Origin of the sequence: Motilimonas pumila, from assembly GCF_003596335.1 — a bacterium.
Lineage (GTDB): Bacteria > Pseudomonadota > Gammaproteobacteria > Enterobacterales > CBDFNC01 > Motilimonas > Motilimonas pumila.
The window spans coordinates 1-57,671 of record NZ_QZCH01000024.1 but is presented as its reverse complement, the minus strand read 5'-3'; the positions used below and the strand labels follow the sequence as shown (position 1 = coordinate 57,671).

General features: G+C 45.8%; 46 protein-coding genes, 1 tRNA gene and 3 pseudogenes. 36 read left to right on the top strand and 14 right to left on the bottom strand.

Features of this window, described 5'->3' with window-relative positions:
• Positions 1-159: 159 nt before the first annotated feature.
• On the top strand, positions 160-702 hold the full coding sequence (locus tag D1Z90_RS16075; protein ID WP_119911804.1) for a type II secretion system protein: 543 nt from the start codon (positions 160-162) through the stop codon (positions 700-702).
• 20 nt (positions 703-722) lie between these two features.
• On the opposite strand, the gene D1Z90_RS21360 is transcribed toward D1Z90_RS16075, so the two are convergent.
• Complete coding sequence (locus D1Z90_RS21360; protein ID WP_158587167.1) at positions 723-869, bottom strand: hypothetical protein; 147 nt, start codon at positions 867-869, stop codon at positions 723-725.
• 600 nt (positions 870-1,469) lie between these two features.
• On the opposite strand from D1Z90_RS21360, the gene D1Z90_RS16070 reads away from it, so the two are divergent.
• From D1Z90_RS16070 to D1Z90_RS16055, 4 genes are all read left to right on the top strand, one after another.
• Positions 1,470-2,873: a sodium-dependent transporter gene (locus D1Z90_RS16070; protein WP_119911803.1), complete on the top strand. Its 1,404-nt coding sequence runs from the start codon at positions 1,470-1,472 to the stop codon at positions 2,871-2,873.
• 173 nt (positions 2,874-3,046) lie between these two features.
• Positions 3,047-3,562, top strand: coding sequence for a hypothetical protein (locus D1Z90_RS16065; RefSeq protein ID WP_119911802.1), 516 nt, complete (start codon positions 3,047-3,049; stop codon positions 3,560-3,562).
• A 296-nt stretch (positions 3,563-3,858) separates the two neighbouring features.
• Positions 3,859-6,096, top strand: a complete 2,238-nt coding sequence (locus tag D1Z90_RS16060) for a TonB-dependent receptor (RefSeq protein WP_119911801.1) — start codon at positions 3,859-3,861, stop codon at positions 6,094-6,096.
• Positions 6,097-6,146: 50 nt separating this feature from the next.
• Positions 6,147-7,682 (top strand): PepSY domain-containing protein, encoded by a 1,536-nt coding sequence (locus tag D1Z90_RS16055; protein ID WP_119911800.1) that lies wholly within the window; start codon positions 6,147-6,149, stop codon positions 7,680-7,682.
• 92 nt (positions 7,683-7,774) lie between these two features.
• Here D1Z90_RS16055 and D1Z90_RS16050 read toward each other — a convergent pair whose 3' ends face one another.
• From D1Z90_RS16050 to D1Z90_RS16035, 4 genes are all read right to left on the bottom strand, one after another.
• Positions 7,775-10,711, bottom strand: a complete 2,937-nt coding sequence (locus D1Z90_RS16050) for a glycoside hydrolase family 18 protein (RefSeq protein ID WP_198419232.1) — start codon at positions 10,709-10,711, stop codon at positions 7,775-7,777.
• A gap of 280 nt (positions 10,712-10,991) precedes the next feature.
• Positions 10,992-11,777, bottom strand: coding sequence for a sulfite exporter TauE/SafE family protein (locus D1Z90_RS16045; RefSeq protein ID WP_119911819.1), 786 nt, complete (start codon positions 11,775-11,777; stop codon positions 10,992-10,994).
• 184 nt (positions 11,778-11,961) lie between these two features.
• Positions 11,962-13,383, bottom strand: coding sequence for a basic amino acid/polyamine antiporter (locus D1Z90_RS16040; protein WP_119911798.1), 1,422 nt, complete (start codon positions 13,381-13,383; stop codon positions 11,962-11,964).
• A 207-nt stretch (positions 13,384-13,590) separates the two neighbouring features.
• On the bottom strand, positions 13,591-14,532 hold the full coding sequence (locus D1Z90_RS16035; RefSeq protein WP_119911797.1) for a polyprenyl-phosphate transporter: 942 nt from the start codon (positions 14,530-14,532) through the stop codon (positions 13,591-13,593).
• 239 nt (positions 14,533-14,771) lie between these two features.
• Here D1Z90_RS16035 and D1Z90_RS16030 point away from each other — a divergent pair, with 239 nt between their 5' ends.
• From D1Z90_RS16030 to D1Z90_RS21355, 7 genes and pseudogenes are all read left to right on the top strand, one after another.
• Positions 14,772-15,734 carry a glucokinase gene (locus D1Z90_RS16030; protein ID WP_119911796.1) on the top strand — a complete coding sequence of 321 codons (963 nt, stop codon included), beginning with the start codon at positions 14,772-14,774 and terminating at the stop codon, positions 15,732-15,734.
• A 199-nt stretch (positions 15,735-15,933) separates the two neighbouring features.
• Positions 15,934-16,021: transfer RNA gene (locus D1Z90_RS16025), tRNA-Ser, on the top strand.
• A gap of 203 nt (positions 16,022-16,224) precedes the next feature.
• Positions 16,225-17,116: pseudogene (locus tag D1Z90_RS16020) on the top strand (IS3 family transposase).
• Positions 17,117-17,178: 62 nt separating this feature from the next.
• Positions 17,179-17,513 (top strand): annotated as a pseudogene (locus tag D1Z90_RS16015) (transposase); the annotation flags it as partial.
• A 90-nt stretch (positions 17,514-17,603) separates the two neighbouring features.
• Complete coding sequence (locus tag D1Z90_RS16010) at positions 17,604-18,125, top strand: metal-dependent hydrolase (RefSeq protein ID WP_119911795.1); 522 nt, start codon at positions 17,604-17,606, stop codon at positions 18,123-18,125.
• A 647-nt stretch (positions 18,126-18,772) separates the two neighbouring features.
• Positions 18,773-19,821: pseudogene (locus tag D1Z90_RS16000) on the top strand (IS4 family transposase).
• Entirely contained in the window at positions 19,796-20,062 is a 267-nt protein-coding gene (locus D1Z90_RS21355) for an amidohydrolase family protein (RefSeq protein ID WP_119911794.1), read from the top strand. Before D1Z90_RS16000 ends, D1Z90_RS21355 begins: the two are co-directional and overlap by 26 nt.
• 186 nt (positions 20,063-20,248) lie before the next feature.
• On the opposite strand, the gene D1Z90_RS15990 is transcribed toward D1Z90_RS21355, so the two are convergent.
• Complete coding sequence (locus D1Z90_RS15990; protein ID WP_119911792.1) at positions 20,249-21,601, bottom strand: MATE family efflux transporter; 1,353 nt, start codon at positions 21,599-21,601, stop codon at positions 20,249-20,251.
• A gap of 637 nt (positions 21,602-22,238) precedes the next feature.
• Between D1Z90_RS15990 and D1Z90_RS15985 the strand changes: the two genes are divergently transcribed.
• The 4 genes from D1Z90_RS15985 (at position 22,239) to D1Z90_RS15970 (ending at position 26,374) form a co-directional block, all read left to right on the top strand.
• On the top strand, positions 22,239-23,369 hold the full coding sequence (locus D1Z90_RS15985) for an acetyltransferase domain-containing protein (protein WP_232525272.1): 1,131 nt from the start codon (positions 22,239-22,241) through the stop codon (positions 23,367-23,369).
• 203 nt (positions 23,370-23,572) lie between these two features.
• A complete protein-coding gene (locus D1Z90_RS15980; protein WP_119911791.1) occupies positions 23,573-24,163 on the top strand; it encodes an HAD family hydrolase in 591 nt (196 codons plus the stop codon).
• Between the two features lie 187 nt (positions 24,164-24,350).
• Positions 24,351-24,818 carry an RDD family protein gene (locus tag D1Z90_RS15975; RefSeq protein WP_158587165.1) on the top strand — a complete coding sequence of 156 codons (468 nt, stop codon included), beginning with the start codon at positions 24,351-24,353 and terminating at the stop codon, positions 24,816-24,818.
• 206 nt (positions 24,819-25,024) lie between these two features.
• Entirely contained in the window at positions 25,025-26,374 is a 1,350-nt protein-coding gene (locus D1Z90_RS15970) for an erythromycin esterase family protein (RefSeq protein ID WP_119911789.1), read from the top strand.
• Positions 26,375-26,452: 78 nt separating this feature from the next.
• Here the strand turns inward: D1Z90_RS15970 and D1Z90_RS15965 are convergent, their stop codons facing one another.
• From D1Z90_RS15965 to D1Z90_RS15955, 3 genes are all read right to left on the bottom strand, one after another.
• Entirely contained in the window at positions 26,453-27,637 is a 1,185-nt protein-coding gene (locus D1Z90_RS15965; RefSeq protein WP_119911788.1) for a hypothetical protein, read from the bottom strand.
• Between the two features lie 179 nt (positions 27,638-27,816).
• Complete coding sequence (gene fabA / locus D1Z90_RS15960) at positions 27,817-28,347, bottom strand: bifunctional 3-hydroxydecanoyl-ACP dehydratase/trans-2-decenoyl-ACP isomerase (RefSeq protein WP_119911787.1); 531 nt, start codon at positions 28,345-28,347, stop codon at positions 27,817-27,819.
• 96 nt (positions 28,348-28,443) lie between these two features.
• A complete protein-coding gene (locus D1Z90_RS15955; RefSeq protein ID WP_119911786.1) occupies positions 28,444-30,270 on the bottom strand; it encodes a S16 family serine protease in 1,827 nt (608 codons plus the stop codon).
• 92 nt (positions 30,271-30,362) lie between these two features.
• Between D1Z90_RS15955 and D1Z90_RS21990 the strand changes: the two genes are divergently transcribed.
• A complete protein-coding gene (locus D1Z90_RS21990) occupies positions 30,363-30,485 on the top strand; it encodes a hypothetical protein (RefSeq protein WP_269777044.1) in 123 nt (40 codons plus the stop codon).
• On the opposite strand, the gene D1Z90_RS15950 is transcribed toward D1Z90_RS21990, so the two are convergent.
• Positions 30,482-30,868 carry a glycine zipper family protein gene (locus tag D1Z90_RS15950; protein WP_119911785.1) on the bottom strand — a complete coding sequence of 129 codons (387 nt, stop codon included), beginning with the start codon at positions 30,866-30,868 and terminating at the stop codon, positions 30,482-30,484. The genes D1Z90_RS21990 and D1Z90_RS15950 overlap by 4 nt on opposite strands.
• 113 nt (positions 30,869-30,981) lie before the next feature.
• Between D1Z90_RS15950 and D1Z90_RS15945 the strand changes: the two genes are divergently transcribed.
• Positions 30,982-31,938: a LysR family transcriptional regulator gene (locus D1Z90_RS15945; protein WP_147378783.1), complete on the top strand. Its 957-nt coding sequence runs from the start codon at positions 30,982-30,984 to the stop codon at positions 31,936-31,938.
• A 115-nt stretch (positions 31,939-32,053) separates the two neighbouring features.
• Here D1Z90_RS15945 and D1Z90_RS15940 read toward each other — a convergent pair whose 3' ends face one another.
• Complete coding sequence (locus D1Z90_RS15940) at positions 32,054-34,003, bottom strand: exoribonuclease II (protein ID WP_119911783.1); 1,950 nt, start codon at positions 34,001-34,003, stop codon at positions 32,054-32,056.
• Positions 34,004-34,151: 148 nt separating this feature from the next.
• On the opposite strand from D1Z90_RS15940, the gene D1Z90_RS15935 reads away from it, so the two are divergent.
• On the top strand, positions 34,152-35,483 hold the full coding sequence (locus D1Z90_RS15935; RefSeq protein WP_119911782.1) for a DEAD/DEAH box helicase: 1,332 nt from the start codon (positions 34,152-34,154) through the stop codon (positions 35,481-35,483).
• A gap of 239 nt (positions 35,484-35,722) precedes the next feature.
• Entirely contained in the window at positions 35,723-36,199 is a 477-nt protein-coding gene (locus tag D1Z90_RS15930) for a DUF4234 domain-containing protein (RefSeq protein ID WP_119911781.1), read from the top strand.
• 67 nt (positions 36,200-36,266) lie between these two features.
• Here the strand turns inward: D1Z90_RS15930 and D1Z90_RS15925 are convergent, their stop codons facing one another.
• On the bottom strand, positions 36,267-36,722 hold the full coding sequence (locus D1Z90_RS15925; protein WP_119911780.1) for a DUF302 domain-containing protein: 456 nt from the start codon (positions 36,720-36,722) through the stop codon (positions 36,267-36,269).
• Positions 36,723-37,193: 471 nt separating this feature from the next.
• Here D1Z90_RS15925 and D1Z90_RS15920 point away from each other — a divergent pair, with 471 nt between their 5' ends.
• The 4 genes from D1Z90_RS15920 to D1Z90_RS15905 all read left to right on the top strand — a co-directional run bounded on the left by D1Z90_RS15920 (position 37,194) and on the right by D1Z90_RS15905 (position 44,136).
• A complete protein-coding gene (locus D1Z90_RS15920; RefSeq protein WP_119911779.1) occupies positions 37,194-37,415 on the top strand; it encodes a DUF2835 domain-containing protein in 222 nt (73 codons plus the stop codon).
• A 107-nt stretch (positions 37,416-37,522) separates the two neighbouring features.
• Complete coding sequence (locus tag D1Z90_RS15915; protein WP_119911778.1) at positions 37,523-42,412, top strand: NAD-glutamate dehydrogenase; 4,890 nt, start codon at positions 37,523-37,525, stop codon at positions 42,410-42,412.
• A gap of 91 nt (positions 42,413-42,503) precedes the next feature.
• A complete protein-coding gene (gene pyrD / locus D1Z90_RS15910) occupies positions 42,504-43,514 on the top strand; it encodes a quinone-dependent dihydroorotate dehydrogenase (RefSeq protein WP_119911777.1) in 1,011 nt (336 codons plus the stop codon).
• Positions 43,515-43,599: 85 nt separating this feature from the next.
• Entirely contained in the window at positions 43,600-44,136 is a 537-nt protein-coding gene (locus tag D1Z90_RS15905) for a cell division protein ZapC domain-containing protein (RefSeq protein ID WP_119911776.1), read from the top strand.
• A gap of 190 nt (positions 44,137-44,326) precedes the next feature.
• Here the strand turns inward: D1Z90_RS15905 and D1Z90_RS15900 are convergent, their stop codons facing one another.
• Positions 44,327-45,067: a dienelactone hydrolase family protein gene (locus D1Z90_RS15900; RefSeq protein ID WP_119911775.1), complete on the bottom strand. Its 741-nt coding sequence runs from the start codon at positions 45,065-45,067 to the stop codon at positions 44,327-44,329.
• A gap of 400 nt (positions 45,068-45,467) precedes the next feature.
• Between D1Z90_RS15900 and D1Z90_RS15895 the strand changes: the two genes are divergently transcribed.
• From D1Z90_RS15895 to D1Z90_RS15865, 7 genes are all read left to right on the top strand, one after another.
• Entirely contained in the window at positions 45,468-46,616 is a 1,149-nt protein-coding gene (locus D1Z90_RS15895) for an iron-containing alcohol dehydrogenase (RefSeq protein ID WP_119911774.1), read from the top strand.
• Between the two features lie 300 nt (positions 46,617-46,916).
• Positions 46,917-47,330, top strand: a complete 414-nt coding sequence (locus tag D1Z90_RS15890) for a YeeE/YedE family protein (RefSeq protein ID WP_119911773.1) — start codon at positions 46,917-46,919, stop codon at positions 47,328-47,330.
• An 8-nt stretch (positions 47,331-47,338) separates the two neighbouring features.
• A complete protein-coding gene (locus D1Z90_RS15885; RefSeq protein ID WP_119911772.1) occupies positions 47,339-47,758 on the top strand; it encodes a DUF6691 family protein in 420 nt (139 codons plus the stop codon).
• A 147-nt stretch (positions 47,759-47,905) separates the two neighbouring features.
• Positions 47,906-49,321 (top strand): SLC13 family permease, encoded by a 1,416-nt coding sequence (locus tag D1Z90_RS15880; protein ID WP_119911771.1) that lies wholly within the window; start codon positions 47,906-47,908, stop codon positions 49,319-49,321.
• Positions 49,322-49,331: 10 nt separating this feature from the next.
• Positions 49,332-49,808, top strand: a complete 477-nt coding sequence (locus tag D1Z90_RS15875; protein ID WP_232525271.1) for a response regulator — start codon at positions 49,332-49,334, stop codon at positions 49,806-49,808.
• A gap of 237 nt (positions 49,809-50,045) precedes the next feature.
• Positions 50,046-52,133: an elongation factor G gene (fusA, locus tag D1Z90_RS15870; protein ID WP_119911770.1), complete on the top strand. Its 2,088-nt coding sequence runs from the start codon at positions 50,046-50,048 to the stop codon at positions 52,131-52,133.
• Between the two features lie 75 nt (positions 52,134-52,208).
• Positions 52,209-52,706, top strand: coding sequence for a YgjP-like metallopeptidase domain-containing protein (locus D1Z90_RS15865; RefSeq protein ID WP_119911814.1), 498 nt, complete (start codon positions 52,209-52,211; stop codon positions 52,704-52,706).
• Positions 52,707-52,726: 20 nt separating this feature from the next.
• Here D1Z90_RS15865 and D1Z90_RS15860 read toward each other — a convergent pair whose 3' ends face one another.
• The gene (locus tag D1Z90_RS15860) at positions 52,727-53,215 is read right to left on the bottom strand and encodes a YcxB family protein (protein WP_119911769.1); all 489 of its coding nucleotides are present in this window, start codon (positions 53,213-53,215) and stop codon (positions 52,727-52,729) included.
• Positions 53,216-53,488: 273 nt separating this feature from the next.
• On the opposite strand from D1Z90_RS15860, the gene mltA reads away from it, so the two are divergent.
• The 5 genes from mltA to D1Z90_RS15835 all read left to right on the top strand — a co-directional run.
• Positions 53,489-54,562: a murein transglycosylase A gene (mltA, locus tag D1Z90_RS15855; protein ID WP_198419230.1), complete on the top strand. Its 1,074-nt coding sequence runs from the start codon at positions 53,489-53,491 to the stop codon at positions 54,560-54,562.
• A gap of 130 nt (positions 54,563-54,692) precedes the next feature.
• Positions 54,693-54,860: a hypothetical protein gene (locus tag D1Z90_RS21540; RefSeq protein ID WP_198419228.1), complete on the top strand. Its 168-nt coding sequence runs from the start codon at positions 54,693-54,695 to the stop codon at positions 54,858-54,860.
• Positions 54,861-54,891: 31 nt separating this feature from the next.
• Positions 54,892-55,620, top strand: a complete 729-nt coding sequence (locus tag D1Z90_RS15850; RefSeq protein ID WP_119911768.1) for a L,D-transpeptidase family protein — start codon at positions 54,892-54,894, stop codon at positions 55,618-55,620.
• Between the two features lie 750 nt (positions 55,621-56,370).
• The gene (locus D1Z90_RS15840; protein ID WP_119911766.1) at positions 56,371-57,330 is read left to right on the top strand and encodes a hypothetical protein; all 960 of its coding nucleotides are present in this window, start codon (positions 56,371-56,373) and stop codon (positions 57,328-57,330) included.
• Between the two features lie 5 nt (positions 57,331-57,335).
• A partial coding sequence (locus D1Z90_RS15835) for a hypothetical protein (protein ID WP_147378782.1) occupies positions 57,336-57,671 on the top strand: 336 nt, incomplete at its 3' end.

Below are 57,671 nucleotides of genomic sequence, written 5' to 3'. Positions count from 1 at the left end.
CTGTTCCTATAAAAACAATTCACTCAAATTTTGCGCCCCGTATTACGTCGCATTTGGCGCCGTTTGTATTAAATCTAGTCTTAGACGCAACATCATTTGCCCTCGGACGCTACAATCATATTCATCAGTTCTGGACAAAAATTTACGCTATAGGTTGTGATGGCCAAATACAGACCGCAAAGACAGGGTTTTACATTGATCGAGCTGGTCATCGTGATTGCCATTCTAGCTATTTTGGCCGCGACTATCGCGCCCAGGTTTATTGCGCTTACCAGCGACGCGAAAGCTGCCGACCTCTACGCCATTGGCGGGGCGATGGAAAGTGGCCTGAATTTATTACATGCCAGAGCAAAAATAGAAAATCAAGACGGCAGCAGTGGCATCATTCAAGTCAATGGTACAGATATTCCCTTGTATAACGGTTATCCTTCGGTGAATGGCACTGACAGCTTTGTCGACATTAATGAACAGGTAAAAGCCTGGTTAGAGATTGACGCGGTAGACCGAAACACCGCCAGAAGAAACCGTGAAGCAGCGCCTTTTTTCACAGATAAGTCTACCGCCAACAATCACATCTACATTTTTTTTACCGCAGATTATGATCAGAAAAGCGTCAACTTTAAATGTCATATCCGTTATGAAAACCCTGTCTCTAATAATCCCACCCGACCTACGGTGACCATTCATACTAGCCAGTGCTGACCGAGCGGTTAGGGTTTAACTCAGCTTAAACGCTGCTGAACTTGATTTTTCTCATTGGCGTTGGCTATTTTGCCAATACCACCAATACCACCAATACCACCAATACCACCAATACCACCAAGTCCACTAAATCCAGCAATACCACTATTTCCATAATGTTCACTCATTCCACCGAGGCAGCCAAGATGAAGTGATAAAACGTCTTATTTATGCACATTGGGTGGGATAGTCATGTTAACTGAAAGCGAAAATTTGCTTTGTATCTGTACAACAAATAGAGATGAACGGCGGTTTTTTAAGGTGGTTAAGCAACGATTTTCCTGCAAAACGGTAACACTTTAATAACAAGATAAGTTGTAAATACTGCACTCAATAATGGATTAATTTTGCTGCTTTTAGCTTAAGCGCTATATTTATTCTAAATTTATAAAAAAATAAGTGTTTTTATCTGCCACATAACCATTGTGTCGTCTTGTTTTGGTTTTTATCACTGCTGATGTTTTTTTTGGTGATATATAAGCCTGCTAATTGCTCAATTGTGTGAATTATATTTTACAATAGTGAACTTTACTGACATTTGGTCTTGTAAAAATATTGCCATATATGAATTTTTTTTGGTGAATTTTGCATATTAATGCACGCTTATTGTTTTAATCGGAATGATTAACTGGAATTGAGACATAAGTGTGGCTTTTGCAATTGTATGGGTGACACTTTTTGTGATTATATATCGCCGATTTTCATAAACAGAAGAGTTTTTAGATAACATGTCAAATCTCAATACAAGCGTAGATGGCAGGTGGTCGAGCCATTTTGCTTATATTCTCGCTGCCACGGGGGCGGCGGTAGGCCTAGGTAATATATGGAAGTTCCCTTACATCATGGGTGAGAACGGAGGCGGTGCCTTTGTCATTGTTTATCTGTTATGTATTTTGTTCATCGGTATTCCGGTGATGATGGCTGAGGTAATGATAGGTAAGCGAGGTCGCTCTACGCCTGCGAATGCCGCAGCGAAAGTAGCGACTGAGTCAGGCAGTAGCAAGCACTGGTCATTCCTTGGCATGTCGGGCGTTGTGGCCGGTTTCCTTATTTTAAGCTTTTACGTGGTGATTGCCGGTTGGGCGGTTGCGTATGTCGTGCACGCAGGTTCAGGCGATTTTTCTGCTATTGCTGCAGCGGCCTCAGACAGCGGCGATCACGCCGGTAAAATTGGAGAGATATTCTCCGGTTTACTGAGTAACCCAGCGGAGCTAATCACTTATACCACCATTATGGTTGTAGCAACGGTACTGGTGTTAGGTAAAGGTTTAAACAAAGGTCTGGAAAAGGCGGTCACGTCTTTGATGCCTGCGCTGTTTATACTGCTAGCGATTATCATGGTTTACTCCGCTATAGAAGGCCATTTTGGTGAAGCCGCTGCATTTATGTTTGCGCCAGACTTTAGCAAACTGACCGTACACAGCGTACTTGAAGCATTAGGACACGCGTTTTTCACGCTAAGCTTGTCGTCTGGCATTATGATGATTTACGGCGCCTATTTACCAGAAGGTGTGTCGATCGCTAAAACCTCTATTTGGATTGCCATTTGTGACACGGTTGTGGCATTGATGGCGGGTCTTGCCATTTATCCTATCGTGTTTGCCAATGGCATGGAGCCAGCAGCTGGCCCAGGACTACTGTTCCAAACCTTGCCTATCGCTTTTGGTAAAATGCCAATGGGTGACCTGTTTGGTACTGTGTTCTTTGTAATGATAGTGTTTGCAGCCTTTACTTCTGCCATCGCTTTGCTGGAGTCTGCTACGGCATACCTCGTAGAGCGTCGCGGTCTTGCACGCTGGCCAGCCGCGATTGTCGCGGGCAGTGGTATTTGGGTGTTAAGTTTGGGTACCGTATTCTCATTCACCGGCGCGGAGTGGACGAAGATGTCCTTCTTTGGCAACGGCGGAAACTTCTTTGAGGTGATAGACTTTATCACTGCCAATATCATGCTACCTTTGGCTGGCTTATTTACCGCAATCTTTGTCGGCTGGAAAGTGAAAAAAGCGCATGTAGAAAAAGAGATGCAACTGACTGGTGCCGCCATGGGCGCATTAATGTTGTGTTTGAAGTTTATTGCGCCTATCGCTATTACCATCGTATTTGCGCAGTTAGTCGGTATTATTAGCCTATAAGGCATCGCGCTTTAGTCGAGTATATCGCACAACATATACGCCAACCTTAGGGTTGGCGTTTTTTTGCCCTATTTTCAAGCATTTTAGCCAGCATGACCTGCTTAAGAGTTAAAAATGATTAATTGTTAAAGAATTGTTTGATTTTGTAACGACGGCTGGTTAATCTGCGCGTCATGAAACAAGGATGTTACAAGCAATGGACGCGTTATCTGATTGTTTCACTTTTGGTTAAATTGGTATTGCCGTTTTATGTTGGCGCGACCACACTTACCAGCAGTGAGCACAGCCTTGTTGATCCCGATGAAAAAATACTGCTTTGTACCGCTACCGGTTTTAAATGGGTCAGCGTCAGCGAGCTATATGCCAACTCAGACAAGCTAACGAGTAGCAGCTCTGATAGCAAGCTACCAGAGAGCGGTACAAACCCAAAAATCCCGCACGGTGGTGAACTTTCCGATGTTCACGGCACTAGCCCATTCAGTAAATTTAAATGCGCCTTGTGTGTGCCTGGGGCTGATCTCAACGCTTATCAATTAAACCAACTGGGCTATCAAGCTAAGTTGCGAATACAGCATATTCAGCCACGCTGGTTCAGCAGCAGCTTACACTATCAAACTCATTACCACTGGAATTCTCCTCCTCTACGTGCGCCGCCTAGCAGCTTCTTGGCGCCAGCAAGTCTGTTTTAGTTGTTAACAATTGCGCTTTACCCCACAACGGTATCTGGTTTCACCTTGACTACCGTGTAGCGGGGTATTTGCGTGCGGTAAGCTGGTAAAGCCCTGCCGCGTTGTTAGCTATCAATAGGATGATAACTGCCTACCTGCCGCTCGTTCAGGTTATGCAGTGCGTTTACTCATTAGACTTGGCCAGCGTCAATATTCAAACACTGATTTAAGAGCTTTATTAAAGCTAACATCACGCAAGTTTTGCTTGCGTAGGAATTTTGTATTCGCAGGACGCGAAAGAATATTGAAGTACTGTTATGAATTTGAACCATACCCATACCGGAGCGAATGTTTCGGGACAAACTGCTACATCACGCGCAGCCTTTTTTAATCGCTTAAGTGGGCTAACGTTAGCCATCTCATTAGCATACCCGATCACCGCCATTGCCGAACAAGAGTCAGTAAATGCGCAGGGTGAGTCGGCTGTTATCAGCTCGCAAAGCAAGCAGCAAGAGCAAGCCGGCGGCGATATCATGGTTGTCACCGCTACCCGCGAAAGTAAACTGCGCAGCGAGCTGGCTGAGTCTGTTAGCGTGCAAGACAAACAAGAAATTGAAGCCGTGTCGCCGTCACATCCGGCAGAGCTGCTTAATCGTGTTGCCGGTGTGCACATTAATAACCTTGGTGGTGAAGGCCACATGACGTCAATCCGTCAGCCCATTTCAACCAGCGGTGTCTATCTGTTCTTAGAAGACGGCGTACCAACAAGGCCAACCGGCTTTTTTAACCATAACGGTTTGTACGAGGTGAATATTCCTCAGGCGCAACGAGTCGAAGTGACCAAGGGACCTGGCTCAGCTTTATATGGCAGTGATGCCATTGGCGGCGTGATCAACAGTGTTACCCAAGCCAGTCCTGATGAACCCAGTGGCCGCATTAACTTAGAAGGCGGCTCACATGGTTGGAAACGCGGGCTGTTCTCTGGTGGCACCGACATTAATCAAGATCACGGTGTCAGTTTTCAGCTTAATTTAACCGATTCGGACGGTTATCGCGACGAGTCTGCATATCAACGTTATTCCATGACGGGGCGATTAGACGGTTATCTTAGCGCTACTACACAATACAAATTGGTTGCCGCGTACACGGATGTGGATCAAAGTGGCGTGTCTTCTTTGGAAGAAGACGATTACAAAAACAACCCTAAGAAGAACAAATATCACGGCGATATCGGTAAGCGTGACGTGGGAGCCTTTCGCTTAACTGGCGAGATAGCGACAGAGCTGAGTGACGTTGAGCTGCTGACTTTTACGCCGTTTTATCGTCATAACAACACTGAAATGATGCCAAGCTGGATGGTGACTTACGATCCAAATATTCGTAAAACCCAATTTCAATCTTTTGGTTTGTTGAGCAAATACCGTTACGACTTAACGCAAGGTGAGATCATTGCTGGCGTAGACATAGATCACACCATTTCTGATTATGTTGAAAAGCAAATTACAGTGACAAAAGTGGGTGACATTTACACGGATTATGCAGAGACGGGCCGGACTCATTACGATTATGACGCTGACCAAACGTCGATTTCACCTTATCTGCACGGTGAGTGGTTGCCCCACGATGATTGGCGCTTAGTCGCAGGCTTACGTTACGACTACTTTCGCATTGATTACTCCGATAACTTAGACCCAAGCGTGCCAGAGCGAGAAGGGCGTAAAGCCTGGCTCAGACCTGACTCACAAACGCTGAACTTCAATCACTTAAGCCCGAAACTGGGCGCGGTTTACAGTTACAGCGGCGCGCAGCAGGTGTATGCCAATTACCGTAATGCCTTTCGAATTCCTTCTATTGGCCAATTATTTCGCTCTGGTTCAACGGTTAACACCACAGATCTTAAGCCGGTTGAGTCAGACAGTTTCGAAATAGGTTTTCGCGGTGAGCTCAGTAACAGCTTTGACTATGACGTTACCTTGTATCACATGTTGGTAAAAAATAAGGTGGTGAGCTACATCGACGGCGGTGATCGCAAAACCACCAATGCGGGTAAAACCGAGCATCAAGGCATTGAGCTGTCGTTATTTGGCGAGTTTAATCGTCAATGGAGCATGAATGCGGCCTTCACTTACAGCCAGCAAACTTATGACGAATATCAGTATATTTTCTCGTGTTACCCGCCAGCGTGTGTGCCGCCTGTGGTTGAAACCCGCAACTATGCCGGTTACGACGTCGGCAAAGCGCCCGATACCATAGGCAACTTGGCCTTTCAGTATCAGCCTGATTACGTTCAAGGTTTAGCGTTAGAGCTTGAATGGGAACACCTAGGCGAGTATTACACTGACGAAACCAACACCTCCAAGTATGACGGCCATGACTTACTGAACTTTCGTTTGAACTACGACATTACGCCAGACATTACGGTGCGCGGGCGCATCATGAATTTGGCGGATACCCGTTATTCAACGTACACCTCCAACCAAGTAGGTAACCCTAATATTTCATATCGTCCTGGGGCACCGCGCAGTTTCTATCTTGGCTTAGACGCTAAGTTTTAATCGCTCACAGCGCTGTCGCCGCTGGCGGTAGCGCTTTCAAAGGTAGCAAGATGAAAAAGCAACTAAAAGCCGGCGCGATTCGCTGGCATGGAAAGTGGGCTTGGTTGGCGTTTGCAGCGCTGATCATTTGGGCTGCGTCTGGTTTATTACACCCGCTGCTCAGTTGGACAGGGCCAAAGCTGGCCAAGTTTTTTCCACCGTCCGCTAAGGCGTCGGCGCAGCAAATTAATCAAATTCCAGTGATACTCGCCAAACAGCAAATTGAGCAAGCGTTATTGGTTAAGCTAATGCCTACCCAGCAAGGCATGACGTTACAGATCACTGAAAGTGCCGATCAACCAAGGCGCTACTTTGATTTGTCCAGTGGCGAAGAAATGCCGAATTACGACCGTCAACAAGCAAAATGGTTAGCCAGTTATTATACCGGAAGGCCAGAGCAAGAGGTGCTCAGCACCGAACTGATAACCGCGTTTAACGATGACTACCCTTGGGTTAACCGCTTGTTGCCGGTGTACCAAGTTAAGTTTGTCGGTGATGACGGTTTACGGGTGTTTGTATACACAGAAACCAATGCTCAAGCGGGAATCAGCAACCATTATAAAGCCAGGGTACAGTCTTGGTTTCGAGCGCTGCATACGTGGAATTGGTTGCAGCAGCTAGAATATGCGCGAGTGGTCATTATCGCCTTAATGATGCTGGCACTGTTGGCAATGACGGTGACCGGCATCAGCATGTTGGTGATGTTAAAACGCAGTAAGAAGGCGCCTTGGCAAAACACGGCGCATCATTGGCTGGCGTATATCGTGTGTTTGCCTTTGCTGTTTTTCTCGTTCAGTGGTTTGTACCACTTATTACAGTACGCCACTGGCGATAATGTGCGCGGCATGCGCATGGCTAAGCCGTTAACTTGGGACAACCAAGGTTTATTGGCGAGCCCTGTTGCCGAGCACGCATCGCAGCAGTTGGCATTGAACGGTGTCAGTTTGCTGCGAGATGACCAAGGCCAGCTAATGTATCGCTTAAACTTGGCTAAAAGCCGCGACAATAGCGCCAAAAAAGGCGGCCATCACCACCATCATGGTAAGCATCAAGAACAAGCAACAGCACCTTCTCGTCAAGCCATTTACGATGGCATTGTGGTCAGTGATCCTGCTGTCTATATCAGCGCAGAAAATGGCAAGCAAATGCCCTTTAATGACAAGGCGCTTGCCATTGCGTTGGCACAACAGCACCTAGGCTTGAGCGCAGATAAACTTTCTGAGGCCAAGCTTATCACGCGTTTTGGCATGCATTATGACTTTAGAAATAAACGTTTACCTGTGTGGCAACTGAGCTATGACACGCCAGAGGGTGACTGGGTTTTTGTCGATCCGGCTACGGGCATCTTGGTGGATAGATTGAATAATCAAGCCCGATTTGAAGGTTATTCTTTTAGCTTTTTACACAAGTGGAACTTCTTACGGCCCATTATGGAGCGAACCAGTCGAGATATAGTGATGTCGGTGACTTTGGCCGTGGCTATGATGTTTGCCTTGTTCGGCGTTGTTATTAAGTTAAAACGCCGCAAAAGACGCCGGCGCGTTTAGGCGACACTTTGTTTTCACTCCTTTTGAATAAAAAGCAGCCCCTTGCGGGGCTGCCAGATTGAACGTGTAAAACCTGGGTTACTTCAGGGCGGTTACTTCAGCGGCGAGATTAAGCTTTCGCACTGCGCAATCGTGACATTTTGACCACAAGTCGCAATATGCTGCGCCGGTTTAATGTCGGCTTTGTCGACTTTTATCGGGTTACCCAATACATGATTCACTGCGTTTAAGTTATAACCGTTGTCTTGCTCTGCCATCCAGAAAAACACCCCTGCAAGGCCATTGTCCTTAGCGTATTGGGTTTTAAGTGCTGCTGTACGCGGCGTTTCTATGGTGATGAACGAGCCAATGTTGTCATTGACGAGGTAATCGGCGTTGGCTATTTTGTCCGTATACAAGCGGTAACCATGTTTAGGTTTAAGCTGATTATCCAAATAGTTGGCATATAAATCATAACCTTCAATAACGCCAGCTTCCCAGCTGCCGACACCGGCGATGCCTAAGATAAGATCCGCACCGGCTGCGTTCGCTGCGCCATAACTGGTATCACCATTTAGGCCGTTGTCGTACTCGGTTACATCACCAGGCACCATGGCCCGAGAGCGGTGGTAGTTGGCAATACCCAGCATCAGTTTGTTTGCCGGAATGCCAAGGCTCTTGAGGTAGTTGATGGTAAAGTCACCCGAGGTACCTGCTGAAGAGCCTACCGCGTTGGGGTTGGTATAAAGGGGCGTATGGTTGCTTAGCTCGCGCTCCCAAGCGCCGGTTAAGTCGTACGTCATGGCGTATAAACGGTCGAGGTAAGGGTGCACCACAGACCAATCTATTTTCTCTAAACGTCCTTCGCCAGCGGGAATGGCCGACGACAAACGATAAGACTTACCGGTTTTTTTCGATAACCAGTCCATGCCGGCTCGCAAGTCTTGCACCAGTTGGGCGTAGGTTTGTGCGTCGTCGGGGCGTGCCATACCCACAACCGCGCCGTCAGAGCCGGGATATTCCCAGTCAATGTCGATGCCGTCGAAGTCGAATCGTTCTAAAAAGCTAACGATAGAGTCAACAAACACTTTACGGCGCACAGGATCAGAAGCCATCCACGGGAAGCCTTCAGACAAGGTCCAACCGCCGACGGATAAATCCAGTTTAAGATCTGGGTTTTGTTTACGAAGCTCATACAAGACCCCAAATACACCGCTGACTTTATTGGCTTCAAGTTCATACATACTCTCGATGCCTACTACACCACTTTGCGGAGCACCGGGGATTTTACGGACAAACGCGGCTTCAAAATCGGCCACGGCCATGGCGCCGTCGGGCAGGTTACTCTGCTTACACGTGCGCAATACCGCTGCTGGGGCAGTCGTCGGGAATCCGCCGTCTTGCTCGTTTTTAGCGTCTGGGAAACAAATACCGGCAAAGCCGTAGACGATACGGTGTACGTTACTGGCTGCAAGAGTCGAAAAGTCATATTGGCGGCCATAAATGGCCCAATCACCAATATAAGTCACCACTTCTGTGCCGCCCGTCAGCTGATATTGATTGTGCTGATTGGCTACCGAGCCTGGCGTGACTTTAGACACGCGAGCGCCGTTGTCTCCCGAAAGACCATTGTGATTACCGCCGTTATCGGTTGCAGGATCGATACCGCCCGATTTCTGGTTATTGCTGGAAGCTTGATTCGAAATAATGGCGCCATTTACCGCGCCAGTGGGGTTAAGCTTATCGGCTTGAGTATTGCCCCCCACAGGTTTTGCTTGGCCGTAGTCTATATTGTTAGGGATTTTTACCGGGCATAAGTTTTCATCGGGATAGCCCACCACTTGGTATTGCTCACCGTAAGTGAGGTTGTCCGGGGTGATGCCGTAGGTTTCTTTAATTGCTAGGTAGGCAATGTTGTTATAGTCCACCACGCTGCCTTGTGCGTATATCTTAGCGCTGTTCCAAGGCGCGGCGCAAAATGCCACATCCGGTATGTCGACACCGCCGCCCACTTGAGTACAGGCTTCAAGGGTTGATGCGCTCCAAGCGCTTTCCCATGCCCAGCCAACGCCAGGCTCATAAGCCCCCGAGCCAGACGAACACCAGCCGGCAACATCACATTTATAATAGCCGTCGCCATTTTTCACTATGCTCGAAGTGTCATAGCTGGCATTAATATCAAAACTTGGGCACTCAGCGCTGGTTTCGCAAGCATCGCCCACGCCATTGTTATCTGTATCTTTTTGGTCTGGGTTTGCGACATTTGGGCAGTTATCCACTTCATCAGAGATACCATCGCCGTCGCTGTCGGTGGGCACTGTGGTCTCACACGCATCGCCAATGCCATTACCGTCGCTGTCAGCTTGATCGGGGTTGGCGACATTTGGGCAGTTATCCACTTCATCAGAGATACCATCGCCGTCGCTGTCCGTTGGCGTAGTGGTATCACACGCATCGCCAATGCCATCACCGTCGCTATCGGCTTGGTCTGGGTTAGCCACATTCGGGCAATTATCTATTTCGTCTTTGACCCCATCACCGTCGCTGTCTACTGGCAGCGGCGTTGCGTCACATACGTCGCCAATGCCATCGCCGTCACTGTCTGCTTGGTCTGGGTTAGCCACATTTGGGCAATTATCTATTTCATCTTTGACCCCATCACCGTCGCTGTCTACTGGCAGCGGCGTTGCGTCACATACGTCGCCAATGCCATCGCCATCGCTGTCTAGTTGGTCAGAGTTGGCATCGGCAGGGCAGTTATCTATGTTGTCGGCCACACCATCGCCGTCGGTATCTGCCGGTGGCGCATCGCAGCTGCCAGCGCTTGACCAAGCATTTTGGTGCGCCCAGCCGGTAATTGGGGCATACGGGCCACCAATGCCACACCAGCCACTGACGGTACAAGTAAAGGCTTGTTGTTCGACTTGCACTTGAGCGCCATTAGCGTAAGCGTTGCCGTCGACATAAGCGGGAATATTACTGCAATCAATGGCGTTTGCTGCGCACGGCAACAGCGCCACAATAGCAGATGCTAGAAGGGATCGTTTCATTAGATGCTTCCTTGTCGGTATTCATGTCCTGGCCTTGGACAAGAGAGACAGACTGCCAGTCAATGGTGCCAAGATCGAGCTCGTCTCATAAGATTCATGCTTAATTCAGCCCTAAAAAGACTGCGCACTGTGGTGGCCATTCACCCGCTTATACCCTGTGGTGGTTGGCAACGATTACAACGTGACCTGTGGGGCTATATCAAACATTTACAAGCGTAGACAGGCCGTTTCAAATTTGCCAACGTTAATCGCAGCCGGTGTGATATGGGAGCAGGATAAATCACCCAAACAGAAACTTACTGCCGACGATAAATAAAAATACCGAAAATAATCGTTTCATTAATACTGGCGGCAGGCGATGAGCCAAGCGCGCGCCTATCTTGGCGAAGACTGCGCTGGTAAGCACAATGCCAAGCCATGCGGGCAGGTAGACGTAACCCAGGCTATAAGGCGGTAATTCGTTTTCATGAAAGCCGCTGACAATGTAGCCAAACGTGCCCGAAATCGCGAGAGGCAAGCCTAATGCCGCGCTCAGAGCCACGGCGTTGCGCATGGGTACGCTGCGTGAGGTAAGGTAAGGTACCGACAAAGAGCCACCACCAATGCCAAAAATCGCAGAGATAGCACCAATGACAGCCCCTATGCCACTGAGTGCGAAACCTTTGGGCAGCGGGTTAGTGGCCTTTGGCTTGAGGCTAAAAAACATCTGTAACGCAACGAGATAAGCAAACAATGCAAACAAGCGTTTGAGGTTTTCACCAGAAATACTGTCAGCTAGCATGGCGCCAATAAAAGTACCGCCGACGATGCCTATCGACATGCGCGCTACAACAGGCCAGTGAATAGCGCCGAGTTTATGGTGGGTAAGGGTAGAGCTGGTGGCCGTAATGATGATGGTGGCCATTGATGTAGCAATGGCCAAGTGCGTGAGATGCTCGGGGGAAAAACCTTGCCAACTAAAGGTAAAAACCAGCACTGGTACTATGATAATGCCGCCACCTAAACCAAATAAGCCGGCGATGGTGCCCGCGACTGCGCCAAGTCCGAGGTACAATAAAATGGTCAATGGCATTGTCCTATAATTGGGCGTGAAGGCGCACGTGCAAAGCGCATTGTGTCGCAGAGTAAGGTAAATAAACAACCTGCCTCACAACGCGTTATCAAAATAATATACCAAAATGTAACTGCAAACCGCCTGTAATGACGCCATTGCCTTGCTGTGCAAGACGTGGGCCCATTACACTTGTGTATCAACCAAGTGCAATCGCACCGCTAGTCACAAAGTAAAGACCGGCAAAGGCCATAATAATCAAGACAACGGCAAATAATCGCTCAGCGGTTCCGTCTAAAAATGCCTCGCCGCGTTGCAGTTTGGCGCGGCGGTAGATCAAAATTCCCGGCGCATATAACAAGGCGCACAGCAACAAATACTCTAAGCCTGCGGCGTAGACCAGCCAAAAACTGTACACGCACGCTACGCTGGCAATTGTGATGCTATAGCCTTTATGGCGCTGAGCTTTGAGAGCCAATTGCAACGCATATGCCGCCGCCAGTAAATAAGGTAACAATACGGCTGAGGTAGCGATATAAACCAGGGCTAAATACGTACTTTGTTGAAAGAAGGTGATAATAAGAAACACCTGAACCAAAGCCGTTGACGCCCACAAAGACACCGTGGCTGAGCCGTGTTCATTGCTTTTGGCAAAGGATTTCGGAAACAAGCCTGTTTTGGCCGCCACATAGGGCGCTTCAGCAGACACGACTGTCCAACTGAGCAGCGCACCCGAAACCGAAATAATCAAGCCAGCGCTGACAAATTTTGCGCCCCATGGCCCTAATACGTGCTCTAAAATCAGCGCCATAGAAGGGTTTTTAAGTTGCGCGATATCGGTTTGGCTCATGACGCCAAAAGTGAATAAGCTGACCATTATGTATAATACTAACGCGCACACCAAGGCGATAATGGTGGCCTTGCCAACGTCACCACGGTTTTTGGCGCGGCCAGACACAATCACCGCACCCTCAATGCCGATAAAAACCCAGAGTGTTACCATCATGGTGGCTTTAATTTGGTCTAACACGCTACCAAGAGCAGGGTTGTCTTGGCCCCAAAAATCAAAGCTAAACTGCTGCATATTAAAGGCGAGGTATACCGCAATGATAAACACCAAAATAGGCAGTAGTTTGGCAACCGTGGCTACCACGTTCACCATGGCCGCCAACTGAACGCCGCGCAATACCAGAAAGTGCATCACCCAGACCAATACAGACGCGCCAATAATGGCATAAAGCGTATTGCCTTGACCAAACACCACGCTGTCTGGCGTGTCGGTAAAAATGCTTAACGCGCCAAAAAATACCACGGCGTAAGAGACGTTCGCGAGTAAGTTACAGATCCAATAGCCCCAGGCAGAGCAAAAGCCCATAAAGTCACCAAACCCGGCTTTGGCGTAATCAAAAATGCCGCCTTGCAGTTCGGGCTTAACCTTGGCTAAATAATGAAAAACCAGCACCAAAGCCGACATGCCTAGGCCTGTGATCAACCAGCCGATACTTACCGCGCCAGCGGAAGCATTTGCGGCAATATTTTGCGGTAAACTGAAAATTCCGGCACCTATCATGGTGCTGATAACTAAAGCAGTAAGGGCGGTTAGGCTAAGTTTCTTTTCCACAGAGACCTCATTACAGGCGAGTTATTAACAATATAGTGTGGTTGTGTACTGAAAGCTCGCGCAGAGTAGAGTTAGGCCTAATAAAAAGCAATAATTATTTTTCCAATATGCTTTTAAAGTGAATAAATATCGAGTTTTATTTGCTTTTGATCAATTTGCCTAGCTAGATTGATTGGCTAGGCAAATATGTATAGCAGAAAGGGAAGGTTAAGCAGGCTTTTGTTGTGACAGTTTTTCTATGGCCAAAATAAGCACCAAACCCGCCACCATTAGAGCGGTGCAAACAAACACGTAGTTGGCTTGACCTGTGAGCGCAGTGAACGTTTCTGGTAATACGTTCGCCGTCTCTAAGGGTTTAACAATGCCTTTAGAGCTAGTGTAAGTGCTAATGACTTGTTTCCACGGCCAAAGTACATTCAGCGAGCCAATTAAAAAGCCAGCTAAAAGGGCGAAGGTGGCTTCGTGAAAGCGCGCCAATAACCAAGACAAAAAGCGAGAGAAACACAATAACCCGATGCCACAACCGGCCATAAATAAGATGAGTAACACAAAGTCGCGGTCGTTGACGGCTTGCAATACATGGCTATACATGCCCATCAACAGCAAGATAAAGCTGCCAGAAATACCCGGTAAGATCATCGCGCAGATCGCAATCGCGCCCGCAACAAAGAAAAACCACGCTTGCGGTTCAATCGAGCTTGGCGAAATGCTAGTGATTAAAAATGCAATCACGGTACCGACTATCAACGAGGCGATATTAGCCATGTTCCATTGCTTGATTTGTTTACCAATGTGAATAACGGAGGCAATGATCAAGCCAAAAAAGAACGACCAAACAAACAAAGGATGATGCGCCAGTAAATAAGTAATTATCTTGGCTAATGAAATAATGCTGCTTAATAAACCGCTGAACAGGACCAATAAAAATGTGCCATCGATGTGCTGCCAGAAGGCTTTGAATTGGCCGCCAAAAAACAGCTTAATGGCATTTAAATCAACTGATTTGATGGCGTTGAGTAAACGCTCGTAAATCCCGGTTACAAATGCAATGGTTCCGCCAGATACGCCGGGCACTACGTCTGCTGCGCCCATACCGGCACCTTTCAAAAATAAAACCAAGTAATCCTTGGTTGAAAACTTCGACGACATTTTAAAACACTCTCCTTGTGAATAAGCACAGGAATGATAAAAGAACCCAGATCGGGATGCTAGCGTGTCAGGAATGAATTCTGACCCAGATTAGTGGTGTATTATGCAGAAAAGTTCGCCAAAACCGAAAAAAAAGCCAAATTGCGGGTTTAAATGCGCCGAGATCATTGTGGTGATTGTCTTTTTTATTAAAATGGCCAACAATTTAGCCCATTAATAGCACAGTGTTCGGAGAAACAATGAAACAACATTACGTGATTGCAGACGTCGGCGGCACCAATATTCGCCTTGCCAGTGTTGATACTGCCAGCGGAGAAATGCGCCATATTCAAAAGTACCTGTGCGCCGATTATGGTTCAATTGCCGATGTTGCCAAGATTTATTTCGCCACTTTAGAAGGTGAAGTAAAACAGTTCTGTATTGCTATCGCGTGCCCAGTTGACACAGACTTAATTGAAATGACCAACCACACTTGGACGTTTTCTCAGCAGCAACTCAAGCAAGAATTAAACTTAGACGCTTTATACGTCATTAATGATTACACTGCGATTTCATTGGCTGTGCCATTTTTAACGGATGATGAAAAAGTGCAAATTGGCGGCGGCGACGTTAAAGCCAATAAAGCCATTGGCATTTGTGGTCCGGGAACCGGCCTTGGCGTAGGTCATTTAGTGCATTTATCCAATAAATGGATAAGCTTAGACGGCGAGGGCGGTCATACCTCGTTTCCTGCGGTAGGTGAAGACGCCAGAGCCGTACTGGATGTATTAGGCAAACGCATGGGGCATGTATCGTCTGAGCGTTTATTGTCGGGTCAAGGCATTGACAATATATACAGCGCTTTGTGTGAATTGGCGGGTCAAGAGGTCACCCTCACCACACCGGCGCAAATCAGTGAAGCAGGCTTAAACAAAAGCTGCCCGCTGGCAGAGAAAACCTTGGCCATTTTCTGCCAAAGCTTGGGCGCGTTTGCCGGTAATTTAGCATTAAACCTGGCTTGTGAAGGCGGCGTATACATTGCCGGGGGCATAGTGCCACGATTTATCGATTACTTTAAGCAATCGACCTTTCGTCAAGGCTTTGAATACAAAGGCCGTTTTAGCGAATACAACGCAGGCATCGCCACTTTTGTGGTGACCCATGATGATCCTGGCTTATTTGGCGCAGGCGTTTATCTGCGACAAGAAATCGGTACTTTATAACCACTTAATAACCACAAACACTCTTTTTTTGGGTGATAAAGGGTTATAAACGAGGCGAGGTTGGTGGCTTTTTCAGCAAGCAAACAAAAAAAGCCACTAAGCTATTGACGCCTAGCCCGGTTTTTCATATTCTTGCGCTCCGTTTAGCGCGTCGCCACAGCAACAGTGTGGGAATATAAGCTAAACCACAATCAGATTAGGTGAGGTGTCCGAGTGGCCGAAGGAGCACGCCTGGAAAGTGTGTATACCGCAAGGTATCGAGGGTTCGAATCCCTCCCTCACCGCCACATTCTTGAAGAAAGACGTCCTAGGACGTCTTTTTTTTATGCCTATTATAATTCTGAATCAATAAGTTATCGTCCGATAACGTCGAAAGATGTCCTAGTTGGTTCGCCATTTTGGGGGATGACAAAGTGTTTGTTTACATTGACGTGGTTTAATTGATACGACTAACCCAGTTAAGACGTAATTAATTTAACTGGAGATTGAGATGACAACACGTAAAACCTATTCAAAAGAATTCAAACTTGATGCCATTGCACTGGTACGAGAGCAAAGTTACAGCATTGCTGAAGCCGCTAGAAATTTAGAGGACAGCTCAGCTACTCGGCCGCTGGATAAAAGAAGCAGAAAATGATGATGGCCATGCATTTCGAGGCAATGGCAAGCTGACACCTGAGCAGGAAGAGATCCGCAAGCTCAAAGCACAAGTAAAGCGCTTAGAAATGGAGCGTGAGATACTAAAAAAAGCGACGGTCTTCTTTGCCAAAGAAACGAAGTAAAATACGCGTTTATTGCCCAAAATAAAAACAACAACCAACAGCGACCACAACAAGCCTGTATATGAAAATGAGCTTGAACAGGATTTCGATGTTCAATACGCCAATCAAGCGTGGGTTCAAGATATTACCTACATATGGACGGCTGAAGGATGGCTGTATTTAGCCGTCGTAATCGACCTCTATTCCCGTAAAGTGGTTGGTTGGAGTATGGGCCGCAGAATGAAAGCAAAGCTTGTTTGCGATGCGCTAACAATGGCTATCTGGCAACGAAAACCTAAAGCGGGTTTGATAGTACACTCAGATCAAGGCGTTCAATATGCGAGCCATCAATATAGGCGAATACTGAAGCTGCATAAGTTTGTCGGTAGCATGAGCAAAAAAGGATGTTGTTGGGATAATGCCGTAGCAGAAAGCTTCTTCGGCAGCTTGAAGCAAGAACGAGTTCATTGGCGCAATTATCGAACGTGATATGGCGCTCAACAGGATGTCTTGAATTACATCACGATGTGGTACAACAGCCAGCGTATGCATTCATACCTCAATTATCAAAGTCCTAATGAATTTGAACGTATGGATAAGCCGGTAACAGAAGTAGCTTAACGAACTTAACTAGGGTGACCGAAATCAGTTGACCAGGTCACTCGGTCAAGTACGTCCCTTGAAAAGACTACAAAGCAGTAACGGCTGATCTAAAGAAAATCTACCAATCAGCCACTCTTGGACAGCGCATTGGGACAACCTCAACACCCTGTTTAACTACCCAGAGGATATTCGCCGAGCTATTTACACGACTAACGCCATTGAATCCCTCAACAGCGTTATTAGAAAAGCGATTAAGAAGCGCAAGCTCTTCCCAACGGATGAATCAGCGAGAAAGGCGATCTACCTGGCTATCCGAGATGCTTCCAAGAAGTGGACGATGCCGATTAGAAACTGGCGACAAGCTCTAAACCGCTTTATGATTATGTTCGAAGACAGACTTACTGAATACATGTAACCCCGACAGTTACACAGAATTATTTACAGGGTCTTCAGGTTACCAATTTTCTATCTACTCAATGAGCAGTTAGGCTCACGAAGGGAAATTATGCCATTCACTCCATTTCATATGGGTACAGGAATTTTAATAAAGGCCTTACTCCAAGGTAGCTTTAGCTTAATGGTGTTTGGCTGGTCTCAAATAGTAATGGATTTACAACCGTTATGGGTGTTAATTCAAGGGCACGGGCACTTGCATGGATTCTCTCATACCTTTATTGGCGGCTCATTGCTCGCTGTTGTTTCCGCTTTATCAGGTAAGTATCTTTCAGAGTTTGGCCTAACCATTCTAAGAATATCGAAAGCATCGCAACCAATTGAGATTTCTTGGTTAGTTGCATTTATTAGTGCATTTATCGGTTGTTTTAGTCATGTCATTCTTGATGGCATTATGCATTTTGATGTTCAGCCTTTTTATCCTATTTCATTAAATAACCCAATGCTGGGTTTGGTTTCTGTTGCTAGCTTACATAAGATCTGTCTATATACAGGCTTAGTCGGTGCAGCCATTTTTTACATTGTGCAATGGCGTAACCGAAAACCCAATAAGTCACTAAAGCGGTGTAAATAAAGCGTGGTTTTGTCACTGTGTGTGAATGAAAAGTGATCCAAATTCGCCAGCACCGAGGGTTATTGCGCTGTATTGATAGAGAATCTCGTCGTTGAATGATCCCGTATCCCCGCAGTGTTATTAATAGCACTGAGCGTGGTTTATTGCCTTTCGCCTTCAAGTGGTATTGCCACTTTACATACTGCGCAATGATGCCAACACACTAAAGCAATGTTCTTGTCAGTAAGTAGATTGGCTAAAAACGTGTCAACGTTTTGAACATCGACTGAGACAGTGCCATTACACATTCGCATTACTTTCCAGAATTCAGGCATCAATACAGCTGGCAAACTCAGGGCTTTTTATTCGCAATTAGCATTTTCTTCAAGCATGCCTCATCGCTTTATAAAGCATGATGTGCGACTACGCCTGTCACTTAACCCAGCCAAAAAATTCACACGCCTTAAACCTATTTAAAACTCGAATAGGTACTAACTCAAATAATACCGTTTATGGATATGTATTAGAAAACAAGCCAAACCTGCGGTGGCATGCAATACCCTGAGGAATCCCCTAATGATTTTTATAAAAATCATAAATTTAAGGTAGATGCACACCTTGTCATATGATCAAATGGTTTCGCCAAAAATCAACAATCAGACGACAAGATGTGCGAACTCGATATTTTACACGATTCTCTTTACCCATTCTGCCCTGCATTACACCTAAAACGACTTAACAGTTTAACGCATGGCTTGCCATGCATTACTGGAGTGTAAAACGCTCACCCTTACCTAACTTGGTCGTAACCTGCCAACGAAGGCCAGCACAAAACATAACATCAAACGAATCGACCGACTGTTAGGAAATCATCATCTGCATAAAGAGCGACTTGCGGTTTATCGTTGGCACGCAAGCTTCATTTGTTCAGGCAATTCAATGCCTATTGTGCTGATTGATTGGTCTGATATACGTGAGCAAAAGCGGCTCATGGTATTGCGAGCCTCAGTCGCACTACAAGGCCGCTCGATTACGCTTTATGAGAAAGCATGTCCGCTTTCAGAGCAATGTTCAAAGCCGACCTAGGCGCTGAAAACTGTAACCCTGTCAGTAGATTACATAGTACGGCCTCAAGCCGCTCAAAGACGTTAGGGTATAAAAGGCTGACTAAAAGCAATGCAATCTCATGTCAAATTGTATTGTATAAATCTCGCCCTAAAGGCCGAAAGAATCAGCGTTCGACACGGACTAATTGTCATCACCCATCACCTAAGATTTACTCCGCGTCAGCAAAAGAATCATGGGTCCTGGCGACTAACTTACCCGTTGAAACTCGCACACCAAAGCAACTTATTAGGATCTACTCAAAGCGTATGCAGATAGAAGAAACATTCCGAGATTTGAAAAGCCCTGCTTACGGACTAGGCCTACGGCATAGCCGAACGAGCAGTCCAGAGCGCTTTGATATCATGCTACTCATCACCTGATGCTTCAACTGACACTTTGGTTTGCTGGAGTTCATGCACAGAAACAAGGTTGGGATAAGCACTTTCAAGCTAACACCGTCAGAAATCGAAATGTACTCTCAACAGTACGCTTAGGTATGGAAGTATTACGGCATTCGAGTTACCCAATAACGAGGGAAGACTTGCTCGCAGCTGCAATCATACTTGCTCAAAGTTTATGCAAGCATGGTTGGGCATTGGGAAAGTTATGAGGTGATCCCTCAGTGCAATACCCCAAACGGTTTTATGAAATGTGTATTACGGTTATCCCAAGGCGGTGCAAATATGATGTTACGCGATGATATTGGCAGCTTAACGGTAGGCAAAAAAGCCGATGTGATCATTCTTGACCGCAACATTGAAGACCAGCTAAAAAATGATGTATACAAGGTACACCAAATTCATGTTGAAAAAACCTACCTAGACGGCAAGCTAATCCATTCTATCAAATGATGGTTAGGAAAATATTGCTAGCCTTAAACAAACCTAACTGAGTATTGCCCGGCCATCAGCGCCGGACTTATTTGATTTTTCCGGTTAACGCCTTACAAATGTGTTGTGAATGGGGAAGGGTCGAACTCCTGTGTTCAATCTCTTTTTAAGTCACTTAAGCGAAGCCACTAGGGATCACAGAGTCCATTAAACAGGATGGGACAGGCTCTCTGCATAACTCTTTTTCAGTCTAAAACAAAGCAAAATGGCGGCGGCGGTGAGTCCGGAAATAAAGCCTATCCAAAAACCTTGTGCTCCCAGTGATGGGATGATCCAATCAGTCAGAGAGGTTATATAACCAATAGGAAAGCCAATCATCCAAAACGCCACCAAGGTAACGTATAGAATGATTTTGGTGTCTTTATAACCCCGCAAAATGCCAGCAGCAACAACTTGCAGCGTGTCTGAAAATTGATAGATGGTCGCAATTAACAGCAGGTTTGCGGCCAGGTTAATCACCTTTTGATCTTGACTGTAAAACTGCGCAATGTCATGGCGCAGCATGAGGGTAAAAGCCGCCGTAAACACGGCTACTACTAAACCAAAGCCAATGGCGGCATTGGCTGCCAGTTTTGCTTGCTGCGGATCGCGCTCACCCATGCAATGGCCCACTCTAATGGTAACGGCTATGCCAATGCTTAGCGGCACCATAAAAATGATGGAGGTGACGTTCATGGCTACCTGGTGACTGGCTACGACACTGGCACCCAAGGGGGCTAATAATAGTGCCACCATGGCAAACAAACTGACTTCAAAAAAAGTGGCCGCTGCAATGGGAAAGCCAAGATGAAATAATCGTTTTATATGTTTAGCACTTGGCCGCATAAAGCGTTGAAAAGGATGGAACTGTTTCAGCTGTTGATCTTTAAGCACGTAAATCAGCATGCTGATGCCCATCGCGGTATAGACCAGAGCGGTTGCCACGCCACAACCGACGCCTCCGAGCGCTGGCATGCCAAATTTACCAAAAATAAATACATAGTTGGCTGGAATATTAACCGCCAAACCCATAAAGCTGATTACCATAGAGGGGATAGTGCGAGATAGCCCTTCGCTATAATTGCGTAATATTAAATATAAGGCAAAGCCCGGCATGCCCCAGATAATCGCATGCAGGTATCCTTTGGCTAAATCTGCTAATTCTGGAGCAATATCAAATTGGTAGTATAAGTGAGCACTAAAATATAAACCTACCATCAACAAGATGCCTACAAATGCAGTAAGCCACAAGGCTTGAATGGTGGTAATAGGCACTTGCGTTAAGTTTTTACTGCCATTAAGCGAAGAGATGATGGGGACTAAGGCCATTGTTAGCCCCTGTAATAGCAAAATAGAAGGCACCCAAAAGCTTGAGCCTACCGCAACAGCGGCCATGTCTGTGGCGCTGACATTACCGGCCATAACGGTGTCTACAAAGCCCATTGCTGTCATGGCTATTTGCGCAAATAAAATGGGCCAAGTGAGTTTAACGAGCTGTTTAACTTGATTTAAGTAAGCCATTGATTGAAATCTCCACAGGGTAATAAGCAAGCATCGCGACTAATACCCAAGGATCAGTTTTACACACGCTTTTAATATCGATTTAACTATTATAGGTGGTTATTTATTATGCAGTTGGTCAGCGTCTTATTCGCACGACTTAAGTGAGGTCATCGCGCACCTCTTCTGCTGTGAACACCGCTTGCGAGAGAGGCTTAAGTAGAACATGAATCCGTCATTAAGAAATATTAAGCTTGTTGGCGCGCGTTACAAACAGTGACATCGGCAAGAAATATTGCGGCGTCTGATTTTGCTAGCCGGGCAATAATTGATTGCCCAAATTTCACATTGAAACCACGATATGTTGGCGTGAGTGGCAAAATCATTTCACGGTATTAACAGCAAACCTATGATGGTGATAGAGGATGAAGGCATAACAATTCGCTCAACCTTTGGACTATTCATAGTCGTTGCCATAAAACTGCCTAGGGGCATTGTTGAAACGTTATTTTGTTTTACTTTATTACTGCGTTGCGTACGCATTTATCTTTGAGAAATATTTGGCAAGTAATCAGTAATGTTGGCTTTTGTGGTAAACTTGAAATGTTATACTGTAACAATTGTTGGTTTTGAGATTTTAATTTTTATGGCACAACAGTTGAACAAACGCATAATCAGTATCGATGTATTACGGGGCATGGTCATGCTGATAATGTTGTTGGATCATGTGCGAGAACGCATATTTTACCATCAGCAGGTCGGCGACCCTATGGACTTAAGCGTGGTCGAGCCGGCGTTGTTCTTTACTCGTCTAATGGCACACTGGTGCGCGCCTACTTTTGTATTTCTCACCGGGATCTCGGCTTGGCTTTATAGTCAAAAATCGGCGCAACCGAAACAGGCTGCTAGTACCTTTTTATTGCAGCGCGGTGTGTTTATTTTGTTGCTTGAAGTTACCGTGATCAATTTTTCCTGGTTTGGCAGTTATGACATTTTATATCTGCAGGTGATGTGGGCTATTGGCGTGAGCATGATAGTGCTCGCGGGTTTACTGTTTTTACCTCGCGCTGTATTAATGGCGGTTGGCTTTATCATTGTATTTGGTCATGATGCGCTGGTACCGATTAGCTTCGAACCGGGTGAACTGGGTTATAGCTTGTGGACCATGCTACATCAAAGAGGCATGTTAATCAGCGATGGTCCGTTGGCGGTGAGAGTGTCATATCCTGTTTTACCATGGATAGGGTTAATCGTATTGGGTTATTGCCTTGCGCCGTTATTTGCGAAAAATGTCGTCCCAAGTGAACGTCAAGGTAAGTTATTAAAACTCGGTTTAGTGTGCTTTGCATTGTTGGCCGTTTTAAGGGGCTTTAACATTTACGGTGAAGCGCTGCCTTGGTCAATGCAAGACAGCTTTATCACTTCTGTGATGTCATTTCTTAACTTTACCAAATACGGTCCGTCATTAGACTTTATGCTGCTGACCATTGGCCTGTCCATGGTGTTTTTAAGCAAAATGGAGCACGTAGATAACCGCGTAACGGACATTCTCAAAACGTTTGGCAGCGCGCCCTTGTTCTTTTATGTGCTGCATTTATACGTTTTGTTAATCAGTTATGAAATCTTAAAAGTGACGTTTGGCTCAACTCAAGGCGAGTTATTTGGCGTGGATTATGTGTGGCAAGTTTGGGCGTTTACCATTCCGCTCGCTGCGTTGTTATATTTTCCCACTAAGGCGTTTTCTCGGTATAAACACAGTCACAAAAATAGCTGGGTGAAATTCTTGTAGCTAAATTTACTCAATACATAGCAGCGGTTTTATATAAATATGCAAAGTAGGGCGATATGAAGCCCTGCTGCACGTTTTTCACTCGTGATTGGTACTTTTAACGGCTGGCTACGTGTCATGATAATTGTTTTTGTCGCTGCGCGCATACTCGTATCAAGGCGTGCCATGCCTGTTTTATGCCGCAGTACGCCAAGGAGCGGTGAATGAATCTGGCTTTGTTTGACTTTGACGGCACCATTACCACCCAAGACACCTATACTCGGTTTCTTTTCTATGCCACTTCGAAGACGAGAATGGTGTTCGGTTGGTGTTTGATGTTTCCCGTTATCGCCCTTTATAAATTGAAATTATTAAAGGCCAACAAAACGCGGCCGGCCCTCTCTAGGGTCGCCTTTGCTTTTCGCAAACAAACAAGCGTAACTGCAATTGCCGAGCAATTTGTGCAAGAGTACATTTCGAAGGTGTTACGGCCCGAGATGTTAGAAAGGATCCAATGGCACCTTGCTGAGGGTGACCGCGTTATTGTGGTGTCTGCCTCTTTAGACGTTTATTTACGTATCTGGTGCAAGCAGCAAGGTATCGAGCTATTGTGCAGCGAGCTGATGGTTCACAATGGCCGCTATACCGGCGGCTACGTTGATGGTGATTGCAGCGAGCAAAACAAGGTCAAGGCAATCAAAGGTGCGTTAGACCTCAATCATTACCCGCACGTGTATGGTTATGGCGATACATATGAAGATTTGCCAATGCTTTCGATTGCGCAGACTCGATACTATCAAGGCGAAGTGATGTAGGCGCCAGATAACGGCCATGGCGCTGACGACCAACACACTGTGCTTGCAGAGTAATCAGTGTGATTAATAACTCGCGTAAAATTATTTTTTTGTGATGTCAAATAGACGGATATTACGTGAGTTGGGTTATTTTAGGTCATCCACTTATTGACCGCGATTTTCAAAAATGACCGCACCTTCAGAGCACATGAAAGTAACCAACAAGAATGAAGCTAGCCGCAAAGCTGTTAACACTAGCATTGCTCAAAAAAAGAATTATACGGTCGCCTTGCTAAGGATACCGGCATTTTTACTGGATTGTGTATTTGTGTTGTCGCCACTGGTAGTGCTAGGAAAATTGCACAGTGAGTCGGGCGCCTACATTAGCCAAATGCCAGTGGGTTGGATTGGGTTTGTTTATATCCCAATGGCTTTTTTCATTTATTGGGCGTGTAACCTTAACCTTGGGAAAAGAATTTTCCGCTTAGTCATTGTCGACGCTCATTCCGATAAACCAGCGACAGTGTGGCAATTGTTTAAAAGATCGCTGCTATTGAGTTTAGTCGTTCCCTTTAATATGGCATTTCTCATTCCACTTTTTGCCAGTAAAAGGCAGCAAAGCTTTCACGATATGTTTGCCAGCACGCGGGTTATACGGAAATTACCAGCATCTTAAAAAGAAAACTACACCCATAACATTCCGTTCAGGTTTGCTTTACCGACAAGCATGAAACCTATACAGACATACCTTTTAAATGCTGTTTTGAAGAAAGGTTTGACAACCTAATGTTATGAATTTGTAAGCGCTTAGATGTGACACCATTATCAAATTACGTGATAAAAATTTGATATTGTGAATTTTTATTATTACAGGTGTCATCAATGAAAAAAATACTTTCGGTTGTGTCATTGGCGTTTATTTTATCGAGTTGCGGTGGAGGGGGCGGCGGTCAAAGCAATAGCGTGAGCGATCACAGCGCAGAATTAAACTATACCGTGTTCCAAGGTACGCACATTACGGCGGGTAATGAAGACATCTTACCTATCATTGATACGCTTGAAGGTTACGATATTGTCGGGTTAGGTGAGCAAAGCCACCAAGGTGGCTTAGCTAACAGGTTAAGGGGGCGTATCGTTAAAGGCCTGCATCAAGAAGGGCAATTGGATTTGGTGGCGTTTGAGGCGGGCTTGTATGACGGTTTGGTCGCTTGGGAGAAATTCTTAAAGCAAGAGCAGCCTTTGATTGAGGCGATCACTGGGCCCCATGCCAATTACATGTTTATGCAGAGGTTGAGTCTTGATGTGCAAGAGGTCGTCGATTATATCGCGAGCCAAGATCAAAATACTCAGCCACTCATTTTGACTGGATTTGATTACCGTATTAACGGTGACCCCAGTTGCTTGCCAAACCCGGGTGAGGAACTGCCTGTCATGTTACAGGAGTTAAAAGATTACATTGATTCTAAAGGGATGGACGTTAATGAGTTTTCATCCATATTCAGTTATGCCCCTGAAATGGCATGCCCTTGGTATTATGATCGCCGATTTACCCGCCGAGCATATGATGCCCTGGTGACTGATCTGGAAAAACTGCTAATAGAGCTTGAAGCGTTAGCATTAACCGAGAGTATTCCTCCCTATAACCCCAATCAGCCAAGAAATTTCAGGTTGTATGCCAGCCCTTGGCATCAAATTGTAAAAAGTATGCGCAGTTATGCTGATAAGAGCTTATCGGATGACGATGATCACGGTATGCCATTACCGGGTTGGAATTACACCGATGAACAATCTGCGGATAATGTGATTTGGCTGAAGGAAGTGTGGTACAAGACTCAAGGTCAAACTGTACTTTGGGCGCACAATATTCATGTGGTCAATTGCTGTAATTCTGTCAGTAATAAATTAAATGAACAATCAAACTATGATATCTACAAGCTAGGTATTATTCATGGCGGAGGAATGCTCGCCCCATATGAACACGATCCAACACAGTGGGAAATGGGAAGCTTTAAAGTGACAACTTCCGGTGCCAGTATCAATGGTCAACTGCTTGCGCTTGGCTTGCCGAATGCTTTTATCGATTTAAAAACACAAAACCCTGACATGTTGCCATTTCATTCTTCCAGTGTTTTGAGCTATCACGGCGGCCCAGAGCAAAGAGGGGTGATGAGTGATGTGATGGACGGTGTGGTCTTTATTCCAGAAGAAGAAGCCACTATTTCGCGGTTTTAGTCAATTCTTGGACTTTGGGCGAGCGTATTGTTAAATACACTCGCCGTTTTCAGATGCAGGCTGATTACTCTGCCTAATTCAGCCGAGGATATCGATGCTCAGGTCAAAATGTTCACTTAAAATAGCATCACACGCTAAATCGACTAAATCATCCCGTAACTGACGCCAGCTGGTATCGACTTTCGGCTCTTCAATTTCACTGTTAAAAGCGTGATAGGCTTTATCAAAGTCACCATTTTGCTGGCTGTATTGGGTCAAAAACAACCCGCTGAGGCAGGCGTTTTCATGCTCAGGGACTTCTGGTGTCACAAAAGTGCTCTCGTAATCACCAGACACACTGAATATCTGGCTCAGCATTTGCTGGATATCATCCATTTCGTCAACGCTGTTCGGCGTTTTGGGGTGAAATACCACCACTTCATACTCGTCTTCAGCGATTTTATTTATCAATAATACGCCAGCGTGATCGCTATTCTCGTCGCTCTGTGTCAGAGGGACTGCAAGTTGCTGGCCAATTGCTAAATCACTGATATCATCTTGAATGTCTTCAATAGTGGCGTTATGCGCGAGCAAGACCAGGTTATCATTATTGCGGCAAATTGACTCAAAAGCGTAATCGAGTAGATACAACGGCGGCGCACTGCCGTCCATTTGTAGGCCGAGCACGTCGCCTTCAATGTTGTCATAAATAAATTTTGCCGACTCAAAAGTGCTGACTTCATGCTCTAGCTGGGTGTCGGCGAGTTTGATCCGTAAGGCTTTACTTAATTCGCTGCCAGAGTCAGACAATGCCGGAGAAGGGGAAGGGAAAAATAATTCACCCATGTCTTGGTCGGTGACAGGCTGCATAAACTGGTTAAGCTCGCCAGATGCCATCATGGTGATAACGGATGGTGTATTGAGTTTATTGTTATCGTCTAAGCCTTCAAGCTGTTCTCTGTGCTCGAATAAGCTCAGAGACATAGACTCAATCGACTGTGAGCTGCCATTGTCTTTGCCTTGGCTGTATACCTGATACAACATGGCCTCAGCATATTGGCCAACTACATTGTTTTTAAGAGCGATATTGTGCAGTAACTCAATGCTGTCTAAATCGTTGCATTTGGCCAGATCTGCCAGACTATCAAGGTGAGATTTAACTGCTCCGGTCAGGCTGGTGGCCGTACTCAGCAATTCAAAAGCTTGGCTTACGGTATCAAGGTTTGATTGAAGAGACTCTTGAGGCAGATAGACTGCATTGTTTTGAGCAAAAACGGATGTCATGTGCGCTTCCTTAGCTTGGCGATTGCAGTCAAGTGTAGAAGTTAATCAACAAGGTGTTTATTGCCTAAGATTGTTAATTTGTCGAAATCAGACTTTTTATCACCAACGGACATGAGTTTTACAAGGCAATAAAAAAGCCGCATGATGCGGCTTTAAAAGAAGTTTATTTCGGCTCAGAATTAGAAGCTATCAGTATCTTTGAACAAGCCCACTTTTAAGTCTTTTGCGGTGTAGATAACACGACCGTCTACCATCACTTCACCATCCGCAATACCCATAACAAGCTTACGCATGATCACACGCTTCATGGTGATTTTATAAGTTACTTTAGATGCCGTTGGTAATACTTGGCCGGTGAATTTAACTTCACCTACACCCAACGCGCGTCCTTTACCCGGACCGCCGCTCCAACCAAGGAAGAAACCTACTAATTGCCACATGGCATCGAGGCCAAGACAACCAGGCATTACTGGGTCGCCTGGAAAGTGACAATCAAAGAACCAAAGGTCTTTCGTGATGTCGAGCTCAGCGATGATTTCACCTTTGCCATGCTCACCGTCCGTGTCATTAATTTTAAGGACGCGATCCATCATTAACATGTTGTCGACCGGCAGTTGACAGTTCTCTTCACCAAACAATTGACGATGGCCACATGCTTGTAGCTCTTCTTTAGTGTAAGAGTGTTTACCTAGTTCTTTTTGAGAAGTCATAAGTTGGTACCATTACCACGAGATTTAAAAACGCCACACTTTATAGTAGTGTAGTCTAGCATGCAAGCTAGCAGCTTGTTTTGCCTTGATATCTTGTTATCTGAACCATTTTGTAAGCCAATCCCAGTGGCTACCAAGGGTTTCGTCGTCATCATCTTGCAGTGATTTAAAGCGTTGCTTGATGCGGGCGTACACGTCTTGCCAGCCTTGATGTTCGGTAAGAGCCAAGTCTAACGCTTCGCTGACGTGACCTATGCTGATGATGTCAATTTTACCTTCGGCGACACCAGCAAGAATATCGCTATCTAAGTTTAGGTTAATAAGGTTCGCGTGAGGGATAAGTACTGATACTTTGTGCTCAAGCTGGCAAACCTGTGTGGTGCGATAAAGTGCCATGATTTTATCATTGATCCCACCTACTGCAAGTACGTGGCCTTGTTGGTCCATGGCACCGGTGATGGCAACCGTCTGCTTAACTGGGCACTGAGACAGCGCAGAGATGACCGCAACATAGGTGGCAATGGAGGCGCTATCGCCTTCAGAGTGGCTATAACTTTGTTCAAACACAACGTTGGCAGAGAAGGGGATATGATGCTTTTTGGCAAAAACTTGGCTTAAGTAGCTTTCAACTATCATCATTGATTTAGAGTGAATATTGCCTGCCATATCGGCTTTGCGCTCCACGTCTATGACTTCGCCATCGCCCAAGTACTCTGCCGCAGTCACACGAAATACCTCTCCAAACTCCAACGGGTGACCATCCAACTCAACGACGGATAGGCCATTCACTTGGCCAATTGCGTTACCTGTCAGTGAAATCGGAATTTGTTGTTCAGCAATAGACTCGTCACTGTATTTTTGCGGTAAGGTCATTGCTGCGCGAATTTGGCGCAGTACCTGCTGCAGTTTTTCAGGTGTGAGTGGCGTCTCATCAAGGCAGAGCCGACCTAATAAACGCTGTAAGTACTTGCCGTTAAATTTAATGTATTCTCTGTGCTCGCGCAGTTGACTGAGATGTTGCAGCAACGCATTTAAAAAAGGCAGGTCTAAACTGACGCTAAACGGCGCTGCGATCTGACAAATAAAGTCTTGTATCGCGGGCATGTTGCTTTCATTTGCCCGAACTTCACTGGCCAGTTCAGTAAACATGCTGGCATTTTGCGCCGCGTCGGGGTCTAAGTGGTGCAGTTCAGCAAGCTGTTCACGTGAACCTACCAAAATTACCTTAATGGCAGCGGCAAAGCGACCCTGAGGCAAAGGGCTTTTGGGTGGCTGCAAACACACGGCGTCATGCCAGCTAATGGTTTGGCTTTCAATGCAGCGCTTTAGATCTTGCCACAGAGTGGGATCTTCTAACAACGCAGGCAACTGTACCACTAAAATGCCGCCTAAGTGGCAAGCAAGGGCGCCAGGCTTAAGTTGCAAAGTGCCATCAGCGCCATTATATACCTCACCAAACAGCTGCGCTCTTGAAGCACTCTCTAAAAAGCCAATACGCTTGGCTGCTACTGCGTGGATATCGCCATCTTCATGATCCCCTAAGTGATCATTGATGGTATCTTGCACTGCCTTGCTTTGCTTTCGATAGCGGCCTGGCTCGACGGTCAGCTCACTATGAAAATAACCGGCTTGGCCCGCCGTTTGATCGAGCAAGTAAAGTGGCGCAGTGTGGGGCTTAAAGTCAGCTAGGGTGTGTTGTAAAAATAATTGACTGGTGAGCCAATCGCTACTGACTAACGTGAGTAAAGGTTGGCTAAGTTTTGCAAACGCTTGCACCTCTTGTTGAGCAAAGGGAAATAAACTGGGCCAGGGTGCACGTTGTGTGGCGCATGTTGTTAAAGCAGAAGTAAAACAAGGCTGTAGTTGCTCAAGGGTAAGGGTGTTGGTGGTGTGCAAGTGGTCGAGTCCAGTGATTAGCGTCAAAGAAAAACATTATACCTGTTCGATGGCACAAATCGAGCAGCTTAGCGCAGTAAATGATGTATTGCAGTTTATAGTGGCAGGTTAGGCTATGAATGGCTCCACTGCCATTCATCATGCAGTTTACTTTATGTGAAGGTATGGAAATGCGTGTATTGGTACAGCCAACTAAACCCAAGCGCGTCGGCTTAGGTTTTAGTGGCTGCGACAAAGATTAATTGAGCACAACATAACCACGTTGAGTCATACAGTTTTTAACCACTTGCTGTTGCTCTGCTTTATGTTGCTTTTCATTGTCTCTGCGATCTTTGCTGCCGGTAAAAATTCCCGTAGCCACGCCAACACCGGCACCTGTTTTAGCGCCAGATGTGCCTGAGCCACCTGAAATCGCGCCATATGCGGCACCCGCTGCGGCACCTTTGGCACCAGTGGCTAACGCTCCACGGCTATTCGATTCTTGTTTTTGAACTTGGCCTGCGAGCTGTTCACACTGTTGCATGTCATAAATGTAGTCTTTTTCATCCACATCTTTGGTGTCAACAATCACACTTGCGCTGGCAAAAGATGAGAATAGGAATAATGGAATAAACAGTTTTTTCATGCTGCTGCACCTTTTGTCGATTAAGTGTTGATACTATGTCATAAATATTTGAGTTTTATTGCAATAAGAGTTATACCAAATAGTAATAACTACAGGCAGGGGCATTGTTAAGCATGCAAAAAGACCGTTTTTTGGCGTTGGATTTAAATTTACTGCGTACTTTTTGGGTGCTATCTCAAGAGCTTAATACGTCGCGGGCAGCAAGGCGTTTACAAGTTAGCCAGCCGGCTGTGAGTCGCTCACTCGGGCGTTTGCGTGAGCACTTTAACGATGAACTCTTTGTCAAAACGCAAAACGGGCTACAGCCAACCGCGAAAGGTGAATTATTGAGCCAAGGCTTACCGCCTTTAATGGCTGAGCTGGCTGATTATATCAATCACTACAACGAATTTGAGATCAGTAAAGTATCGGGCCGTTTAGTGCTGGCCATGCACCCTTTTTTGTCCTTGTCGATTGGGCGTCGTCTGTTCCAAAAAATTCATCAGCATGCGCCTTTGTTACAAGTCGAGATCGTCAGTTGGAGTAACAGCACCAGCGAAAAAATCAAAAATGATGAAGTGAATATTGGCCTTAACTACTACCCAATGAAAGTATCGAAAGAGGTTTATCAGCAACCGATAGGCCAAGATACGAATGTGTTTTACGTGCGTCGCGATCACCCATTGAAAGTCGCACAATTAGCATTGGACGACATCAATCATTATGATTTGGTGTCTTTGATTATTAATGGTTGGAACGAACATCAATCAAAAGCAGAGGCGTTGGCGCAACAACTTGGGGTGCGAGCTAACGTTGTGTTTCGAACCGATATGCCAAAGCTGGCGTTAGACACTTTAGTAAACAGTGACATGTTGATGCCGGGATCGTCGCTGTTGCAAGACTTATGTAAAGACGATTTTCGTACCATCGCCATGCCCCCTGAAGTGCCAGTAATCGATACCGAGTTTGCGCTGTTCTATCACTATCGTTATCGTAAAAGCCCGTATTACCAGTTTATTGTTGACCTTATTCAACAAGAGTTTCGACAATTACAGCAAGATATTTCCCGCAGTAATACGTCAAGAGATTGAAGTTAATATTGATCGGCCCAAATTGCGGACAAAAGCCACAACGGCTGTTGTGGCTTGTTAAACGGGCTTAGCTCACCTTAACAAGATGATCCGTGTCACTTACTTCAAGAGGCGATTATGCGGCCGTGAAAGGTGCGCTTAATCGGGCGATGAAATTACGCGTGTCTAAGTTTACATCATGAATGACCACTTGGACGGTTTGGCCTTGCTTCAACACAGATTGCTCTTCAAACCATACTTCACCTAACTCCATCTTGCACTCAACCAAGGTTTTATCTTTGGCTATGAGGCTGGTAGGAATAAAGACAAACGCGCCACAGGCGTGCAGTTTAACCCGAATGCCGGCTTTCACTACGTCCATGATGGTGCCTTCAAACACAGTGTTTGCACGGCTATGCAGGCTTAAATATTGAGCATAAAGCCAAGCATTCGCGCCGTTTTCGGCTTGGCGCTGTAATTTTCGCTGCTCATTGATTCTGCCGCCTAGCTCTTGATCCAGAGCTTGAGGACTTTGCTTGGCAATCAAGGTCTTAATTTGACGATGGTTGATTAAGTCACTGTATTTTCTAAGTGGTGATGTCCAAGTGGCATACAATGGCAAACCCATCGCAAAGTGCGGAGCACCATGGGCGCTGAATTCACCAAATGCAAACATGCGACGCAAACGAATGTCTAAAAACTTATCGGGCAGCGCATTCACCAGGCGTTTAACCCGGCAAAATTCATCCAGCTCAGATAATTTTTCCAGCTCACACTCGATGCCATTGGCCGTCAATAGTTTGTGGGCTTCGACCATTTTCTCTGGATTAATACCCGCTTGGGTATTAAACACACCTTGAGTTTGACTCGTTTGCATTACTTCTGCGCCGCAAATATTCGCCAGCACCATGGCTTCTTCAACCATTTTATGGGCTATGCGTCTTGGCTCTGCATGGATATCAACCAACTTTCCTTGTTGATCTAATTCAAACTTGTAATCTGGTTGATCATCAAACAATAAAGCATTTTGTTGACGCCAATCTAACCGTGCTAACGCTAATTGGTGTAACGCACCTAACCCTTCTGCCAAGCTTGTCTCTGGTTGCCAAGCGTCGTTAGACTGCTCAATAAAGTCTGAGACTTGCTGGTAGCTGAGTTTATGTTGGCTCACAATGTTGGCGTTCATAAACTGAGCCGGCTCTAACACTTCACCGGTTTTACTCACGCTAATTTGACAGACCAGTGCTGCGCGAGGTTGTTGTGGTTGTAATGAACACAGGCTATCACTGACTTCGCGTGGCAGCATTGGCACGTTAAAGCCGGGCATATAAATGGTAAACCCACGCGCTGCGGCAGTGGTATCCAGTTGACTGCCAAGCGGTAGGTAAGCACTTGGGTCGGCGATGGCAACATGTAGCTCAAAGCCTTGCGCCGTTTCACGTACCGCGAGGGCGTCATCCATGTCTTGAGTCGTTTCACCGTCGATGGTGAAAAAGGGTAATTGGGTCAGATCGACGCGGTTGTCTGCGTCGGCATCAATCAAGGTTTCGGTCAACTCAGGTGGTTCTAAATCTAGGCCTAACTTGGCCAATGTTACAGGGCGAAACGCAAAGTGGTCATCTTTTTTGGCCAGTAAATCGGTCACTATCACGCTAAAGCGTTTTTCATCACGCAAGCTGTGATTTTGCAAGCTAGCCACCACCCAGTCGCCTTCTTCGATATTGAGCGATTTAATATCGGCAGGGATCTTGGCCAGAAAATCATGTTTAATCAGCGGGTTATCGGCGTTAAACTGTAACTTACCTTTGAACATTTTGACCCGACCAACCAAGCGCGAGATATCACATTGTTGCAAGGTTTCTGGCTCTGCTTGGGTTTTATCATTTTCTTCACGAATAATGGCGCTAATGGTATCGCCGTGCAGGACTTTTTTCATGTTTGCGGGTGCGATAAAAATGCTCTTTTTATCGCCGGTTTCTAAGAAGCCATAGCCGCGGTCTGTGGCTTTTACCACGCCGGTTTGTTTAGGCAAGTCGGCTTGCATTTGCTGTTTTAACTGCGCGAGCAGTGGATTATCTTGAAACATAATTCGCTACCAAAAATGTGATTGCAGCAATATAAGCGTTAGGGCCAGTAAATCCAAGCGTTATCGCGATTGTGTATCGCTCATTTGGGTCTAACCGGTTATACTTAAGCCGTTTTTGTTAACCCCTATTAATACTCGGAGCAGTACTTTGCATTTTGAAGAATTTTCGTTAGACAGACGTTTAATTGCCCCTCTGGATCACCAAGGTCTTGAGGTTGCCACAGAGATACAACAACAAGCGATGCCAGTGGCGATGCAAGGCAAAGACTTAATTGCTTCTTCAAAAACAGGCTCGGGTAAAACCTTGGCATTTTTACTGCCTGCAATGCAGCGTGTATTAAAGCAGCGGGCGCTCAGTAAACGGGATGCGCGAGTACTGATTTTGACGCCGACTCGAGAACTGGCCAAACAAGTATACAGCCAGCTGAGATTATTGGCGGCGGGCACGGGCATTAAAACCTGTTTAGTGCTGGGCGGTGAAAACTTTAATGATCAAGCCAAGGCGTTGCAAAAAGACCCACAGTTTGTGGTAGGCACACCTGGACGGATTGGCGATCACTTGGCCCAGCGCCAACTGCACCTCAACGGCTTGGAAATGCTCATTCTGGATGAGGCTGATCGCATGCTTGATCTGGGTTTTGCTCCTCAACTGCTGCAAATTAACCAAGCTGCTGACCACAGACTAAGACAGACTTTGTTGTTCTCTGCGACCTTAGACAGCGCAGAAGTGAACGATATTGCCAAGCAATTACTTAAAACGCCCGTGCGAGTGTCAATTGGCCATGGTAACGCTGAACACACAGACATAGAGCAAAGCTTTTACTTAGCCGATCATTTAGATCACAAAAAAGCTTTGTTGGAAAATATTATCGCGCAGCAGTCTATCCAGCAGCTGATTGTGTTTACTGCAACGCGCGCCGACACCCAAGTCATTGCCGAGCAAATCGAAGGCTTAGGTTTGTCGGCGATTGCCCTTAGCGGTGACATGAACCAAAGTAGTCGCAACAAAATTATGGACGGTTTCAGCCGTGGCCAGCAGCAAGCGTTAGTCACCACAGACCTCGCTTCTCGCGGCTTAGACTTATTGAACGTGTCTCACGTGGTGAACTTTGACATGCCCAAGTTTGCTGAAGAATATGTACACCGTATTGGTCGCACAGGCAGAGCGGGCGCCAAAGGCGTCGCGATTTCGTTTGTGGGACCAAAAGACTGGCAGAGCTTTCAAGCAGTAGAAACGTATTTAGCGCAGCCAATTACTTTTGACAGCATTGAAGGACTCGCGGCAACCTTCAAAGGGTTTGCACCTAAACCGAAACGCCAAAGCAACAAGTCTAAAGTGAATAAGCCAACCCAACACAAGGCCAAAAAAGCCAATAAGAAGCCGACTCGTAGCAATAAGACTTTCCATCAAGGTATTGAAGTGGGTGACGCACCACTGCGCCGTAAAAAAGGGCCAAGTAAGCCAGATAAAGACGAATAAAAAAAGATGCAAGAAAGGGGGCATTTCCGCTTGCTGGTAAACCTAACCAACTTCTCTTAAGACTGCCTTGCACGAATATGTACCATTTAATGCACTGACCATTAAAAACCTCAAATTGATGTACATTTTATCAATATTGATTTGCTATATTGACCTGGCGTCTTAATTGCGCCGGTTAATACTGCCAATAACTGAGTGCATCGTTAAAGTTTGTCATCACTTAATAATCAGAAGATATCATGGAACAAATAAACCGTCTTAAATGTTTGAGTACTTGGAAACTGTTTTTTCTTTCTATCATTACCCTCGGGATATATACCGCCCACTATGCTCGGCAACAAAGCAAGATCATTGATGAACTGGATCATGATCTACCTGCCATTGGCCAAACGTACGTGAGCTTATTGTTTTGGTTGAGCTGTATTTCTGCGACTACTGCGGTGTTAAGCATCATTGATGATACCAATTTAGGGCTGACCATGGTGGACTCGCTGCTAAGTCTGTCTGTTAATATTCTGATGTTAGTGTGGGCGTTTAAAGCGCGTAATCGCATCAACCAAGCCCTCGGTGCCATGCCTAAAAATTGGTACTGGTTTCACGGTTTTTGGACCTTTCTATTTAGCCCCTTATACATTAATTACAAGATTAATAGCGTCAGTGAAGGGTTTGAAGCAGAGCAAGATCAGGAAAGCGAAAACCACACTCAGTCATTCTAAAGGTCAAGGTGAGCATGGCTTCGTCCATGCTCACACTCTTTTGCTATTGCTATTGCTATTGCTATTGCTATTGGGCTTTAGTGGCATGTTTGGCAAACGCGGCCAATGCTTGTTTCATTTTTGCTATCGGCTTTTCACAGCCCGACACATTATGGCGTTTTGCAATGTAATCGGGATCATTGTACGCCAGCCATACTAACCCTTTATTGTCCTGGTAGATTAATGCTTTATGCGGCAAGTCAATGCCCGTTTCTATATTGCATACCATCAACGGCGAGCCAACTTTTGGGTTGCCAAAGATAAATAATTCACTGCTGTTAAGTGGAAAGCCAACTTTTTTGGCTGACTCTGAGTGGGGGACTCGGGTAAAAATGGTCATGCCTTTCGCAGTGAGGGCCGCTTCAAGCCTCTCGGCAGTGGTCGCTGCATCAAACTGGCTGTATACCTTAATAAGGCCGTTATCTGCGAATGCCATTTGACTCAGGAAAAGCGTCAGTATAGTGAGCAAGCGAGTGAGCTTCATTGTGATTTCCTTTTAGCAATAGATTGAAAACTATGGTTATTGGGGCGTGCAATGATTTTAGCTGATTTTTAAGCGCTCCGTGTTGAATACGCTTGGTTGTGACAATAAAGCCTAGGTTGAGGGATTGCCTTAATATTTAGAAAATAAATCGATAAAAAGCAATGATAATTATTATCATTTGATGTATCGTGCCGGTTTATATTCTATTGAGGACACAGTCAGGTGTACAAAAGCAGCGCGGATTTAAAAAAGTGGTTTAAATCCAATCCTAAACGACTATTAGTTTTGGGCAGTTTCTTCGGCATATTCATCAGTTTTTGGTTAGGAATGATGGGGTTTCTTATTTCAGGGTTTGCAATTCATTGGCTATTGCTTAGTTAATAAACCACCCGCTTGCCTGCAGCAGGCGAGGGTGCTTTTTCTAAAAAACTTTGCTAACGTATTGCTTGTGTTCGTCTTTATCTTAAGTCTATGCAAACGTATTTTTTTAATCTGCGCATTTCCTATCAAGATTTTGAAGCCTTATACCGAGGGCACGCGCGTTCTGTTACCGTCATGGCAGATAACGGTAAAACGGTTCGATTACCCGCCATTAAGTTTATTCCTTGGTTGTCTCAAATTGGCATTGCGGGGCGGTTTAAATTAACCCTCGACAGTGATAACAAGTTTAAGCAGCTAGAAAAGATTGCTTAACTAAAGCCTGGCCAACAACTAATTTTAGGCCGTGCAAGGCGTTCCCCCAATGCTTAACTATGCTTTAGTAATAGCCTGATAAATTAAGCATATTTTTGGGGTACGTCATGGATAAACACACACCGCCTACTTTCGCCGCGCCGAGCTCGATTATTTTACAAAATGTGCTGGCTTTGGTAGATAAGAAACTCCCTAAAACCAAAGCCAAGCTGGTAAAGCCCTTTGTACTTGGCTTGTTTTCTCATATTTCAGAAGACGATTTAACCCAACGCAATGATAACGACATGTATGGGGTTGCCATTAGCTTGTGGAATGCGCTCAATCGAGCTCAGCCCAGCCAAGATCATGTTAAGGTCTACAACCCCTCATTGAGCCGGCATGGTTGGCAGTCAAGCCATAGCATCATCGAAATCATAGTGAAAGACATGCCCTTTCTGGTGGACTCGGTGCAGATGGCACTGCAGCGCCAAGGTATTATCGCGCATTTATTGTTGCATCAACCCATGGCGATCACACGCAGTCAAAAAGGCAATGTCACCCAGGTAGCCAGCGCCTCGGAGCAGAGTGATAAAGCCAGTTTAGAAACGGTATTTTTGATAGAGATAGACCGCCAATCAGAAGAGCAGCAACTAGACACCTTGGCCAAAGAGCTTAACTCTGTGATGCATGATGTGACGCTGGTGGTGCAAGGTTGGCAACCGATGCAGCAGCAATTGAAACAGGTGGTGGCCGAACTAAATGAAATAAAACCAGAGCCCGGCTCGCAAATTGAGGAAGTCAGCCAGTTTTTAACTTGGCTAGCCAACCATAATTTAACCTTGATGGGTTATCGACATTACCAGCTAAAAGCGGTGAAAGGCGATCATCACTTAATTGCGGACATGGATACCAGCTTGGGACTGTTTCAGCAACCGTTGCAAAGTCAAACGTTAAGCTTGGCCGACCTGCCCGCGCCAGCACGGCAACAAATTCACAGTGATAAACGCTTAGTTCTCACTAAAACAGAAGTTAAAAGCCGAGTGCACCGGCCTGCTTACATTGACCATATTGGCATTAAGCAGTTTAACAAGCAGGGTAAAGTGATTGGTGAACACCGATTTATTGGCTTGTACGCATCTTCTTTATACAACACCAGCGCCAGCCAAATACCCTTGGTCAGTGCAAAAGTCGGACGTATCATGGAGCAGTCGGCTTTGATCAAAGGCTCACATGCCTATAAAGCTTTATTGAATGTGCTCGAAACCTACCCGAGAGATGAACTGCTGCAAGCTTCTGAATCAGAGTTACTCCACACAGGTACCGGTGTGCTGCAAATGCAAGAGCGAGACATGATCCGCTTGTTTATCCGCCGTGACACATTTGGTCGTTACATTAGCTGCTTGGTATACGTTACTAAAGACAGGTACAACACTGCGCTGCGGGTTATGACTCAAGACATTTTGGCGCGCTACTTTAATAGCCAAGAGCCGGTGGAATTTAATACCTATTTTACCGAAGGCGTTTTGGCTCGCACTGAATACTTGGTCAGAGTACGCGATTTTAACCAGCCTATTGATATCAAAGAAATTGAAAATAACCTGATAGAAGCTGCGCGGTCATGGGAGGACAAACTGCAAATGGCGCTGTTTGCCAACTTTGGCGAAGCCAAAGGCAATGCGCTGGTTAAACGTTATGCTAACGGCTTTCCACGGGCATACAAAGAAGACGTATTGGCGGGCAGTGCCGTAGCCGATATCGAGGCGCTAGAATGCTTGAACGAAAAGCAGAGCTTACAAATGCTGTTTTACCGCGCCCAAGAAGAGCTCTCAGACTCGAATAAAGTCAAACTGAAGTTGTTTCACATCAATGAACCCATTCACCTTTCTGATGTGTTGCCCAAGCTCGAAAATATGGGCCTTAAAATTATTGGCGAACGGCCCTATTCGGTCAATATGGCTGACGGTAAAATAGGTTGGATATTAGAGTTTCTGATGACTTACGAAGCCCTTGAGTCCACCTCTGCCTCCAAGCTGAATATCGACGCGCGCCAGCAAGACTTCCAGCAGGCTTTTGCCGCTGTGTGGTTTAATCAACTTGAAGACGATGGCTTCAATCGCTTAGTACTTGGCGCTGGGCTAACCGGTCGGCAAATTGTGATTATTCGCGCTTATGCAAAATATATGCGCCAAACAGGCACCAGTTTCAGTCAACAATATATCGAGCAAGCATTTAATCGATATCCCGATATTGCAGCAGCGTTAGTGCATTTATTTGCAACTAAATTTAGCCCAAGTGACGCGAAAACCCCTGCCAATGAGAGCGATTTAGCGGCGTTAACCACACGCATCACCGCCGCCCTCGATGACGTTGTGAATCTCGATGACGACAGGATTTTCCGTCACTTTCTGGAGATGATGAATGCCACCGTGCGCACCAACTTTTATCAGTTAACGGCTGCTGGCGAGCCAAAAGCGTACGTCTCGCTCAAGGTGAGGCCGTCGCTGATTACTGACATGCCAAAACCCTTGCCCGCGTTTGAAATATTTGTCTATTCACCAGAAGTGGAAGGGGTACACCTAAGAGGGGGCAAAGTAGCAAGAGGTGGCTTGCGTTGGTCAGATCGCCGTGAAGACTTCAGGACCGAAGTACTCGGACTTGTCAAAGCGCAGCAAGTGAAAAATACCGTGATCGTGCCCGTAGGTGCGAAAGGCGGCTTTGTCTGTAAACAGCCCGTTTCAAGTCAAGACCGGGGGGCCTGGCTGGCCCAAGGCCAAGAATGCTACCGCACTTTTATCAGAGCCTTGCTCGACGTGACGGATAACATTGTTGAAGGTGAGGTGAGTTCGCCAACACAAGTGGTGCGCTACGATGACGATGATCCTTATTTAGTGGTAGCTGCCGATAAGGGCACCGCCACCTTTTCAGATATAGCCAATGAAATCAGCGAGCAATACCATTTTTGGCTGGCAGATGCCTTTGCCTCTGGCGGTAGCCAAGGCTATGACCATAAAAAGATGGGCATCACGGCCAAGGGGGCGTGGGAATCTGTTAAGCGTCACTTTAAAGAAATGGGCATCAATTGCCAACAAACCGATTTTACCTGTGTGGGCATTGGCGATATGGCTGGCGACGTTTTTGGCAATGGCATGCTGCTGTCGAAACATATTCGCTTGCAAGGGGCATTTAATCATCTGCACATTTTTATTGACCCCGCGCCTGATGCTGCGTCCAGTTGGACTGAGCGTGACAGACTATTTAAATTACCCGGCTCAAGTTGGCAAGACTACGACACGTCACTCATTTCTCCCGGTGGCGGCATTTTTTCTCGCAGCGCCAAAAGCATTGCTTTGAGTCCACAAATGCAAGCCATGTTGGCCACAGACATGACGGCCATGGCGCCCAATCAACTGATCAAAGCGCTGTTGACCATGCCGGTGGACCTGTTGTGGAACGGAGGCATTGGCACTTATGTCAAAGCGCGCAGTGAAAGCGACAGTCAGGTCGGCGACAGAGCAAACGACGGCGTTCGAATTGATGGCGAGCAATTACAGGCAAAAGTGGTCGGAGAGGGCGGTAATCTAGGGTGCACCCAGTTAGGCCGCATTGAGTTTGCGATGCAAGGTGGGCGCATCGACACGGACTTTATTGACAATGTCGGTGGTGTGGACTGCTCTGACAACGAAGTGAATATTAAGATTTTACTTAATGGCATCGTGGCGCAAGGAGAGCTCACGACGAAACAGCGTAACGCCCTGTTGGTTAAAATGACCGATAACGTGACCGACATTGTGTTGACTAACGCTTACCGCCAAGCCCAATCCCTTTCCGTTACCCAAGCTGATGCGTCAGGCCAGTTAAAAGAGCATATTCGTTTTATGCAAGGACTGGAAAAACAACAAAAGTTGGACCGAGCATTGGAATACTTACCTGCTGACGATGAGTTAGCAGATCGCTTATCAACAGGCCAAGGTTTAACCCGGCCGGAATTAAGTGTGTTATTGGCATACGGTAAAATGGTGCTGAAAGAGCTGTTTGTGACCCCAGATATCAGTGACGACGCTTATTTTATTGAGCAAGTACGCCAAGTGTTCCCACTGCCATTGCAGCAGCATTATCAAACAGATATTCAAAGTCATCCGTTACGCGCAGAGCTTATTGCTACCCAATTGGCCAATCAATTAGTGAATGATGTGGGCTTTAATTTTGTGGCCAGAATGACAGATGAAACTGGCGCCGCGCCCGCTGAGATTGGTATGTGTTATACCATTGCAAGGCAAGTATTTGATATTCCAATGTTAACTGAAAAAATTGAAGCGTTAGATAATAAAGTAGATGCCAAGGTGCAACTGCGCATGATGCAGGACATGCGCCGCACCTTACGCCGCGCCACGCGTTGGTTTTTGCGCCTACGAAACCGAGGCTTGACCTTAGCGCAAAATATTGCGCTGTATCAACCAGCATATCAAGCCTTAAACAGCCAGCTTGATAAAGTACTGAACTCGGACGATGTAGCTGTGATTAAGCATCGCAGTAAGGCTTATCAAGACCAAGGCGTGCCTGCGACATTAGCCACCGCCATTGCGCAGCAAAGCTTTATCTTTAGCGTCTTGGATTTGGCGCAAATTGCTGAGCAGCAAGAAACCGACTTACTCTTAGCCGCCAACGTTTACTTTAATCTTGGTGCAAAATTAGAGCTGCATTGGTTTTTAGACCAAATCAACCTGTTGGCCGTAGACAACCATTGGCAAGCCTTGGCTCGAGCGTCGTTTCGTGAAGAGCTCGACTGGCATCAACGTACTTTGGCGATAACCGTGCTATCTACCTGTGATAAAGCAGGTTTTTGTAACAATATTATTGATCCTTGGCTAGAAAGCCATGAAGCTTTACTCGAACGCTGGTATCATATGCTCGCCGATTTTAAGACAAGCTCGAATCACGAGTTTGCCAAATTCTCCGTTGCATTACGGGAATTAAATTTACTTAACCTCAATTGCATGGCCGAAGTGGAACAATCGTAAAGCCAAGTTCAATGCGTTGGGGTAGATGAAGCATAGTTAACTAAAAGGGCGAGAGCCCTTTTCTTGTATCAGACAGTTATTTGAGGTCACCATGTTATACCGATTAGCCAGAGAAGCGTTTTTTAAATTGGATGCTGAAAAAGCCCACGAGATGGCCATCAAACAGCTGAGTTCAACGCAAAACACGCCCCTTGATGTATTTTACCGCCAGCACCTTAAAAAGCGTCCGGTTGAGTGCATGGGCTTAACTTTTGATAACGCGGTCGGCCTTGCAGCGGGTCTGGATAAAAACGGGGAATGTATTGACGCGTTCGCGGCAATGGGCTTTGGCTTTATTGAAGTAGGCACTGTCACGCCGCGGCCACAACCGGGCAACGACAAACCGCGTTTATTTCGGATCAAAGAAGCCGAGGGCATTATTAACCGCATGGGTTTTAATAACCATGGCGTTGATCAATTAGTCGAGAATGTAAAAGCCGCTAAATATAATGGCATTATTGGTATTAATATCGGTAAGAATATTGATACCGCGGTGGAGAATGGTAAAGACGACTATTTAATATGCATGGAGAAAGTTTACCAGCATGCTTCTTATATCGTGGTGAATATTTCTTCGCCTAATACTCCAGGATTAAGATCTTTACAATACGGCGAAGCATTAGACGATCTATTAAAGGATCTAAAACTAAAGCAGGCAGAGCTTGCTGAAAAATATAATAAATACGTACCACTGACGATTAAAATTGCACCGGATCTATCGATCGAAGAAATCATTCAGATCGCCGATTCATTAGTGCGTTATGAAATCGATGGCGTTATCGCCACAAATACCACCCTTGAACGCTCAATGGTGAAAGGCATGACTCACGCTAGCGAAGCCGGTGGCTTAAGCGGTCGTCCAGTGCAAAGCTTAAGTACTCAAGTCATTGCCCAGCTCTATAAAGAAATAAATGGTGCGATGCCAATCATCGGCGTCGGTGGCATTGACTCTGTGGTTGCGGCAAAAGAAAAGATGGATGCGGGAGCTAAATTAATTCAAGTTTATTCTGGCTTTATTTATCACGGTCCAGGTTTAATAAAGAATATCGTCGAAAACTATTAAATATTGCACTTTATTGAAATCAAAATTTGCATTTATAAACTATTTATCTTATAGCTATAAAAGTGACGATTATTTGAGACGGAATATGATCCTAAAACCTGATGACAGCTGGATGTGGAAATTTGACAATACCCAGTCGCAACTGAGCTTAGAGTTGGGCAGTGAATTTGTTTTTCAACCGCATTTAAAGCGCAATAAGCTGGTGGCATTTCACAAACAAACTATGCCGTTTTCAGTGGACGATGCTGCTGTCTATTACCAGTTTTTAGATCAGTTAAGCAACACCAGTTTGCCAGCGGCAATCAAAGTTTATTGGATCTTAAATGCCATTACAGGGATCCGTTTTCATAAGCCATTGATGCCGCAGAGTTGGTTTTTTACGCCTGCTGCCACCACAGAGCAACCTTTGCAAGGCGAATTAGTGCTACTGAATGCACCGGCAGACGGTCAAGCTAAGTATCTGATTTTAGAGTCAAACAGTCAGACCAGTTTATGCATGCTGGTAGATGAAACGCACCAGCTCAACCAGTGTAAACAGCTGCAGCAGTTTGATCTTATCAAGGTGATGAACGACAGGGTGAACTTAATTGAGCACGCCGAACCGCTTCGTGAGGTGGGCTAACGTTGAGGTGATTACGCACCGGTTTCATTGACATTGAAAGGTTAAGCATGACGCTTAACCTTTTTTTTCGCTCACTTTTAGTTACCACATCACGGCAAAAGCAGGTAATGCTTGGCGCCATGGGCTTCACCGATATGCAAAGCCCGTGCACACAGTGCAACAAACAGCCCAAACAAATTTCAAATTATGCTTAGTGCGTGCCAGTGACCTTGGTCAGTAATTGAGTAAAGCGTTGCCATGATTTCTCATCAGCCGCTTGTTGATAATTTTTGCTGTCGTATACGGTAAACGCATGAGGAGCTCCGCTGTACGTGATCATTTCATGGGACACTTTGGCGGCTTCCAGTTGGTCGGTTAAATCCGCAAATTGGCTCATCGGGATCATATGATCGGCGCTGCCATGAAATACCACGATAGGCCCTTTGGTTTGCTGGTAATCTTGACCTTCTGGGGTCGTCAACCCGCCGTGAAAGGTCACAAACCCTTTTGCTTGGGCACCTGAACGAGCCATTTCTAAAACGGCTGCGCCGCCAAAGCAATAGCCTGCAGCGACCATGTTGTCGATATTTGCGCCTTGCTGCTTAGCCGTGTTGACCGCCGACATTAAGAGTTTACGCATTTTATTTCTGTCTTTGTAAAGCTCACCTGTGTGCTGTTTTTTGTCCTTTACTTCAGTGGGGCGAATGCCTTTACCGAACAAATCAGCGGCGAACACGTCGTAACCGAGATCAACCAGCATTTCGCTGCGTTTTTTTTCGTAATCTGTTAATCCATCCCAATCATGGAGCAATACCACCAAAGGAGCGTTATCACTTTTAGCTTTCGCAAAGTAACCTTCATAATCTTGCCCATCGACTTGATAGGTCACGTCTTGCCCCGCTAGGGTCAGGCTTGAAAATAACAAACTGGCTATGGCAATACTGGCTCTCATAATGTGTTCCTATTAACTGTAATTATCTGTTTAATTATTACCGACAAATCGCGCCTGTCGAGCTGCCTTATCACTGACAGCGAAATACATTAAAACGATACGCCTTTCAGCGGATTAAGATCACCTTCAAGGGATTTTTTAATGCCTTCATTGAAACGTGAGAGAAACCAAAAATATCCGAGTGTTAGCAGTATTTCACCTATGCTTTGCAGATATGCTTATCACCGGAGAGCGAACGCAATTCAGCTGATATGTAACTGATGGAAGTATTTAGCATGGCACCCGCAACAACCAATACGGGGTATATGTCGATACAAACTGAACATTTTACGCTTGTCCGCCGTAATGCTCATTGCAAATACGGTTTGCCTCAATTTTGTTGCACGATACGGAGCTTTAAATGAACAACTTTACTTTTCACAACCCCACAATTATCCATTTTGGCCAAGGGCAAATCAGCGCTATTTCTCAGGCTATTCCTGCTGACGCTAAGGTGTTGGTCACCTACGGCGGCGGCTCTATCAAAACAAACGGTGTGTACGAGCAAGTCGTTGAAGCACTTAGTGGCCATGAATGGGGCGAGTTTTCAGGGATTGAGCCGAACCCGCAATACGACACCTTGATGCAAGCTGTGCAAAAGGTGAAACAAGAGGGCTACAACTATGTGCTCGCGGTAGGGGGCGGCTCTGTAGTTGATGGCAGTAAATTCATTGTTGCAGCTGCAGAATTTGACGGCAACCCTTGGGACATTTTAGCGCAAGGTGCGGCTTTGCAAACGGCTTTACCCTTGGGCTGCGTATTAACCTTGCCCGCCACGGGCTCTGAAAGTAACGCCGGCTCTGTCGTATCCAAAGGCAATGACAAACTGTTTTTCTTTTCGCCGTTAGTACAGCCTGCTTTTGCCGTGTTAGATCCTCAAGTGACGCTCAGTTTGTCCGCTCGCCAAGTTTCAAATGGTGTGGTGGATGCTTTTGTGCATGTGATGGAGCAATACGTTACTTTTCCCGTTAATGCAAAAGTACAAGACAGGTTTGCAGAAGGCTTGTTAGCCACATTAATGGAAGAAGGGCCCAAAGCCCTGAGCACGCCGCAAGATTTGAAGGTACGCAGTAATATTATGTGGTCAGCTACCCAGGCCCTTAATGGCTTAATTGGCGTAGGCGTGCCGCAAGATTGGGCTACGCACATGATAGGTCATGAAATAACAGGTCACTATGGCGTAGATCATGCGCGAACATTAAGCATTGTATTACCAGCCGTTTTGAAATTTAAAACGCCGCAAAAGCAAGCTAAGTTGGCACAGTTTGCAGAGCGAGTCTTAGGCATGCAAGCAGGCAGTGATGAACAAAAAGCCAGCCAAGCCATCGCCAAGATAGAAGCATTTTTTCAATCTATGGAAGTACCGACACGCTTGTCAGACGTCGATCTTGGGGCCGACAATATTGATACCTTGATAAACAGCTTGCAGCAGCACGGCCGTGAGCAACTTGGCGAACATGGCGACATTGATATTGCAACCAGTCGTAAGATTTTAGAGCTCGCGTGTTAGTGTTTATTTATGCGCTTATTTGAGCGCACTCTATGATCGCACGTCGTGATTGAGTTGATTGCTGCGCAGGCTGTTTTATACGCCTGCGCGATATAAAAGCCGCATAATCCGGCATTTAATGCTCTAAGCGTGTTTACTGTGAACATTGTTTACTTTCATATTTGCTTCCATTTGCTTCCTTCGCAAGACGCATCTCTGCTTTATTGGTGCATTGTCAGCCATGCTTTTGTGCAATCACTCGATTTCTATATTAGACTTTGCTAATATGAATTCATTGTTTTTTAAAACGGTTAACTGAAAATGGAAATACCATGGCTAGCACTGTTGGGCGGGGCGTTACTGGGGGCTTCTGCCAGTTTATTGTTGTTATTTAGCGGCCAAGTCGCAGGTATCAGTGGCATCGCGTCTCGCTTATTGAGACGTACGCAAGCGGATAAGGCGTGGCGCATTATATTTTTAGCCGCCATGGTGCTTGGCGGCGCAGTGGCAGCCAATACCCTCAACCTTGCCATTCCTACGGAATATGATGCGCCTTATTGGCTTCTGGCCATTGCTGGCTTGCTTGTCGGCCTTGGTACGGCCATCGGTAATGGTTGTACCAGTGGTCATGGCATTTGTGGCATGGGCAGAGGGTCTGTGCGCTCTATTGTGGCCACTGGCACCTTCATGTTGGTAGCGGCGTTAACCGTTTTTATTATTCGCCACTTATTGTAGGAGTGACCATGGTATATGTAGTGAGTCTGATTGCCGGTTTGTTATTTGGCGTGGGCATGGTTATCTCCGGTATGGTGCTACCCGATAAAGTGTTAGCGTTTTTAGACATTGCTGGCGAGTGGGACATGAGCTTGGCGTTTGTCATGGGCGGGGCCCTTGGCGTGTTTGCGCCTTGTTACTGGTGGTTAATTAAGCCCAGAGGTAAGGCCATTAATGACCAGGCGGTGAATGCTAACTCTAACTTACAAGTGGATAGTCGGCTGATAATTGGCGCCAGCTTGTTTGGCATAGGGTGGGGGGTAGCGGGGATCTGTCCCGGGCCGGCTTTTGCATCATTAAGCGCGATGAATCCTGGCTTGCTTATATTTATTGCTTTTATGCTTGTCGGCTTTTTATTAGCACCGGTAATTAACCGCCAGATTAAGTAAACATTTCGTTGGCGAAAACCGTGACCGCCGCTGCTTTTTCGATCATTAATCAAAAATGTTGCACTTGGTTTGATCCAATTCATAGTGAGTAGGCCATGCTAAGGCACAATAGCAGGCCTCCTTACTACGGAAAATTACGCAACAATCATGTTCACTCGATACCTTAAATACATCCTTCCCATTCTCATTCCTTGCATCATTTTGCTTTTGCCGACAACCGCCTTTGGCATCGACGGCTTAACTCAGATTGAACAACGGGTGATCGCCATTTTTGTGCTGGCAGCGCTGTGTTGGGTACTAGAGCCGATTCCCATTTATGCTACCTCAGTGGTAATTATCGTGCTCGAGTTGTTGTTGGTATCAGATAAAGGCTTGTGGTTTACCAAGGTTCCTAGCGACGACTTAGGTCAACTTATCTCCCATAAAACCATCATGGGCACCTTTGCATCGCCAATCATTATGCTGTTTCTTGGGGGCTTTTTCTTAGCCATGGCGGCAACCAAATACCGGTTAGATACTAATCTAGCCCGGGTATTGCTTAAACCTTTTGGCAAAGATCCCAAATACGTCATGCTGGGTTTGATGATGATTACTGCCATTTTCTCTATGTTTATGAGTAATACCGCAACAACGGCCATGATGTTGTCAATTTTAACGCCCGTGCTGGCACTGTTTAAAATGGAAGACATGGGCAAAGTGGCATTTGCCTTATCGGTACCCGTTGCGGCAAATATTGGCGGCATTGGCACCCCGATTGGCACGCCACCCAATGCGGTGGCCCTTAAGTACTTAGTCGATGATAACGCCATCAGTTTTGGTCAATGGATGGCGTTTGGCGTACCGTTTGTGGTTGTCATGTTATTTATTGCTTGGGTATTACTCAGTCGTTTGTTTCCCGCCAGCGAAAAAGAAATAAACTTAAACATCAAAGGAAAATTCCTGAAGACCCCTAAAGCGATTACCGTCTACGCCACCTTTATTTTGACCATCTTATTATGGCTAATGGGCGGTTTACATGGCATGAACTCCTACGTCGTCGCCTTGATTCCCGTTGCTATTTTTTCCATGTTTAACATCATTACCAAAGAAGACTTAAAGAAAATTTCTTGGGATGTGTTATGGCTTGTTTCTGGCGGTATCGCCCTAGGTGTCGCTCTTGATAAGTCCGGTTTAGCAGCAAACGCCGTCAACGCCATCCCGTTTGCAGCGGCGCATCCACTGTTGCTGATTGTCGCGGCCTCTTTATTGTGTTTATTAATGGCGAACTTTATGTCGCACACGGCCACAGCCAACTTGTTGTTACCCTTAGTGGCAGCGCTAGGGGCTTCCATGCACTCGTTATTACCTTACGGCGGTGAAGTGGCGTTGATATTAGCAGTGACGTTTGCGGCGTCACTTGGTATGTCTTTGCCAATCAGCACACCGCCCAATGCATTGGCGTTTGCATCGGGTCACGTTAAGACCAAACAAATGGCCAAAGTAGGGGTGATTTTAGGAGTAATTGGTATGCTAGTGACGTATGCCATGATAGCGATTTTAAATCAGATGGGCTTTATGGCTTAAAGCAGGGGGCATGATGGAAAAAATCCACATTATATGTGTTGACGATGAGCGCGAAGTGTTGGAATCGGTGGCGCAGGATTTAGAGCTATTGAGTGAAGTGTTTACCGTTGAGTTGTGTGAGTCAGCAGCGGAGTGTTTAGAGTTAATGGACGACATTGATGCAGAAGACGACCACGTGGCCGTGGTGATCTCTGATCAAGTGATGCCTGACAAGTCGGGGGTTGAACTGTTAACCGAGATTGCCGAAGACGGTCGCTTCAAGCATACCAAAAAACTGTTATTGACGGGGTTAGCGACCCAAGCGGATACCATTCGCGCCATTAACCATGCACAACTGGATAATTATTTAGAGAAAGTGTGGCAACCAGAAATACTACAATTGCTAACCAAGCAATTGCTAACGCGCTACATTGTTGAAAAGGGCATTGATTACCAGCCGTATGTTAGCCACTTGGATGCTCCCACGTTATTCAAATTGCTACAATAAGCTCAGCTTGCCACTTGCAACCTAAGCAGAAAATGAATATTTCATGGGCTTTGGCCCATGATGACAGCGAGTTGCACTTTGAAAATGCCCAAAATAAGTCAAAAACACCCACGCGAAAAAAAAATTCCCCTAAATCGCTTCTCAAAGTAAGGCTTTTTGTTTTTGGTTGTTTTACTTCTCGTTAGTCGTGCTATACTTCGCCCGCATTTATTTAGTATAAATTTATAGAGTGAACAAATGGCAGATTTATCAAAGTACAGAAATATTGGTATTTTCGCTCACGTTGACGCTGGTAAAACCACGACAACTGAACGAATCTTGAAACTTACTGGTCAAATCCACAAGACAGGTGAAGTTCACGATGGTGAGTCCACTACGGACTTCATGGAGCAAGAAGCTGAGCGTGGTATTACTATCCAGTCAGCAGCAGTAAGTTGTTTCTGGAACGATCACCGTCTAAACGTTATCGATACTCCGGGACACGTTGACTTCACTGTTGAAGTATACCGTTCTCTAAAAGTTCTTGACGGTGGTATTGGTGTATTCTGTGGTTCTGGTGGTGTTGAACCACAATCAGAAACTAACTGGCGTTACGCTAACGAATCTGAAGTTGCTCGTATCATCTTCGTGAACAAGTTAGACCGTATGGGTGCTGACTTCTACCGTGTTGTTAAGCAAACTCAAGACGTACTAGCGGCTAACCCACTAGTTATGGTACTTCCAATCGGTATCGAAGACGACTTCGTTGGTGTTGTTGACCTTCTTTCTCGTAAAGCGTACATCTGGGATGACACAGGTCTGCCAGAGAACTACGAAGTACAAGACGTACCAGCTGACATGGTTGACGACGTTGAAGCGTACCGTGAAGAGCTAATCGAAACTGCTGTTGAGCAAGACGATGACCTAATGGAAGCTTACATGGAAGGTGAAGAGCCTTCTCTAGAAGACATCAAGCGTTGTATCCGTAAAGGTACACGCACAATGGCTTTCTTCCCAACTTACTGTGGTTCAGCATTCAAGAACAAAGGTGTTCAACTAGTACTAGACGCGGTTGTAGATTACCTACCTGCGCCTACTGAAGTTGATCCTCAGCCGCTAACAGACAAAGACACGGGCGAGCCAACGGGTGAAGTTGCAACTGTATCTGCAGATGAGCCACTACGTGCACTAGCATTTAAAATTATGGATGACCGCTTCGGCGCGCTAACTTTCATCCGTATTTACTCTGGTGTAATGAACAAGGGTGACACTATCCTTAACTCTGCAACAGGTAAAACTGAGCGTATCGGCCGTATGGTTGAGATGCAAGCAGATGACCGTAACGAATTAACTCGCGCACAAGCGGGTGACATCATCGCGGTAGTTGGCATGAAGAACGTGCAAACAGGTCACACACTTTGTGATGTTAAGCACGAGTGTACGCTTGAGCCAATGATCTTCCCAGAACCAGTAATCTCGATTGCTGTTACGCCTAAAGACAAAGGCTCAACTGAGAAAATGGGTATCGCGATCGGTAAAATGGTTGCAGAAGATCCTTCTTTCCAAGTTGAAACTGACGAAGATTCAGGTGAAACCATCCTTAAAGGTATGGGTGAGCTTCACTTAGATATCAAAGTAGATATCTTGAAGCGTACTTACGGCGTAGAGTTAGAAGTAGGTCAACCACAGGTTGCTTACCGTGAAACTATCACTAAAGAAGTTGAAGATAGCTACACGCATAAGAAACAGTCTGGTGGTTCTGGTCAGTTCGGTAAAATTGATTACCGCATCAAGCCTGGTGAGCCAAACTCTGGTTTCACATTCACTTCTTCAGTTGTAGGTGGTAACGTTCCTAAGGAATTCTGGCCTGCAGTTGAGAAAGGCTTCCAAATGATGATGGAAGAAGGTGTTCTAGCTGGTTTCCCAGTACTAGACGTTGAAGTTGAACTGTTCGATGGTGCTTTCCACGCCGTGGATTCATCTGCAATCGCATTTGAAATCGCAGCGAAAGGCGCATTCCGTCAGTCAATTCCAAAATCTGGTCCACAACTTCTTGAGCCAATCATGAAAGTTGACGTGTTCACTCCAGAAGATCACGTTGGTGATGTAATCGGTGACCTTAACCGTCGTCGTGGTATGATCAAAGACCAAGAAGCTGGTGTAACAGGCGTTCGCATTAAAGCAGACGTACCACTTTCAGAAATGTTTGGTTACATCGGTTCTCTACGTACAATGACATCAGGTCGTGGCCAGTTCTCTATGGAATTCGCTCACTACTCAGCTTGTCCTGCAAACGTAGCAGAAGAAGTAATCGCAGAAGTTAAAGAGCTTAAAGCTAAGAAATAATTTAGCCGCTCGTTAGTTTCTATAACCCTGACATGTAAGTGTCAGGGTTATTTTTTGCCTAAAATTTATATCGTTATGAAATATCTACAAGGCTATCCTGAGCCTATTTTGCAACAAGTGCAGCAATTGATGCAGGCCAATAAGCTTAAAACCTACCTGTTGAATAAATACCCGCAGCAACACCAAGTGCGCAGTGAAAAAGCCCTTTATGAGTTTGTATTAGCACTCAAAAACACGTATTTGAAAAAGTCTTCGCCGCTCAGCAAAGTGGTATACGACAACCAATTACATATTGTTAAGCATGCTTTAGGTACTCACAGTTACGTTAATCGGGTGCAAGGCAATAAGATCAAAGCCAAGCAAGAGATCCGCATTGCCGGCTTATTTCGCCACATGGGCCCAGAAATGCTCACCATGATTGCGGTACACGAGTTAGCGCACCTAAAAGAAAAACAGCACAACAAAGCGTTTTATCAGCTGTGTTTGCACATGCAGCCAAATTATCACCAAGTTGAATTGGATACGCGTTTGTACTTAACTGAACGTGAACAAAACGGATGTATTTACCAATAGCGCCATCGTGCTAGCAGGAGTTAAGCTTGCTGTTGCTCTGAGTGACACTTTACCTTTATATGGGCAATCACTTGTGGAGTCAGAATACTGCTCGACAGGTAGTTTTTAGCGCCAGATTGCAACGTCAGTAATAGACCCTCGGGCGTGTCTATCACGTCACTCACTTCTTGCCACTGCAATTGGGTATGCGTGTAAGCGCCTTGGGTGGTAATACCGGTATCACTGACGGTTAATGTCACCTTATTGCCGCCATTACGGCTCCATACTTGCCTTAATAACCACCAACTGCGACGATACTTAAAACTCAGCCACTCCAAGGCCGCCAACGCAAAAAGCAAGATGCCTACTTTACCATGAGTGATCTCAAAGCTTAAAATGGCGATTCCAACAATCACTAAGCCTGCCATTAAAGCGTAGCGCGGCGTTTGTTGTTTCTGATAGGGCAAGCATTGGTCGTAACATTCCGCAAAGTATTCGCGTGATAAGGTAAATTCGTGTTGGTATTTCATGACAAGCCTACAATATTTTTCGTTATTATCGCAAACTTCTCCCTTTTAGGCGATAGCCTTGCACCAGGGGGAATGACGTATTTAAAAAGCCTTACTTACGCTGTTTGATGGCCGCAGCTGCAATCTCACCGACTCAATTCGGCCGCAAAGGGGAGCCTCTGCTTAGCCAAACCTAAGTCAACAATACCTGTGAAGTACAGCAATAGGCGCTTGTTTATTTTCCTCTTTTTTGCCAGTCTATGGCCTTACGTTTAGATAACATAGAGACCTTTTGTGCCGTTAACATTATCTCGTATCGCCGCCATTTTAGCAGGTGGTTTAGTCATAGCTGCATGCAGTACACCGCCAGAGCCGGTTTTATTTGGTAAGCAAGCGTCCGATGTCACCCTCACTCAGACCCTAACACCTGTAGCGCAAGTTCAGTCTGATAAAGCGCGCGACTACAGTCTGTTCACCTTGCAAATGAATCAGGTAAAACAAGCCTCGCCAAACATGATGGCAAAATACGCCAGCTTGTATAAAAAGATTGAAAATTGGTCTGAGCAAAGTGGAGATCCCACTCAACTTAGCCAGTTTGGGCTCGGCGCGTCACAATTAAGCGGCGCAGACCAACAAGGTAATGTGTTATTCACGGGCTATTTCTCGCCTGTGATGGAGCTGCGACATCAGCCTGATCACCAATTTAAATACCCGTTATACGCTTTGCCTCAGTGTCAGGGTAGTTGCCCAAGTCGTGAGCAAATATATCAAGGTGCGTTAGACGGCCAAGGCTTAGAGCTCGCCTACAGTAATTCACTAATCGACAACTTTATGCTGGAAGTGCAAGGCAGCGGCTTTGTATATTTCTCTGACGATGGTGCCAAGCAATATTTTGCTTATGCGGGCAAAAATGGTCACCCATACGTCAGCATTGGCCGCGTATTGATTGAGCGCGGCGAAGTGAAAAAAGAAGACATGTCGCTGCAAGCCATCAAAGACTGGGTAGCGCAACAAGATGAAGCCACCGTCTTGGAGTTATTACAGCAAAACCCGTCATTTGTATTTTTCCAAGCGAACGACAAACTGGACGTGATTGGCTCGGCGGGCATTCCGCTGCAAGGTGGCGCGGCGGTGGCTGCCGATCGCAGTATTTTCCCCATGGGCTCGGTGATTTTAGCCGAAGTGCCGCAGCTTGACGCTCAAGGCGTATGGACCGGTCACCACGTGTTAAAACTGCTGATGGTATTAGACACAGGTGGCGCGGTAAAAGGCAGCCATTTGGATTTATACCACGGCTTGGGCAAACAAGCAGGAAAAAACGCGGGCTATTACAAGCACTTTGGCCGCGTATGGGTGCTTACTGAGTAGTGTTCAGCACGTGGAGTCGCCAAGAGTGGGAGCGGGCAGGAAGTTTTTCGGTCGCAAGTGAGATAAGGTAAGACCAATTTACAAAGTGGCGCGGCAAGGTGGCTGGGCTCATGATAAATAAGGGATTACTGTGCAGGAAAAATGCGGCCATTGTCGTCAATTCACACGAGTACCGGAAAACAACCAAGATCTTTGCGGCGCGTGGGGTCAACCAACCCGAGCAAGCCGTGCTGCTTGTGAGTTTTTTATGCCTAAAACCTTACTGCGCAAACCGGCCCATAAGCTCACCGTGCCTTAAAGATAAACTGACTTTCTGAGTGCAATAATCTATGTTCAAACTGAGCAATATTCTGTTGATTATTATAGCGCTGGCCTGCGTGGTCTTTTATTACCATGGCCGCGCAATTTGGGTGCCTGTAGTGCAAAAAGTAACGGGAAAGAACAGCGTGGTCGATATTCAAGCCCGCTATGGCGAAGCGGTAACAGCAAAGCTTGCTCCCGCGATCAAACAAGCGGGCTTAACTTTGCCTTTACAGCAAATTTCCTTGTTGGCGGTGAAGCAAGACAATACCTTAGCGCTATGGGGCAATAATGGCCAAGGTTGGGCCAAAATTAAAGTTTACCCAGTATTAGCAGCCAGCGGCGTGTTGGGACCGAAACTGCGTGAGGGTGACAAACAAGTGCCGGAAGGGGTTTACCGTATCTCTGGGTTAAACCCCAACAGCGCTTATCATTTGTCGATGAAAGTAAACTACCCCAACGAGTTTGATTTGAAATGGGCACAGCAAGAAGGGCGCACTGAGCCCGGCACCAATATATTCATTCACGGCAAAGCCGTGTCCATTGGCTGTTTGGCCATTGGCGACACCGCGATTGAAGAGTTGTTTGTATTGATTGCTAACCAAGGCAGAGATAAAGTGCAGGTGATAATTTCACCCACAGATCCCCAGCAAGGGCCGCTCGTAACACCGGTCAATGCGCCGCACTGGACGCCTGATTTATACCAAAGCATTACCCAAGCCTACCTCTCAGTGACGGGGACAGGCACAAAGTCGTAAATGCTAACACGCAAGTGGATGGGCAATGATTAAGAGATAACCATCGCCAACCTTTAAAAGTGTATATAGATACAACATAAAGTATCAGATCTGATGTCCGAAACCTTAGTTAGCTTGCTGCATCAGCCTGCTAACTAAGTTTAGCTGTGTATCTCGATTGAGATGGCTGAAATCAAAGCCTGTAAACAGGTAATAATCTATTACGCTATTTGTCTAACAATATGGTAGTCGTAAGAATACCGCTTTTATTTCCTATTGATGCAGTGGCGAGAGCGTCTCAGTACTAGGCGTCAATGATAAAAGCGCCGCCAGCCCGACGGGTATGTTAAATATCCCTTTTTTGTTAAGCCATTACACATTCTAAAATACCGATTTGGCTCATGCCTGAGTATGGTTTTTATTCGTGAAAACCAATAATACTTTAATCTATCAATAAGCCCGCATATATTGCATTGCTAATGAGGGTGAAGGGCCGTTTTGCGTCTTTCAAAATATAGGCAAAATAAATCAATATGAATCAGCACGCGCAGCAACATCACGATACTGAGATTAATAAGCCAATGGCATTTAAAGCGGGCCGCACTGAAGAAAAAGGGCAGGGCACGAAATTCACTCTAAGCCCCTTACCTTTAACAACCAACCTGCCTAAAGCCAACACTTGTGACTTATTCGCTAAAAAACGAACACTATATTGAGGTAGGCACTGTTAACAGCAAGTGGCAATAAACCATTTTAATTAGAAAGAGAGCCATGCAACCTTTTATTTATGACAACACGGCCTATCGCAGCGAACAAGCGCGAGACTTACATTTAAACAAACCGTCACACCGAGCGGCGGTATTAAATAAAAAACCCGTATTGCACGATGTGTTCCCCGCTAACGCTTTAAATAGCCACGAAATAGAGACATTGGCGTATGATGAAGAACAAGAAACGTTAACAATAGCCAGCGATGCCCCAGACCGTATGGATGCAGAAGTAATACGCCACCCAACCTTTGGACGGGCTAACGATAAGATATTATTTGTATTAATGTTTGGTAGCGTAGCGGCGATTAAAATTGCATTTATTGCTTTTATAATATTTTTTTTTAGTGCTGTTTTTACAGCGATAATTAGAGAAAGCTTAAGCTTTAAAGAATCGTTTTCAATGTATTTCTTTGCTGGTGGTTTTTACATTATTATCCCCTGCATTATCTCTGCAATTATCTGCACCCCCATCCTGCCTTATTACATTAAAAAAGTAGCCAAAAAAGCGCGGCCTTTGCATGAAATCAATCGCGGCACGGGACGCGTTAAGCTCTGGTGCAAGAAAACCCATCAATTACTATACGACGTGGCCTTTGAAGATTGCGTATTGGAAACCATCAATATTTTTACTCACCAAGGCATTACGGATTACCACCAAGTCTTTTTACGTTGCAATAACGCGCCCAAGTTAAAAATTGACGTGGCCTTTTTTGGTGATAACAAAGAAGGGGAGGACGTCACCGCGATATGGAATTTTGTGCAGCGCTACATGGATACGTCTCGGCCTTTGCCGGATGTCCCGTGTTTTGAGATGACCCGCCATTTAGATCCTGCAAGTGCAGCCCATGATATAAAGACCCAACGCAATCCTAGGTATTGGCGCGACATGGACTTCGCCACCCTGTATCAAAAAAGGCGTGAATTTAAAGCCGCAGTGCGCAAGCTGCCAAAGTTTAGGTAATGCCTATGACTAATTATTATAGCGAGAGCGCATACCGTAAAGATAAGTGCCCAACAGACAATCCAACGCCAGAAAAATCCGGCTTATGGCAAGGATTATCCACTCACACCCAATACACTTGGCACAACACGTACAATTATATTAACCCCTTTAATCGCCAGTTTCCTTCTTGTTGGCATTTAGATTATGACTATCAAAGTAAGGCTGAAGCATTCCCTGCATATTGGCCTTTAACCCATGAGGTATGGAAAACGGATTTTGAAGAAGATAGCTCAGAGAAATCCGACAGTTTCTTATTGGCATCATTGGGAGCATTTGCACTGCCTACTGCGTACCTTTAT

Excerpts from the sequence above, each read along its gene's own strand:
- D1Z90_RS16055 (WP_119911800.1), top strand. The coding sequence starts at position 6,147 with ATGAAAAAGCAACTAAAAGCCGGCGCGATTCGCTGGCATGGAAAGTGG.
- pyrD (WP_119911777.1), top strand. The coding sequence starts at position 42,504 with ATGTTATACCGATTAGCCAGAGAAGCGTTTTTTAAATTGGATGCTGAA.
- D1Z90_RS16010 (WP_119911795.1), top strand. The coding sequence starts at position 17,604 with ATGCCATTCACTCCATTTCATATGGGTACAGGAATTTTAATAAAGGCC.
- D1Z90_RS15970 (WP_119911789.1), top strand. The coding sequence starts at position 25,025 with ATGAAAAAAATACTTTCGGTTGTGTCATTGGCGTTTATTTTATCGAGT.
- D1Z90_RS15850 (WP_119911768.1), top strand. The coding sequence starts at position 54,892 with ATGTTCAAACTGAGCAATATTCTGTTGATTATTATAGCGCTGGCCTGC.
- D1Z90_RS16030 (WP_119911796.1), top strand. The coding sequence starts at position 14,772 with ATGAAACAACATTACGTGATTGCAGACGTCGGCGGCACCAATATTCGC.
- D1Z90_RS15975 (WP_158587165.1), top strand. The coding sequence starts at position 24,351 with ATGAAAGTAACCAACAAGAATGAAGCTAGCCGCAAAGCTGTTAACACT.
- fusA (WP_119911770.1), top strand. The coding sequence starts at position 50,046 with ATGGCAGATTTATCAAAGTACAGAAATATTGGTATTTTCGCTCACGTT.
- D1Z90_RS15920 (WP_119911779.1), top strand. The coding sequence starts at position 37,194 with ATGCAAACGTATTTTTTTAATCTGCGCATTTCCTATCAAGATTTTGAA.
- D1Z90_RS15945 (WP_147378783.1), top strand. The coding sequence starts at position 30,982 with ATGCAAAAAGACCGTTTTTTGGCGTTGGATTTAAATTTACTGCGTACT.
- D1Z90_RS16075 (WP_119911804.1), top strand. The coding sequence starts at position 160 with ATGGCCAAATACAGACCGCAAAGACAGGGTTTTACATTGATCGAGCTG.
- D1Z90_RS15900 (WP_119911775.1), bottom strand. The coding sequence starts at position 45,067 with ATGAGAGCCAGTATTGCCATAGCCAGTTTGTTATTTTCAAGCCTGACC.
- D1Z90_RS15885 (WP_119911772.1), top strand. The coding sequence starts at position 47,339 with ATGGTATATGTAGTGAGTCTGATTGCCGGTTTGTTATTTGGCGTGGGC.
- D1Z90_RS15880 (WP_119911771.1), top strand. The coding sequence starts at position 47,906 with ATGTTCACTCGATACCTTAAATACATCCTTCCCATTCTCATTCCTTGC.
- D1Z90_RS21355 (WP_119911794.1), top strand. The coding sequence starts at position 19,796 with ATGGTTGGGCATTGGGAAAGTTATGAGGTGATCCCTCAGTGCAATACC.
- D1Z90_RS16050 (WP_198419232.1), bottom strand. The coding sequence starts at position 10,711 with ATGAAACGATCCCTTCTAGCATCTGCTATTGTGGCGCTGTTGCCGTGC.
- D1Z90_RS16060 (WP_119911801.1), top strand. The coding sequence starts at position 3,859 with ATGAATTTGAACCATACCCATACCGGAGCGAATGTTTCGGGACAAACT.
- D1Z90_RS15950 (WP_119911785.1), bottom strand. The coding sequence starts at position 30,868 with ATGAAAAAACTGTTTATTCCATTATTCCTATTCTCATCTTTTGCCAGC.
- D1Z90_RS15860 (WP_119911769.1), bottom strand. The coding sequence starts at position 53,215 with ATGAAATACCAACACGAATTTACCTTATCACGCGAATACTTTGCGGAA.
- D1Z90_RS15965 (WP_119911788.1), bottom strand. The coding sequence starts at position 27,637 with ATGACATCCGTTTTTGCTCAAAACAATGCAGTCTATCTGCCTCAAGAG.
- D1Z90_RS15940 (WP_119911783.1), bottom strand. The coding sequence starts at position 34,003 with ATGTTTCAAGATAATCCACTGCTCGCGCAGTTAAAACAGCAAATGCAA.
- D1Z90_RS21990 (WP_269777044.1), top strand. The coding sequence starts at position 30,363 with ATGGCTCCACTGCCATTCATCATGCAGTTTACTTTATGTGAAGGTATG.
- D1Z90_RS15980 (WP_119911791.1), top strand. The coding sequence starts at position 23,573 with ATGAATCTGGCTTTGTTTGACTTTGACGGCACCATTACCACCCAAGAC.
- fabA (WP_119911787.1), bottom strand. The coding sequence starts at position 28,347 with ATGACTTCTCAAAAAGAACTAGGTAAACACTCTTACACTAAAGAAGAG.
- D1Z90_RS15875 (WP_232525271.1), top strand. The coding sequence starts at position 49,332 with ATGATGGAAAAAATCCACATTATATGTGTTGACGATGAGCGCGAAGTG.
- D1Z90_RS16035 (WP_119911797.1), bottom strand. The coding sequence starts at position 14,532 with ATGTCGTCGAAGTTTTCAACCAAGGATTACTTGGTTTTATTTTTGAAA.
- D1Z90_RS21360 (WP_158587167.1), bottom strand. The coding sequence starts at position 869 with ATGAGTGAACATTATGGAAATAGTGGTATTGCTGGATTTAGTGGACTT.
- D1Z90_RS15930 (WP_119911781.1), top strand. The coding sequence starts at position 35,723 with ATGGAACAAATAAACCGTCTTAAATGTTTGAGTACTTGGAAACTGTTT.
- D1Z90_RS15840 (WP_119911766.1), top strand. The coding sequence starts at position 56,371 with ATGCAACCTTTTATTTATGACAACACGGCCTATCGCAGCGAACAAGCG.
- D1Z90_RS15915 (WP_119911778.1), top strand. The coding sequence starts at position 37,523 with ATGGATAAACACACACCGCCTACTTTCGCCGCGCCGAGCTCGATTATT.
- D1Z90_RS15925 (WP_119911780.1), bottom strand. The coding sequence starts at position 36,722 with ATGAAGCTCACTCGCTTGCTCACTATACTGACGCTTTTCCTGAGTCAA.
- D1Z90_RS16070 (WP_119911803.1), top strand. The coding sequence starts at position 1,470 with ATGTCAAATCTCAATACAAGCGTAGATGGCAGGTGGTCGAGCCATTTT.
- D1Z90_RS15890 (WP_119911773.1), top strand. The coding sequence starts at position 46,917 with ATGGAAATACCATGGCTAGCACTGTTGGGCGGGGCGTTACTGGGGGCT.
- D1Z90_RS15990 (WP_119911792.1), bottom strand. The coding sequence starts at position 21,601 with ATGGCTTACTTAAATCAAGTTAAACAGCTCGTTAAACTCACTTGGCCC.
- D1Z90_RS15895 (WP_119911774.1), top strand. The coding sequence starts at position 45,468 with ATGAACAACTTTACTTTTCACAACCCCACAATTATCCATTTTGGCCAA.
- D1Z90_RS16065 (WP_119911802.1), top strand. The coding sequence starts at position 3,047 with ATGAAACAAGGATGTTACAAGCAATGGACGCGTTATCTGATTGTTTCA.
- D1Z90_RS15865 (WP_119911814.1), top strand. The coding sequence starts at position 52,209 with ATGAAATATCTACAAGGCTATCCTGAGCCTATTTTGCAACAAGTGCAG.
- D1Z90_RS15905 (WP_119911776.1), top strand. The coding sequence starts at position 43,600 with ATGATCCTAAAACCTGATGACAGCTGGATGTGGAAATTTGACAATACC.